Origin of the sequence: Lactiplantibacillus dongliensis (genome assembly GCF_005405105.1) — a bacterium.
Classification (GTDB): domain Bacteria; phylum Bacillota; class Bacilli; order Lactobacillales; family Lactobacillaceae; genus Lactiplantibacillus; species Lactiplantibacillus dongliensis.
Map to the genome: position 1 here is coordinate 57,672 of NZ_BJDK01000006.1, position 57,671 is coordinate 115,342.

Consider the following 57,671-nt stretch of genomic DNA (forward strand, 5'->3'; position numbering starts at 1 on the left):
GACGACAGCGCATCTGAAGAGAGCAGCGCCAGTGCCTTGAACTTGGTCAGTGCTTGGCCACCCTCATCCATGGTTTTTAACGGTTTCCCGATTAGCAACCGTTTTAAATAACGCCACATGCTAATAACTCCTTTATTCACAAAATAATTATTCCCAAGTAAGTGCTAAGTCAAAGTTGATTTTACTACTTTAAATTCGTAAATACTACACGTTTAACTGGAACTCACTAATTTTTTAAATCCTCATGTTGCTCTAACTTAACGATAGCACCAATACTTAGGCTTAATATTCCCATGCTTATCTCGGTATTCAGCCACCATCACTAATTTAAACGCTAAAAAAACACCCACTCAACTTGAGCAGGTGTTAATTAGCTTAATTCAAGCTTACATCATGCCGCCCATACCTGGGTTTGGTGCAGCCGGTGCAGCTGGCGCTTGTGGTTCTGGCTTTTCAGCTACGACCGCTTCAGTCGTTAACAACAAGGCTGAAACTGAAGCCGCGTTTTGTAAAGCTGAACGCGTAACCTTGGTAGGATCCACGATCCCGGCCTTAATCATGTCAACCCATTCATCGGTAGCCGCATTGAAACCAAAGCCTGGCTTTTGTTCCTTCATCTTTTCAACGATAACAGAGCCTTCCAAACCAGCATTTTCAGCGATTTGGCGAACTGGTTCTTCTAAGGCGCGCTTAACAATGTTAATCCCAGTTTGAACGTCGCCAGTTTCCTTTAAGGCCGCAACATCTTTGATCACGTTGATCAAAGCGGTCCCACCACCAGCAACGAAGCCTTCTTCAACGGCCGCACGGGTCGCATTCAAAGCATCTTCAATCCGGTATTTACGTTCCTTAAGTTCAGTTTCAGTAGCAGCACCGACCCGCACAACGGCGACCCCGCCAGCTAACTTAGCCAAACGTTCTTGTAACTTTTCTTTGTCGAAATCAGAACTGGTTTCACTGATTTGGTTACGGATAAATTCAACCCGTTCGTTGATTGCAGCCTTATCGCCGGCGCCTTCAACAATCGTGGTGTTGTCTTTAGTAACCGTAACTTTATTAGCTTGACCTAATTGATCAATCGTGGTGTCTTTTAATTCAAGACCCAAGTCATCAGTAATAACCGTCCCACCAGTTAAGATGGCAATATCTTGTAATTGTTCCTTACGCCGATCACCAAAACCGGGTGCCTTAACAGCGACGACGTTAAACGTGCCCCGCATCTTGTTTAAGACTAAGGTTGGTAAAGCTTCACCAGAAATGTCATCCGCGATGATCAATAATGGCTTGCCTTGTTCAACAATCGATTGCAACAATGGTAAGATATCTTGAATATTAGAAATCTTCTTATCAGTAATCAAGATGTATGGGTTATCAAGGTCGGCTTCCATCTTATCGTTATCAGTAACCATGTATTGTGATAAGTAGCCACGGTCAAACTGCATCCCTTCAACGACATCCAAACTCGTATCAACACCACGAGATTCTTCAATCGTGATAACGCCATCATGACCAACTTTTTCCATGGCTTCCGCAATCAACTTACCAGTTTCTTGGCTAGCTGATGAAACTGAAGCGATTTGGGCAATATCATCTTGCGTCTTAACTTCGTGAGCCATGGCGTGTAATGAATCAACCGCAGTCTTAGTGGCTTCTTCAATCCCGCGACGGATGCCAACTGGGTTAGCCCCGGCAGTCACGTTCTTCATCCCTTCGTTAACGATTGATTGGGTTAAGACCGTAGCAGTAGTTGTCCCATCACCAGCGATATCATTTGTTTTTGAAGCAACTTCAGAAACTAACTTCGCACCCATGTTTTCAAAGTGGTCGTCTAATTCAATCGCCTTGGCAATTGTGACCCCATCATTGGTGATGGTTGGCGAACCATATGATTGTTCCAAAACAACGTTACGCCCCTTAGGCCCTAACGTAGATTTAACAGTGTTAGCCAATTGGTCGACACCTTTAAGCATTGCTGAACGTGCTTCTTCAGAGAACTTTAATTCTTTAGCCATTATCTGTGTTCACCTCATAAATAGATTTTTTGTTTAGTTATAAATTTTTAAATGGAATTAGGCTTCGACAGCCACAATGTCTTTTTCATGTAAGACTAAATAAGTGGTGCCTTCGTACTTAACTTCAGTACCGGCGTACTTGTCGAACAATACTTGATCGCCGACTTTCACGCTTGGGGCAACCTTCGTCCCGTTATCTAAAATCCGGCCATCGGCTACAGCAACAACTTTGCCGCTTTGTGGCTTTTCCTTAGCGTTGTTGGCGATAACAATCCCGCCAACCGTTTGTTCTTCTTCTGCTTGTTGTTGCAAGATGACGCGATCTCCTAATGGTTTTAACACGTGAATCCCTCCATTTATTTCTTTTTTAGCACTCCTAAAGCTCAAGTGCTAATCACAAAATCAACTATAACATTTTAATTTTAGAATGCAAGTTATTTGTCAAAATTAGTCAAAGAAAGTCAAATCGATTATAATATAATTATTTGCTGCCTGTTGCTGGTCATTTTTATTGCTAAACATGCCCAGCTAAATCGGGACTTTTATCCGCACCGCAACTTACTTTTATCACTAACAAAGGATGTGAGTTCATGGCCAATCGCCGACAATCACTAACAATTTTAATCGTTTATTTTATCATCTATGCCCTACCGAGCCTGCTGATAGCGATCTTTAAGCACCTTGGCAGTCAGGTCTTTTTAATTCAAACGCTAGATTATCTCATTGGCGCCGTTCTGTTAGCCTGGTTAGCCACACGTCTGTCGACACCCAATCCAATTGAACGGCATCCGCGTCGTTGGCCAATCGCCCTATTATGGGGACTGATTGGGTTTGTACTGGTGGTCATCGTTCAATTTATCGTTCTACAGATCGATCAGTGGCTCGGCCATTCGGTTACTTCGACCAACACCTCCACATTGTTAACCGTTGGCCATCAATACCCCTTTTTCTTTCTAGCCATTTTCATTGGGGCACCAATTATGGAAGAAATCGTTTTTCGTAAAGTCATCTTTGGCAATCTCAGTTCATTAACTGGTCCGCTTGGTGCTGCCCTAATTTCTAGTGTATTTTTTAGTTTTGCGCATGCCGACGGTCACTTAGTGCTATATGCTCTGATTGGCTTGTGTTTCTGTTGGTTATATCACCGAACAGGGCGCATTCAAACGTCGATGCTGGCACATATTTTGATGAATGCGCTGGCCGTTATGAGTGCCATTTATCATTTTTAATAAACCAAAAGGCGTTCCCGCTGTGGGAGCGCCTTTTAAATCAACCTAATCCGTTGATGAATCAGTTTTTTTATCACCTAATTGTTCACCATAATGTTCAATGAAATAAATCAATGTTTGCAATTCGTTGGTTAAATCGACGTTTTGTACCCGGACTGTTTCTGGAACCGAAATGCGCAATGGCGTGAAGTTCATGATTCCCTTCACATTTGCGTCCACTAAGGCATCGGTAATATCTTGTACAACCGTAGTTGGTACCGTTAAAATGGCAATTTCGATTTGTTGCTCGATCAATTGCTTTTTCAACTCAGTCATGGGATAGACGGGGACTCCGCTTTGGACGGTGTTGGCGATTGCTTCGTTCACATCGAATGCAGCGGAAATACGAACATTACTATTCTTGTGAAAATTAAAATTAAGTAACGCATGTCCAAGGTTCCCGACCCCAATCAAAGCAACATTGGTCAAGGTATCCTGATTCAAAATCTTTTTGAAAAATGCCAAGAGCTTTTCAACATCATAGCCATACCCACGTTTACCTAAAGCCCCAAAATACGAGAAATCACGCCGAATCGTTGCGGAATCAACCTTAACCGCCTCTGAAAGTTCAGTCGAAGAAACTCGTTTTTTGTCGGCATCCAACAGAATGTTTAAGTACCGATAGTAGATTGGTAACCGTTTAGCTGTTGCCCGTGGAATTTTTGTCTCTGCCATTTGACGACCCTCCTTATTAAAAGTTTGTGAATTTGCTGACACTATTCTAGCATAACCCACCACTTTGTGAAATAATAATCCCTCATTATTCCATTTTGTTAGGGCAAAACGCGACAATATGCTACAATTATTTGACGAATCAAGTGTGAAAGGAGCTTAAAAAACGTGATTTTACTACAAGTACAGCAAGTCATGCGGCGTTTTGGCGCCGATGTCTTGTTCGATAACGTACAAATGGATATCCAAGATCATGCCCGTGTTGCACTAGTTGGCCGCAATGGTGCTGGCAAGTCGACGCTTTTAAAAATGATTGCCGGTGAAACGGTTCCTGATGAAGGTCAGATTTCAATGCGGAAAGGCTTAACGATCGGTTATTTGGCCCAAGATCAAGGATTGGACAGTCACAATACGATCTGGGAAGAAATGAGCAGCGTCTTTGCTGAGCTACATAAATTAGAGGCGCAAATGCATCAGCTCGAAGCTCGATTGAGTGATCCCGCCGTAATTGCCAATGAAGCGGACTACCAACAGACTTTAAAAACTTATGACCAGGTTCAGACTGACTTTCAACAACGGAATGGGTATGGCTACCAAGCGGAAATTCGGGGCGTCCTCCATGGGTTTCAGTTTGAAGCTGATGTCTATGACAAGTCCGTTACCGAATTATCCGGTGGTCAAAAGACCCAACTCGCTTTGGCTAAATTACTGTTAGAAAAACGCGATTTACTGATCTTAGATGAACCGACCAACCATTTGGACGTTGAAACCTTGACTTGGTTAGAGGGCTATTTACAGTCCTATACGGGTGCTTTATTAATTGTCAGTCATGACCGCTACTTCTTAGACCGCGTGGTTAGCGAAGTTTACGATCTATCGCATCATGATATGGTGCACTATACTGGCAACTACGACCAATTCGTTCAAAAAAAGGCCGCCCGAATTCAAGCTGAGTGGAAACACTATGAAAAGCAACAGGCCGAGATCAGTAAATTAGAAGATTTCGTTAATCGCAACATCGTTCGCGCCTCAACCACCAAGCGGGCACAATCTCGGCGCAAACAATTAGCTAAGATGGACCGGTTGGAACGACCAGATAGCGATGACAAGACCGCGCATTTCGGGTTCCACGCAGCTAAGCAAAGCGGCAATATTGTTTTGACCGTTAAGGATGCTGCGGTTGGTTACGCCGGCCAAATCTTATCTGAGCCTGATAATCTCAACGTCAAAAAACACGAAGCGGTTGCCATCGTTGGCCCGAATGGGATCGGCAAATCAACCCTCTTAAAGAGTATTCTTGGTCAGATTCCATTCATTAAAGGCCAAGCCACCTTTGGTACTAACGTTGTCACCGGTTACTACGATCAGGAACAAAAGAACTTACATGATAAAAAAACCGTTTTAAGCGAACTATGGGACGAACATCCCACGACACCCGAAAAAGATATTCGAACGATTTTGGGTAGTTTCCTCTTTACCGGTGAAGACGTTGATAAACCAATCAATGCCTTATCTGGCGGTGAGCGGGCTCGGTTATTATTAACGAAATTAGCAATGCAAAACGATAATTTCCTAATCTTAGACGAACCGACCAACCATTTGGATATTGATAGTCGTGAAGTTCTAGAAGTGGCTTTAAACGATTTCGATGGCACCTTACTATTCGTCTCACATGACCGTTATTTCATCAATCAAGTCGCCACTAGCGTTGTCGAAGTATCCCCCAGCGGTACCGAATTATTCTTAGGCGACTATGATTACTATTTAGATAAGAAACAAGAGCAAGCTGAGATGGCAGCGGCAGCTGAAAGTGTAGCGGCGGCTAGTGCCGCGGCCGCCAACCCGGTGACCAGTGAAGCTGCGGCCCCTGATAACCGCTCTAAAGGACAGCAAAGCTATCAAGCTAGTAAGCAACAACAACGCGATAAGCGGAAACTCGAACGATCCGTTGCCAATTTGGAAACTAAAATGACAGATTTAGAAACACAAGCGGCCGCCATTCAAGAACAAATGGCGCAACCGGAAATCTTTGCCGATTCCGCTAAGCTACAGGACTTACAGCAACAATTAGAAGCTGTTAACGCTGAACAAGCACAAGCTGAAAATGACTGGACTGAACAAGCCGAAGCCTTAGAAGCTTTTGATTAAAAAAATAACACCACTTTTTCGTCATTATACGAAAAAGTGGTGTTATTTTTTTAGTGAACCATATTAGGCATCCAATCAAATTCAAGACTTGGATCTGCATTCAAAGTAGCATCTCCAAATTTTTGCTGCTGATATTGGATATAGCCGGCAGCTCCGATCATCGCCCCATTATCACCACAAAGTTTTAGTGGTGCCAAAATTAATTCGGTATTCGGGAATTTCACTGGTAACTCAGCCTGCAACCGTTCCCGCAGGCCATGATTAGCCGCAACGCCACCTGCTAAGACCAATTGCTTCACCGGATATTGTTCCAAGACTCGCATCGTCTTAGCCGTTAGGACATCGACCACGCTAGCCTGAAAACTAGCTGCTAAATCATTTTTATCCAAAGTTTCGCCAATCTGATCCGCATGATGCACGGTATTGATGAACGCACTCTTCAACCCGCTAAAACTAAAATCAAAGTTAGCTTCATCGATCATGGCACGTGGAAACTTAAACGTGTCTTGGCCTTGGTGGGCCATTTCGTCAATGACTTTCCCAGCTGGATACGGCACTCCTAAGACCCGGCCAATTTTATCATAGGCTTCACCAGCCGCATCATCTCGGGTTTCACCGATGATTTCGAATTGACCATCGGCTTGCATATAGACCAATTCCGTATGACCACCCGAAACCAACAAGGCCATCAACGGAAATTCAAACGGCTTCACAAAGCGAGCCGCATAAATATGCCCAGCCATATGATTAACTGGAATCAATGGTAAGTGATGAGCATACGCCACCGTTTTAGCAGCACTAACCCCTACTAATAAGGCACCGACAAGTCCGGGACCGTACGTTACCGCTACCGCATCCAAATCATCATAGCCCACCTGTGCTTCTGCCAATGCATCGGCAATACAAATAGTAATTTGTTCAATATGATGCCGGCTGGCGACTTCAGGAACCACGCCGCCAAACCGCTTATGACTATTAATTTGCGTCGCAATGACATTGGATAGAATTTTGTGCCCATCTGCAACTACGGCCACACTAGTTTCGTCACAACTAGATTCAAACGCTAAAATTAAATTTTGCTTCTCCACGAGTTACCATCCTTCAATTCATAATCTTACGCATAATCAAGGCATCTTCAGTCGGATCATGATAATAAGCCCGACGCACGCTAATTGGTTCAAACCCGCACCGATCGTATAATCGTCGGGCGGCCTGATTACTTTGTCGTACCTCTAAAAAGACCTTACCCGGACGATCAAGTTGCGCCAAGACCGTGGTCAACAACCATTGGGCCTGGCCCTGATGCTGAAAAGCCGGCAAAATGGCAATATTAGTCACCTCAGTCTCATCTAAGACCGTGGTCAAACTTATAAAGCCAATTGGGTGTTGATCCACGATCAAGACGTTGTACACGGCTTGAGGTGTCGCAATATCAGCCGCAAAAGTCACTCGTCGCCACGGTGCGCCTTGCGGATAAGCCTGATCGGCCAACTGATAACAGAGTTTCGCCAAATCAACCGGCGAAATTGTCGCGCCTGCCACCAACTGCCGCTCAATCATCCGACGTCGCCACCGGTAAATGATACGTCATATCAATCGCATCTTCATGATCACCAAAGTAATACCGCTTTTTGATACCAGCTTTTTCAAAACCAATGTTTGTATACAACCGTTGGGCGGCAACGTTGCTGTAGCGCACCTCTAACGTGACCGTCCGATAAGCTAAGTAAGCTGCCCGCTTAATCATCGCTTGCATCATAAACCGACCCAACCCCTGATTTTGAAAATCAGGATGAACCGCGATATTGGTAATATGTGCATCTTGGCGACGATCATCAAAAGCACAGCCACAAAATGCACATAATCGGTCATTATGCCGCATCACAATGTAGAAACGCCCACTTTGACGCCGCAATTCCGTCTTAAATGCATTCTCATCCCAGGGGGTTTTGCCAGCATAAACGGCTTTTTCAATTGCCAACATTTCAGGCACATCGGTAATCAATGCGCGCGAGACATAATAATTAGTCGGCCCCACCGTCACAATGTGCTGGTCAATTGTCATGATTTTTTGTCGTCGCTGACTGTGAGCTTTAGTTATTTTTTGAAAGTATTGCTTAAATCTTCTCAACATATGGCGCATGGTCCTCTTTCGGATGCTTAGCGAGCCATTCACTTTCAGCTTGCGTCAATCGCAAATAGTGAGGCACAAAAGCATGTAATTGTTTAACTGGGGTCATGTTTCGGCCTAATAAGCCTAGCACGGCCGCTTGTGGCAAATCTTGTTGCGGCAACGCCCGCACAAAGTTCGCTTGCAAAGTTGCTTGTAACCCTGCTTGATATTGATCAACGGCCGTACCAACAAACACGATTGGCGCTTGATAAGCCTTTAACTGCTGAGCCCATTCGGCCGCACCAATATGCTGATCGGCAATGACTGGCACTGGCTGACCAGCATGCATACGATACAGTCCGGTAAATAAATTATCACGACGTGCATCAAATAATGGGGCGACTAATTGGTCTTCAATCGTCACATTAGCTGCTAACACGGCTAAGCTGGAAACACCAACTAGTTCCTTATTCAACGTATACGCAAAAGTTTTCGCAGTCGTCACGCCAATCCGTAACCCAGTGTATGACCCTGGACCATCGGCGACCACGACCCGATCAATGTCGTCCGCTGTTAACCCCGCTTGAGCAATCGCTTGTTCAATCAACGGCAGTAACGTCACACTAGAATTACGGCCGACCGTCGTTGTCGTCGTGGCGAGAATTTTTGTATCAGCTAGCACGGCAACACTGACTGGCCGATTAGATGTATCAATTGCCAACAACTTCATAATTTTAAAAAACTCCTCATTTTGAATTACTCAACATATCTTATCATAATTTAGCGGCTTTTAAAGCGATTGGTTCGTTTCCAATCGCTTTAATACCAAATCCTAACCGCTTTAAACAATTCTAAAAATCAGCCATCTGACAATCTACTTTTGAATAAATCTTTACACAGTCATCCCGTAAGTAAATTTTCTTTACACAACTTATACAAATTGTTTACGACTAATTTCACGCACATTTACATTCAACTGTTATGCTACGCTAGTAAATAAATTACTTGGAGGTAATTGGAAATTATGTCAAAAATCAGTAAGTCACTTGTAGGGATTTCATTAATCTCAGTTTTAGGTTTAGCAGGGTGTACAAGTCTGGGAACTAGCAGCAAGTCTGCTGGTAACAGTGCAGACAAGGGTAAGCCGATCACGGTCGTCTTCTACCCTAACGAATCCGCTAAAAGTTTCTCTGGCTCGCGGGATGCATTAAAGAAGTCAATCGAAAAGGTCACTGGTAAGACGGTTAAGCTTCAAACAACAACCGACTATAACGTGGCAATCCAAGCAATCGCTTCTGGTAAAGCCCAAGTTGCTTACATGGGGGCTAACGGTTATATCCAAGCTAACCATTTAAGTAAAGATGTTCAACCATTCGCAGCTCAATCAGATTCTGAAGGAACGTTGAAGAAAGCTTCATATAATTCATACTTCATGGTCCGCCAAAGCGATGCTAAGAAGTACGAATCAAATGGTAAGTACAGCATCAAGAACGTGAAGGGTAAGAAGATGTCTTACGTTTCTAACAGTTCAACTTCTGGTTTCTTAGTACCAACTGCTGAATTAACACGTGAATTCAACGTTAAAGATACGGATACGTTAACGCAAAACGGTAAGTTCTTTAGCAAAGTCCTCTATGGTGGTTCACATCAAGGTTCAGCTGTGAACTTATTAAAGGGTGACGTTGATGTTGCCGCCTTTGATGATACTGACTTAATGCCTTACTTGAAGGTAACTAGCGGTTCATGGAACAAGCTTGGCTCAACTTTCACGGTCAAGAATGACGCTGAAGCACCATTTGGTAGCTTAAAGGGTAAGAAAGTGGTCAACATTGCCATGATGCCAGTTCAACAAGGCCCATGGGTCTACAACACTAAGGCACTTAGCAAGTCTGATCAAACTAAGATTGCCAACGAATTTACTTCAAAATCATTCGCAAACAACAAAGAAATCTTCTCTGAACCAAATGCGAAGACACCAAAACTCTTCCCTAAGACTTCAGACAAGAGTCAATTAGTTAAAGTTAACGATAAATGGTATGCCCCAACTCACAAGTTAGTTGGGTACTAAACTGCTCTTTAACCCTGCTTTATGAAAGGAACTGCTATGCTCAAGGTAATCCAACTAGATAAGACTTACGGTCAAAATAAACATTCGCTTAAAGACGTTAACTTCACCGCTCAACCTGGCGAAGTTACTGCCATCATCGGGCCATCTGGTGCCGGTAAAACAACGATTTTACGCAGTGTCAACCAATTGATCCGCGATAACGGCGGCAAGATTTTACTTGACGATCAAGATATTCGCCAAGCGAACAAGTCCGAATTACGTAAAATTCGGCATCATATTGGGATGATTTTTCAAAATTACAATTTAATCAGTCCGTTAACGGCTCTCGAAAACGTACTTCATGGCCGTTTAGGCGCTAAATCAACTTTTGCCGGTATTTTCGGAATGTATAGTACTGATGAAAAACAAGAAGCCTTAGCGTTATTAAACGAAGTTGGTCTAGGCGAATACGCCTACCAACGTTGCGACCAGTTAAGTGGTGGGCAACAACAACGAGTTGGGATTGCCAGAGCTTTGATGCAGCATCCTAAAATGATCCTTTGTGATGAGCCAATCGCCTCACTAGATCCGAAGTCGACTAAAATCGTCATGGATATTTTGCGACAACTGGCAAAAGAAAAACAGTTAATTATTCTGATTAACTTGCACCAAATCGACATTGCCCTAGAATACGCTGACCATATTGTCGGAATTAATAGTGGTGAAATTGTCTTTGAAGGTCCTAGTCAGGCAGTAGATGATCAAGTCTTACAAAAAATCTATCGCCAAGCGGATCAACCTAAACAGGCGGTAACAGCCAATGAAAACTAACTTTCAATCGCCACAACAGTTTTTCCGGCAACGCCGTTTACGACTTGGTATCGTCTTAGCCATTTTACTGGTCATTTATGGGGTTTCCATGGTCTTGGTTAACTTCCAAACCTTGGCTTCACTGATGCAAGTTCCGGCCGGGTTGATTTGGTTATTTAAGAACTTCATCCCGACTGAACGTTCAATCTCGTATCTAGGACCGATTCTTTACCAACTCTGGCGGACATTAATTGTCGCAGTTTCGTCAACGATTTGTGCCAGTCTATTAGGTCTAATCCTTGCTATTCTAGGTGCAAAAACGACCAGCCCCCTACCTGGGCTTCGGTTAGTCATTCGTTTTGGGGCTTCCCTCTTACGAAATATTCCGGTCGTTGCTTGGGCCATGATCCTGTTATTCTCTTTTAAACAAAGTGATTTTACTGGATTCTTAGCCTTGTTCTTCATGACTTTAGGGTATCTGACCCGGGCCTTCACTGAGACCATCGAAGATTTAGATGGCGAGAAACTGCAAGCCTTACAAGCAGTTGGCGCTAACTACTTTCAATGCGTCTTCTGTGGCGTCTTACCAGAAGTGGCTAGTACCTTGACCAGCTGGGTGCTTTATATGATTGAAAATAACTTACGTGACGCCACCCTTGTCGGTATTTTGACCGGGACAGGTGTCGGGTTCTTATTCAACCATTATTTTAAGAGCTTCCGCTATGATGCCGCTGGTTTAATCGTCTTGCTAATCGCGGTACTTGTCATTTGCCTTGAACTAACGTCAACTCAGATTCGGAGGGCCATCGCATGATTGAAAATAGCCAATCAGATTCTAAAGTTGTTCAGCCAACGCCCAATTCGAAACGGATCACGTTGCTGACCAAGCCCCGTCTTATTCTTCGCGGTGTCTTAATTGCTTTAGCCTTAGTGACCGTTTATTCACTGGTGACTTTGGATGCGGGTAATTTAAAGTTTAGTGACGCCTTTCAAAGTCTGGGCGCTAACTTACAAGCGATGTTTCTCCATCCTGGCGTTGGTCAAGATACCTGGTCCTTATTACTAAGAGCCCTCACAACTAGTGTGGCCTTAGCGATGCTGACAACTTTATTAGGTGCTTTCTTTGCCTTTTTCATTGCCGTCTTTTCGGCCCGTAATCTGGTGCCGAGTTGGTTAGCGACTTCAATTAAAGCGGTTATGGCCTTCATTCGGTCAATTCCAACGATTTTATGGGTCCTAATCTACTCAGTCGTCATGGGATTAGGTGCCAATGCTGCCGTCGTCGGCTTAACGTTCCATAGTATCGCTTACCTGGTCAAAGCCTACTCTGAAAGCATTGAAGAAACCTCTGCTGATACGATTGAAGCATTAAAAGCTAGCGGCGTTGGTTTCTGGCCCATTATTTTCCAAGCAATCTTACCATCGATCATTCCAGCTCTACTAAGCTGGACGTTCATTCGCTTTGAAATTAACTTTGCCAATGCGGTCGCAGTTGGTGCCGCAGCCGGGGCTGACGATATTGGTTACTACTTGTTCATGGCCAGTGGCTTTTACTTCAACTTCCATGAAGTCGGTCTGATTGTTTATCTCTTATTAGGCGTCGCCATTGTCTTAGAAGTTGTTTCAATGAAGTTGCGCGGTCATTATTTGCAAAAGAACTAACATCACTTGATTTAAAGGAGTTTTCTAATGACGATTCAAGCCGTTATTTTTGATTGGGCTGGTACGACGATTGACTATGGTAGTCGGGCCCCCATTGTTGCTTTCCAAAAAGCCTTCGAGAATGTTGGCATCAAGATTTCAGAAGCCGAAATTCGCCAAGATATGGGCTTAGATAAATACACGCATATTCATAAGATTATCAATTTACCGGCAGTCCAAAATGACTGGCAAGCTCGCTTCCAAGTCTTACCCACTAGTGACGATTGTGATCGAATCTACCTAGACTTCAAAGATATCTTATTAGCTTCTTTGACAGACTTTGCTCAACTTAAGCCTGGGATGACTGCCACCATCGATTATATGAACGCTAATCAGATTGCTTATGGCACAACAACCGGTTATGATGCTGAAATGCTCGCGATTGTCTTACCAATTGCGGCTAACCAAGGCTACCGACCAACAGTCAACATTACTTCCGAACAAACTAATGGGATTGGTCGGCCAGCACCTGCCATGCTAGAACTGGCTTGTGACCAATTAGAGATCAAAGACTACACCACCGTCTTAAAAGTCGGCGATTCAATCAATGATATCTTAGAAGGTCAAAATGCCGATGCAATTACGGTTGGTCTGATTGATGGTAGCAATTTGATGGGCCTCTCTCAAACAGAATTTGAGGCCTTAACGACTGCTGAACAAACTGAATTGCGCATGAAGATTACCGCACAATACGAAGCGGTTGGCGCTGATCACATTTTACAATCAATGGCCGATTTACCAGCCTTGATTGACATGATTAATCAACCCGTGACTGATCGTCACTAAGCCGATCAAAGGAGTAACTTATAATATGAAACAACCTTATTTATTATTAACCCCTGGGCCTTTAAGCACGACTCCCACAGTTAAAGCTGCGATGCAGATTGATTACTGTACTTGGGACAGTGATTATCGGACGGTTACGGAAACCATTCGTCAACAGATTTTAGCAATGGCTGAAGCCAACCCTAACAACTACACAACGGTCTTATTACAAGGTAGTGGTAGTTACGGCGTTGAAGCTACCATTGGCGCAGCTGTTCCTCGTGAAGGTGCTGTTTTGATGGTTGCTATCAACGGTGCTTACGGCCGTCGGATTAGTGAAATTGCTGACTACTATGCGATTCCACACGTTGACGTTGAGTTTGCCGAAGACGAGGCAGTTGATCCACAACGGATTGAACAAGCATTAGCAGCACATCCAGAGGTCACCCACTTTGCGACCGTGCATAGTGAAACGACCACCGGGATTCTCAATCCGATTGAACGCTTGGTTCCCCTACTCAAAGCTCGTGGCATTGTCTCCATTATCGATGCCATGTCTAGTTTAGGTGGTGTCCCCTTAGTTATGGATCAACTAGACTGTGACTATTTGGTCAGCAGCGCCAACAAATGCGTTCAAGGGGTCCCAGGCTTCGCCTTCATCATTGCTAAGCAAAGTGAACTGGCTAAAACAGCTGGCAACGCGCGTTCATTGAGCTTAGATATCTATGCCCAATGGCAAGCAATGACGAAACAACCTGGTAAATGGCGGTTTACATCACCAACCCATGTGGTTCATGCCTTCGCTCAAGCTTTAAATGAGCTTGAAATCGAAGGTGGTGTGGTACAACGCTATCGTCGTTATGCGGCTAACCAACAAGCATTAAGCGATGGGATGCAAGCTTTAGGATTTGATTTAGTGATTGATCCGGCTGATCAAGGCCCGATTATCACATCCTTCAAATACCCAAGCACTGATTTCGACTTTGATGCTTTCTACCAATTCATCAAAGAACGAGGCTTTGTTATCTATCCTGGTAAAGTATCAACAATCCCAAGCTTCCGGATTGGAACCATTGGCGATGTTGATACAACTGATATTCAACGCTTATTAGCAATTATCAGTGATTATCAACGCTTAACCCATTAACAACATCGTTTTACAATAACGCAAAAGGCACTCAGAAATTTAAACATTTCTGGGTGCCTTTTTGGCGTTACTATTCGCATAAATCAATACAATTGACGACTGTTAGCTAATTACCTACTGGCGATCATCATAGCCATTAGGATGCTTCTGCGTCCAGGCCCACGCCGTCTTGATAATATCATTAACATCATCATACTTAGGTTGCCAGCCCAGCACTTGACGCGCTTTATCACTAGCCGCAACTAAGGAATCTGGATCGCCAGGCCGCCGTGGTGCAATTACCGCTGGAATGGGTTGACCAGTTACTTCTCGTGCAGCGGCTAACATCTGCCGGTTTGAGAAACCAGTTGATGAGCCGAGATTGAAGGCATTACTGTCATTACCGGCAGCCAAATACTTCAATGCTAAGATATGGGCGTCAGCTAAATCCAAGACGTGCACATAATCGCGCACATTCGTTCCATCTGGCGTTTGGTAATCATCACCAAAGAGCTTTAATTCATCCCGTTTACCTTGTGCCACTTGTAAAATAATCGGGACTAAATGCGTTTCAGGGCCATGGTCTTCACCAATACTGCCATCTGGCTTAGCCCCAGCCACATTGAAGTAACGTAAGGCCACAAATTTGATACCATAAGCCACATCTGCCCAATGCATAATATGTTCCATCATTAGCTTGCTGGCACCATAAGGGTTAATTGGTACTTGTGGATCGGTTTCCTTAATTGGAATCCGTTCTGGTGTCCCATAAGTTGCGGCTGTCGATGAGAACACAATCTGCTTAACATCATGTGCTTGCATCACTTCAAGTAAGGTGATCATTCCACCTGTATTATTATCAAAGTACTTTAGGGGTTTCGCCATTGACTCAGGAACAATCGAAAAGGCCGCAAAATGGACGACTGCACTGATTGTTTCCTGATCAAAAACTTTATTCAAAAAAGTTGCATTCCGAACGTCCCCCTGGTAAAACTTAGCCGCTGGATTGATTGCTGCGCGATGCCCAGTCACGAGATTATCCACGACGATTACTGAGGCGCCGTTTTCAACCAATCGATCGACCATATGTGAGCCGATATAACCGGCCCCACCTAAAACAAGAATTGACATAGTGTACCTCCTATAAAGATTAGTCTTATCATAGCATATTCCAACCTAAAGATTCATAAATAAAAAAGCTGAGAATTCATACTCTCAGCAATTCTAGTTTATTCAGCTGTATCAGCAATTACGTGCCATTTAATGGTCACTTCACAGCACTTTTCATCGCCTACGCGAATTCGATGGCTCGTCGTCACCGTGCCATCAGTGGCGGCTGGTAAAACATTCACTTCTGACGTCACAGTATGGCCATACTTTACTTCATTTTCGTAACGAACATCCACTTGCATCAGATTATGCTGTAACAAAAAATCTGCTGGTAATGTATCTAACAACCAATCAAAGTAATGTGCATTATTAACATGCCGATTAGGATCAATATCAAAGAACCGTACTTGGTAAGGCTTACTCAAAGTCGTCGCAGTCGGTTCAAAATGAAGCGGTCGTGGTAACCGCGGAATGCGCTTAACCGCTTCTGAATGGTACGGTGCCACTAATTCGGGGTCAATTTTGACAATACGGCGTGTCGTTTGACTCATTGTCACCCAGATACTGGTAATATAAGCCAGTTCCTGCCCAGCTGCATCGCGAATCCAAAATTCACGATAAGCAAAATACGGATTATAAGCTGAGCCCCGCACTGCTAACGTGACAGTCTCGTCAAGTCGCGGCATTCGCGTAATCGTCATCGCATATTGTGTCACGACCCAACCGACACCATGACTCTGCACGAATTCGGTCGTTAACCCCAGCGCATCACTTTGATCTTGCGAGGCTAGAATGGCAATATCAATCAGCGTGGCTAACGTCGCCCGACCAGTGCGATCACATTCATAATAAGTCAGCCGATGTTCTTCTGTGTAAATACTCGCTTGTTCCCCTAAAGTCATCTCATTCTCCTAAGCCTTACTTAATATCATGGAACGCATTATAAACCACTTGTCGCTGTATTTGCCGACGTTTGGCAATTGTCTTAATCGCAGTATTTGGCTTATCGCCGGCCGTAATTAAAGCTTCGACCTGCGCTTTTAATGGCAATTCAGCCAATTCATCCGTGGACGCTGTCGTTGGTTCATTGGGATTGCCACTAATCAGCAAGACAAACTCGCCTTTAAGTTGATGATCCTGAGACCAGGTCAGCATCTCGGCCAACGTTCCTCGAGCAAATTCTTCATAGCGCTTAGTTAACTCTCGACAAGCTACAATCTGACGCGTTGGTTCACAGACCGTCGCTAACGCGGTTAATGTTTTCGCAACCCGGAATGGCGATTCATATAAGATCACTGTTTCCTGGCGCTGAACCAACGCCGTTAAAGCTGCTTTTTGCTCTTGTTTTTTGCGCGGTAAAAAGCCATAAAAATAAAAAGGCTGCGGCACTAGCCCTGACGCAATCAAGGCCGTTAATCCAGCATTCGCACCTGGCAGTGGCACCACTGGAATATCTTGAGCCACGCAAGCAGCAACCAATTCCGTGCCCGGATCACTAATCGATGGCATCCCGGCATCACTTACTTGAGCCAGGGTGACCCCGGCCTGTAATTTTTCAATAAATTGTGGAATGCGTTCTTGCGTATTATGTTCATGAAAACTAATCTGTTTGGTCGTAATTTCAAAATGATTCAATAATTTTTGCGTATTACGCGTATCCTCAGCCGCAATCAAGTCGACCGTTTTTAAAGTCGCCACGGCCCGATACGTCATATCCTGCAAATTACCAATCGGGGTTGGGACTAGATAGAGCGTGCCAACGCCTGCATGATCGGCAAAACTTTGTTGCGTCTGCAAATCAGTACCTCCTTGTTATGCCCGTTCCCGTTCACCATAAATAAATTCCAAGCAAAAGACGCATGACTCATCATCATCACGACGTTTGCCATAGAATTGATTGCAAACGTGAAATCCCTCATCATATAATTTCTCTAAGTTCTGGCGTGATTTGGAAAGGGTGGTCGTGTTGCCTGACTTTTTAGGTGTCTCATTTTCGATTTCAACCATGTGCTCACGTAGCCGTTCATTTTCAATGACTAACTCGGCATTTTTTTCGAGTACCGTCGTCATATCAGCCCGTAGTTGCGCCATTTTATCAAGCATCTGTTGCATTTGCTGTTCCATATCGCCAAAACTATCGTATAAATCACGCTTATCCACACACTCACCCTCGTTTTCCTTTATTTAAGCGCTATGTCTAAAAATCGGCCATAACTTTAACGTTAGCCCTTCTAATACATTCTGAAAACTAATATTGCTAGCTAATTGACGCTTAGCCGTCAACGCTAATTCAGTGGCCGCCACTAATTGTTGATCATTCAAGGTCGTCGTCAATGCAGTTAATTCACTTTGATATTGCCCAAAACTTAACTCGGCCGCGGTATCAACTTGAAAATGTAATTGTAAAAGATCTTGAAATAAAGCCGCTACCAAATCCAGCATCACCAATTGTTGTGCATGCTCTTTGGCTAAGCCGACTAAAGTGGTCTGAACATCCACAAAGCTCCGCGGATCACCTTTAACCACTTGCTGGAACCATTGCCACAGCTTTTCACTCGCTTGGGGTAGCCAATCGTCGACTAACAGCGTTTGTGCTTGAGTCACACTATTAGTCAAATGTCGCAACGTTTGCGCTTGCTTGGCTGGAATTCCTGCCGCCTCAAAGGTTTGTTGCAACACTTTAGCTGGCAAAGGCGGAAACTCAATAACCTGAGTTCGTGAAATAATCGTCGGTAGTAATAATTGCTTGTTGGTCGTCAGCAGCAGCGCCGTCACGTTGCCGCTCGGTTCTTCAATAAACTTCAATAAACTATTAGCAGCACTAGCTGTCATTAGTTCCGCATCTTTAATAATAAAAAGTTTGCGGTTACCTTCAACAGCACTTTTCGAAAATTCAGCTTTTAAGTATCGAACTTGATCAACATGAATCCGCTGGCCAGTAGGCGCCACCATCACGATATCTGGATGTTGTCCAGTGGCAATTCGCGTACACTCCTCGCAAGTCCCATCTGGTTCACCATCCACCACGTGTCGACAAAATAGCCGCTGAGCAATCCAAGTTGCCAGTTCACTTTGACCGGCGCCTTCCATCCCAGCAAATAAGTAAGCGTGCGCCAAATGGTTCTGCGCAATAATATGTTTAAACGCCGCTAATAACCGCGGTTGTTTAGCTGCCAATGAACTGGCAATTGTCATTAACTCCACCTGACCCTTTAAAATTGATGAAACTGTTCAATCGGTAAGACGAAGACCGTGGCCCCGCCAACTTGAACTTCCACCGGATAAGCCGAAGCGCCATCCATCGTCACATCCAAGTTCACTGGTGGTGTCATAAATTGATCGCGTGCATGACTCGTTTCCTTAATCATGGCCAAGACAGTGTCCACCCGTTCGTCTTCAATCCCAATCATAAAGGTGGTGTTGCCGGATCGCAAGAAGCCGCCCGTAGTAGATAACTTGGTTGCCCGAACATTGGCTTCAATAAATTGATTACTTAATCGATTGCTATCTTTATCTTGGACAATCGCAATAATTAATTTCATAATTTCGACTTCCCTTCAGCTTTAAAGTAAGTTGGTAATTGGGTTGTTAAAATTGCAAGGCTTTGCGCCACCACAGCATCTAACGGTTGACTGGCATCGACCCGTTTAATCCGGGCTGGAAACTGTGCCAGTAGTTGCAAATAAGCCGCTTGAACCCGATGATGGAAGCTCAAAGCTTCAACATCCAACCGATTGATTTCGTCTTGCCGATGGGTCTGAATCCGTTTCAGACCTACTGCGGCATCAACATCAAAGTATAGCGTCAAGTCTGGCGTTAAGCCTTCCGTAGCAAATTGATTCATATCAGCCACCGCTTGTTCGCCAATCCCACGACCAGCTCCTTGATACGCAATTGAGCTATCAATAAAGCGATCACATAAGACTAACTGATCAGCTTGCAATGCTGGTAAAATCTTTTGGACAATGTGTTGCCGCCGTGCTGCTGCATATAATAAAGCTTCCGTCCGATCATCCATCGCCGTATTTTTTCGATCTAAAATTAGTTGCCGAATCGCTTCTGAGATGCGATTTCCCCCAGGTTCCCGTGTCACAACTAACCGGTCCCCTAGTTGCGGCTTGATTTTAGCCACAATCGCATTTAAGGCGGATGTTTTCCCGGCGCCATCGGGTCCTTCAAACGTAATTAATTTTCCTGTCACAATTCCCAATCCCATCTAAAAGTCGTAGTTGTCATAATTGTACTTGATTCTGACAGGCCTGTCTAATACTGAACCTACCAAGTCTAGGCTTATTTTACCGCAACCACCACTAGCAATTGTGTTTTTTATCGAATTGTAAAAAAAAACTGTGGTCAACTGACCAACAGTTTTAACGCTCACCTTAGTTGTCAATCACCGATTGTTGAATCCGATGACCATGAACCGCACGGCGGCGTGCTTCACGATATAAGTATAAATACTTAGCCCGGGCTAACGCCGTTTGTGTCACGAGTTCATTCGTATTGTTATCATAAATTGCCTGCTCATTTTGCTTGGCGCGATCCCAATCGACTTTAGCCGCATCTAGCAGCAAGAGTAATTGTTGATCATAGACCGCTTTTGCTTGTTTGATCTTTTTTCGTTGCTTAAAGATTAGTCTCGCCACCTAATTTACATTTCTTGTCGTCCTTCAACCGCCTTGAATAACGTCATCTCATCCGCATACTGAATATCACTCCCAACGGACAGACCATGGGCTAAGCGGGTCACTTTGATGCCAGCGGGTTTTACCAACCGTGAAATATACATCGCCGTAGCTTCTCCTTCTGGTGTCGCGTTAGTCGCAATAATCACTTCTTTGATCGCATCATTTTTTTGCAGTCGTTTGAGTAAACTGGCAATATTAATATCTTCAGGACCCTTGCCATCCACCGGTGATAACACCCCGTGTAAGACATGGTATAACCCTTGATATTCTTTAATTTTCTCCATCGCCATGACATCTTTAGCCTCTTCAACGACTAAAACCGTACTTTGATCACGCGATTTGTCTTTACAGATCACACACGGATCATCCTCGGTGATATTGCCACAAATACTGCAAAAATGCAGATCACGTTTCGCCGCAACTAGCGATTTAGCAAACTCAGTGACATCATCACCATCCATATCAATGGTATAAAATGCTAACCGGGTTGCTGTTTTACCACCAATTCCTGGTAACTTCATGTAACTGTCAATTAATTTCGCAATCGGTTCTGGATATTGCATTGCTGGACCTCACTATTCGTTACAGACTTACTGCAAGCCCTTAGTATACTTTCCCATCGTGCTTTGGGTCTTGGCATCAACTTGAGCTAACGCATCATTAACCGCAGCTAACACTAAGTCTTGCAGCATATCCACGTCGTCTGGATCAACGGCAGCAGGATTAATCGTAATATCTTGCACCTTCTTTTCACCAGAAACGGTGACTTTAACCATGTCATCAGGCGCCGTCCCCGTGAAAGTCGTTTCATTTAAAGCGGCTTGCTCCGCCGTCATTTGTGCCTGCATCTTTTTCATTTGTTTCATCATATTTTGCATATTACCCATACCACGCATCATCTTCATCAATTCCTTTCAACTTTCAATCTGTTTTAACTTCTACTAAATCACCGAACAACTGCTGGGCCTGATCGACTACCGCTGGCTTCGCGGGGGTCGCGGGTTGCGACGTCGCTTCTGGTTGGTGAGTCTCCAAATAATCATGCCGAATTTGCGGCCATTGTTCCTTAGGGACGCAAACGATTTTAGGCGCTGTGCCCATTAACCGATCGAGGCCATTCCCCAAAGCATCCATCAACTCTTGATTATCAATCGCCTTTTGATATAGAAAAGGATAGTCAAACGCCACCACGACGCCTTCATCACTCGCCGCTACTGGTTGGGAAACGTGCATCAAGGCCCGCTGAGTAATACTCAAGATGTTCATCAGATCGGACCATACTTCCCGGACCTTCATTAAGTCTGGCTTAGTGGCCGCCCCTAGAATTGGGTAAATCTGGCTAACATTAACCTTTTTAATGGCGGGACCGCCATTAGTCGTCGGTTTAACCCGTGCCGGCTTAGCCGAACCAGCTGCAACGCCTTGCGACTTCAAGTTTTGCAAGGCCGTTTGTAGCTGGTCGACCTTCGTCGCTAACTGTTGAACCGCCGCATCATCCGCTGCTTTAGCAGGTGCTGCAGTTGCTGACGCCGGGCCTTCTAATTGGGATAACTTAACCGTCATGACTTCTAAGTAGACGTCCGGGTGCGTGGTGAAACGCATCTGTTGTTGAATGTCATTTAAGGTCTTTATCATTTGATACAATACTTCTGCATCGATCGACTTAGCAAAGTCAGCGAAACGTTGATCGTTTTCACCCATGGCCACACTATCGACCATTTCTGGGGCTTGTTGATACAATAGCACATCCCGCGTATAACTAATCAAGTCTTCGATAAAGCGGTTCGCATCTTTACCTTCTTGTAAGATTTGTCGCATCGTTTCCAAAGCCGGTTTCGTCACATGATTGGTAACTTCTTCCATATAATCTGCAATCAGCTTTTTCGTCACACTACCCGTGACGGTTAAGGCATCATCCAAAGTAACCGTATTATCGCCAAAGGAAATTACTTGGTCCAAAATACTTAACGCATCGCGCATTCCGCCTTCTGCGGCCTGAGCGATGACCCGCAACGCCTTTTCATCATAATCGACCTTTTTTTGGTCCAGAATATAAACCATCCGTTCATAGCTATCCTTGGCCGTAATCCGCCGAAAATCGAAACGTTGGGTCCGCGAAATAATCGTTAACGGGATCTTATGCGGCTCAGTCGTCGCTAAAATAAAAATCACATTAGCCGGTGGTTCTTCCAACGTCTTCAATAAAGCATTGAAAGCGCCCGTCGATAACATATGAACTTCATCAATAATGTAGACTTTATAATCGGCTTCCGTGGGGGCATACTTTGCCTTGTCACGAATATCCCGAATTTCTTCAACCCCATTATTAGAAGCCGCATCAATTTCGATGACATCATTCAGTTGGCCCTTAGTAATGGCCGTACATGTGGCACATTCATTACACGGTTCGCCATCGACTAAATGATGACAGTTCAACGCCTTCGCAAAAATTTTAGCCGCCGACGTTTTCCCGGTTCCCCGCGGACCAGTGAATAAATACGCATGACTCGTCTGATGGGTCATAATGGCATTTTTTAGTGTCTGTGTAATCATTTGCTGCCCAACGATCTCATCAAACCGTTGCGGCCGCCATACCCGATATAATGCCCGATACACGCGAATCTTCCTTTCTTAACTAATGCTTTAACAAATTTGCCACTCTGGTTGGTCCAAAATCGGCCGGAACGTGATGGCCACTGTGCCAACTTTAGCCCGCCCGATGTTAAATAACCAGTTATTTTGAACACGTCTTGAGTGCTTATTTCTAAGATAATCTACCCAACTTAGGATGTTCAAAACTAATTCGGCAACAACAAACATTACCCCAATGAACACTACTTTTTAACAAATATTTCAATTTAAATAAAAAGCTCTCAACCAAAAGGCTAAGAGCTGTTACATTTCATAAAAACTTAAGGCACAAGATGAAGCAAACTTAGTGCTGCTTCCTTCCGGACCTGACACGATTCGTAAATCCACCCTTGCCTTAAGGCCTTGCGGCAAATACTATAATACATGATTTAGCCAAAGATTGCCAGCCATCCGCTTAATTTTTTTCGTTAGCCGCTCGCCGCGCTTTCTTGGCCGCCTTTTGTCGTTCGCGAATGTCGCGGAAGAACCGTTGCAGCATTTCACCCGCTGGCCGAGCTAAGATTCGTTCATGCACGTCCACTTGATGGTTCAAACGATCATCGCTCAACAACTGATACAAACTATGCACAGCGCCCGCTTTAGGATCACGAGCCCCGTAATAAACTTCGGGAATGCGAGCATTGATAATCGCACCGCTACACATAATGCACGGTTCCAACGTGACATAGAGTTGGCAATCTTCTAAACGCCAACTATGCAAATACTCACAAGCTTCTTGGATGGCTAACACTTCCGCATGTAAGGTCGCATCTTGCCCATGCTCACGCAGATTATGACCACGACCAATAATTTCATCATGGTACACGACAACGGCCCCAATCGGAACTTCCCCAATTAAGTAAGCCATCTTAGCTTCCTGTAATGCTTCACGCATCCACTTCTCTGGATCAGCTGCTGTCACGTTATCCCTCCTTTACACTCTGTAAAATATAGTAGCCTTTGTCTTTTTTGATGATCTGACAATTACCAAAAGTCGCCGTCATTAACTTTCTAGCGGACGGGGCACCTTGCTTTTTTTGTAAAACGACGGTTAACGTGCCATGAGCCACTAAATGTGTTAACGCACCGGTTAGCATCGCATCGACAACCGCCTTGCCGGCACGCACCGGCGGATTCGTTACGATCGCCGCATAGTCTTGGCGCGTGACTTGCTCATAAACATCGGAGGTGTAGATCGACACATTGGTCAACTGATTCAACGCTGCATTCTTACGTGCTAAACTCAAGGCCAACTCATTCACATCGACCATGTCCACCGTCCGTTCGGGAGATTGAAAGGCCAACGCCATGCCGATCGGACCATACCCCGTACCTAAGTCAAGCAACGGTCCCGCTGGTAAACCAGCCGGATCAAACGCTGCTAATAAGGTCCGTGAGCCGTAGTCAACGGTCCGCTTGGAGAAGACACCATTGTCCGTGGTGAACTTAAAGTCGTGATTAAAGATTTCAAAATTCCATTGCTTTTCGTCATGCACAACTTCTGGATTGTGTGTATAATAGTAATTAGTCATTATTGTTTCCTCTAATTTTTAGGTTAGTTCTATGATAACTGATTCTAGGAACAAACGACAAACTTTTTAAATAAAATTAATCTACGGCTAAACGCCGACCCTAACACAATATCTAGTAGCTAGTTATTTTTAAAGCTACCAGATATTGTGTTTTTTGATTGTAATTTCCATAGCATGTTGTATACTAAATTTATCGATTAAACGAATTAAAGGTGGAACAAATTATGAAAAAAATAACTGTATTTACAAAAAATAACTGTATGCAATGCAAGATGACCAAGAAGTTCTTAACGGCCCACCACATTGCCTTTGAAGAAAAAAACATCAATGTTAATCCTGAATACGTCGACTACTTAAAAGACCAAGGCTTCCAAGCCGTACCAGTAGTTGAAATCAATGGTGAAAGTAGTATCGCCGGCTTCCGCCCCGATGCATTGAAGCAACTTGCCGTTTAGTGGTCAACGCTTTTTTGTGTTGCTACATAACTTTTTGTTAATGAATAATGCCGACCCACAATCAATAGGTGTCTACTGATTGTGGGTCGTCCATTTTCCGTCAAAATCAGAGAGAAAGAGGAGTCCTCATGTCTTTAAAAAACTTGCCTGCGGATGTTACCTACTATGATCTAAACAACGAAATCAATATTCCAGTCGATAACCAGATTCCGTTAAATAAGGATCAAGAAGCGTTAGCCGCGTTTCTCGTTCAAAACGTCCAACCCAATACCAAAACTTTCGATAGCTTAAAAAACCGTTTCGACTATTTAGAAACGCATGACTATTTGGAAACTGGCTTTATCGCCAAATATGACTTTGCCTTTATTGAAAAACTATACGCTTACTTAAAGTCCCAAGATTTTCATTTTAAGACCTTCATGGCAGCGTACAAATTTTACGCGCAGTATGCCTTAAAGACTAACGATGGCGACTATTATTTGGAAAACTACATCGACCGTGTCGCCATGAACGCCCTCTACTTTGCTGACGGTGATCCTAAGCTAGCCATGGATCTCGCTGATGAGATTATCCATCAACGTTACCAACCAGCAACGCCGAGCTTCCTAAATGCTGGCCGGTCACGGCGTGGTGAATTAATCTCATGTTTCTTGATTCAATCCACCGATGACATGAATGCGATCGGCCGGACTATTAACTCCGCCTTACAACTTTCTCGAATCGGCGGTGGGGTCGGTATTAACCTCAGTAATTTACGCGGAGCCGGCGATCCAATCAAGCATATTGATGGTGCCGCTAGTGGCGTAGTCCCAGTCATGAAATTATTGGAAGACAGCTTCTCTTACTCCAACCAATTGGGTCAACGTCAAGGTGCGGGGGTCGTTTACTTAAGCGTCTTCCACCCAGATATCATGGCCTTTTTATCCGCTAAAAAAGAAAACGCCGACGAAAAGATTCGCCTAAAGACGTTATCCTTAGGGGTTACGGTACCTGATAAATATTACGAACTGATTCGCGCTGATGCCGATATGTATTTATTCAGTCCTTACGGGGTTGAACGTGAATATGGCGTCCCATTCTCTTACGTCGATCTGACTAAAGAATATGACAACATGGTCAAGAACCCGAACATCAAGAAGACCAAAGTCAAAGCCCGCGACTTAGAAAATGAAATCAGTAAATTACAACAAGAATCCGGCTATCCTTACGTGGTAAACATTGATACTGCTAACCGGGAAAACCCAATTGATGGTAAAATTGTCATGAGTAACTTATGTTCAGAGGTCATGCAAGTCCAAACACCATCACTAATTAACGATCAACAAGAATACGAAAAACTCGGGACCGATATTAGTTGTAACCTTGGTTCCACTAATATCGTCAATTTGATGCAATCCCCTGACTTTGGCCACTCGGTTGAAGCCATGGTCCGGGCCTTAACGTTTGTCACTGACAATTCTAACGTTGACGTGGTACCTTCGATTCAAAAGGGCAACCATCAGGCGCATACAATTGGCTTAGGGGCCATGGGCTTACACGCCTATTTTGCCAAGAACCATTTGGAATACGGCTGTAAAGAAGCGGTTGACTTTACGAATATCTACTTCTTACTCTTGAACTACTGGACATTAAAAGCTTCAAATGAAATTGCCCGCGAACGTCACGAAACCTTCGTTAACTTCGACAAATCTAAATATGCGGATGGCTCTTATTTCGACAAATATACAACACAAGCTTGGCAACCTAAATACGCCAAGACCGCTGAACTATTTGCTGGAATTAAGATTCCAACACAAGCGGATTGGGAAGCTTTAAAAGCAGCAGTCATGCGTGACGGACTTTACCATCAAAATCGGATGGCCGTCGCACCAAATGGGTCAATTTCCTATATCAACGACACGACCGCTAGCTTGCATCCAATCATTAATCGGGTCGAAGAACGACAAGAAAAGAAAATTGGTAAGATATATTATCCCGCTCCTTACCTTTCTAATGATACAATTAACTATTATAAGTCAGCTTATGATACTGATATGCGAAAAGTCATTGATGTCTATGCAGCGGCTCAACAACATGTGGACCAAGGCATGAGCTTAACACTCTTTATGCGCTCGACAATTCCAGCCGGCTTATATGAATGGAAAGACGGCCGCACTGACAAGATGACCACGCGTGACTTAAACATTTTGCGGAACTACGCTCACCGCAAGGGTATCAAGTCAATCTACTACATTCGGACCTTTACCGACGACGACAGTGAAGTCGGCGTCAATGAATGTGAAAGCTGCGTCATTTAAGACATTAGATTTTTAGGAGGACACTAGTTATGGCAACAGATTTGGCTTACTACCAAAAATTGCTCAGTAATGGCAACTATAAAGCGATTAACTGGGATCAGGTTTCAGATGCAATTGATAAAAGTACTTGGGAAAAATTAACGGAACAATTCTGGTTAGATACACGGATTCCAGTTTCTAACGATATGTCAGATTGGCGTAACTTGGATGATGATCATCGTTGGGTGGTTGGCCACGTCTTTGGTGGGTTGACGTTATTAGACACGTTACAATCACAAGATGGGTTACAATCTTTGCGTCGCCACGTTGTCACATCCCATGAAACAGCGGTTTTAAATAACATTCAATTTATGGAATCCGTTCATGCTAAGAGTTATTCAACCATCTTCGAAACTTTGAACACTCCCGATGAGATCAACGAAATCTTCGACTGGAGTGACAGTGAAGAATATCTACAAAACAAGGCTCAATGGATCTACAAACTCTATGATAATTTAGATGAAGATCCTTTGAAGCAAAAGGTTGCCAACGTCTTTCTAGAAACCTTCTTATTCTACTCAGGCTTCTATACCCCACTTTATTACTTGGGGCATAACCAATTGCCAAACGTCGCTGAAATCATCAAATTGATTTTACGGGACGAAAGTGTCCATGGAACCTATATTGGCTATAAATTCCAATTAGGCTTTAAGGAACGCTCTGAAAAAGAACAAGCCGCTTTCAAAGACTGGATGTTTGACTTCCTTTACAAACTCTACGAAAACGAAGAAAATTATGTGCATTTGGTTTATGACCAAGTCGGCTGGTCCGATGAAGTCTTAACCTTTAGTCGCTACAACGCTAACAAGGCCTTGATGAACTTAGGTCAAGATGCCCTCTTCCCAGACACTGCCGATGATGTTAATCCAGTTGTCATGAATGGGATCTCAACGGGGACTTCAAACCACGACTTCTTCTCACAAGTTGGGAATGGCTACCGGTTAGGTCAAGTTGAAGCCATGCAAGACACCGATTATGATATCGGTAACCCCGACGACTAACTGTCATTAGGGTTTAAAAAGGCGCGCGGCTCACCTGAGTCACGCGCCTTTTAGGTTAGTTGACAAACTTTAAATTGGAGGTTTTGCAATGGCAATTCATAATGTCTGTGTCTTTTGTGGCTCGAATTCGGGCCTTGATCCTAAATATGCGGCTAAAACCGTCGCTTTAGGCCAGTATTTAGCTGAAAATGACTATCAACTCGTCTACGGTGGCGGCGACCATGGCTTGATGGGTAAAGTCGCGACTGCAACGCTGGACGCCGGTGGCCGTGTCATCGGCATCATTCCTCGCTTTCTTGTTGAACGGGGCTTGGCTTTAAAGAACGTCACCACGTTTATCGAAACCAAGACAATGAACGAACGCAAAGAAAAAATGCTCCATTTAGCCGACGCCTTCATTGTCTTACCCGGTGGCTTTGGCACGTTTGAAGAGTTCTTACAAATGCTGTCCTGGAGTCAGATGGATATCCATCAAAAACCAATCGCCTTATATAACATCGATGGTTTTTACGATCCCATGGTCGACATGATGAAGATGAGCACTAAGATGGGCTTCGCCCCCACTGAAAATCTAGATCTCTTTATCGATGGTAAAACGTTGCCTGAAATCTTTGCTAAGTTTCAAACATTCAAACACGTCTTACCACCTAAATACACCAATTAAATGCTCGTTACACTAAAAAGGTCGCTAATGACTTGGAATTTTCCAAATCATTAGCGACCTTTTTGAACTTAGCGGACTAACGACGATGATTTAAATTTTGTAACCATTTCGGTACTAAAAATACATGATGACTGTGAGGCCCTTTAACCCGCGTATTCACAACTTGTAACAACTGTAAGACCGTAAAGATCAACGAGTTACGTTTGCGATAAGCAATGTATTTTGGCGCCCAATCTGTCACATACTTCTCTTTATAAGACCGTAACCCTTGAAAGCCGTACAGTTGATAGCCATACTCATAGATCAAATGTGCAATCTTTTCCTGAATAAAACTATACCGTGAGACCCCCACACCAGCTAACGGCGCCATCCCCATATTAAAGCTCGTATATCCTTGATCGCGCGCTTGTTCAAAGAGATGGACAAAAACCGTATCCATGATGCCCGATGGCGCCGCTTGACTCGACCGCATCAAGTCAATCGAGGCCACGTCTTGATTCCCTTGTGGCATGATATTCGCAAATGCCACGATTACTTGATCTGGATTGTAGACAACGGCAACGGGGGCTTGATTCAAATAAGTTTCATCGAAAAAGCCTAATGAGAAGCCCTTTTCCGATTCACCATGCAACCAGCTATCTGAAACCGCCCGTAAAGCCGTCATTGTGGCAGCATCAAACGGCGGTTGTAACACTTTAAACGTATACTGCTCACGAACAAACTTATTCATCAGGGCCCGCTCCCCCCGTAATCGCTTACCGGCCAAGCTAAAGTCGGCCAACTTAACGTGACCTTCTTCACCCGTCTTAATAAAGTCAAAGCCCATTTCATGTAACCGCATCGTCAAGGATTCACTAATCTCATAAAAGACTAACGAGTAGCCATCGCTGTCAGCGTCGTCCATGAGCTGTTCTAAGGCCGGCTGCAGATAGTCCTGGTTACCAAACGGCTCACCCATTAAAATCAGTTTATCGGCCTTCTGTTGGTATAAAAAGATAAGCTGGTCGACGTTATCCACTTGATAGTAGTAAACGAGCTTATCGTTCAAAAACGCCAGTTGCGAGATTTCATTGCCCCCATAGGTCGTTATCACTTGGCGTACCCGGGCAATATCCAACGTTTGACCCAAGCGCGGATTATGACCACTAGCAAAATAGCGATCCATCGCTACTAAAATTAACGCTGCTAAAACCAGCCCGATAATCCCAAAGACCCATAATTTCTGCGACGGGAAAAACAAGGCTGACGGGACCGCATGCCGATGATGAATTTGGGGCGCATTGTAAACGCCGACAATCGTATACAACACAAAGGTCACCACGTAGACGCAACTCACCCATAACGTTTGTCCCCATGAAAAGGCCAAGCGTTGCCGATAATATGCTTTTCGTGACAATGCCACCAGCGCTAAAATAATCACTAGGAAAATAATAAACTTCAGCGAAATCGCATCATAAACGACTAGCCAACGAATCGTATTTAAAATAGCAATCAATAAGACGATCACGGTTGGCCAGAAAGCCTTCTTAACCCGACCAGCCGTCCCTAGAGCGACCCCAATCAATAGAAAGGCCATAATGATGCTGCTGGCTTGGTTGATAAAGAAAAACGTAAACGGATAGACCCGTAAAAAAAGCTTATTATTATAGGCGAAATTCGGTACCGTCGACATGAGCAACATTAAGAAGCCCGATAGATACAGGAATAGCGTCAACGTCATTTGCGCCACCCGTTGAATCGCTACGCGCGGAATGCCTTCCAGCCGCGTGTTAATGCGATGCCCCATATCATGGATAAATAACCCTAAGCCGAATGCAAACGGAATAATATAGTAAAATAACCGATAAAAGAGCAACCAGGCTACCGCATCCGGCCGTGAAACGCCGACCGCCCCTAAGCCGAAAATCATGAAGACATCAAATGACCCGATTCCCCCAGGGACCATCGAAACTTCCCCAACCACGGAGGCAATCACAAATAATGGCACTACCGCTGCAAAGTCAATCGGCAGGTCCATAAAGTTCCCAATCAGTAAGAAGAACAGCACACATCCCGTCCACTCACCAAATGAACCACTTAATAAACGCACCACGTTCCCTAACGTTAACCCATCAAAAAATTCGGAATCATTCACGCGGGTAAAGATAAAAATGGCTGGAAAATAAATTGCGCCACCCACTAGCCAGATCCAGTAACTGTCATAGATCCGACCAATGCCAAAGCCGTACACCAGAACCAGCGAGATCATACAATACAGTGACAATCCCGAAACTAGAAATAGCGCAATCTTTGAAATAGCAAAAACAATTTGCTTTTTAGTTGCCCCTTTATTATAAAAATTAGCGCGTAATGAAGCCCCTAAGACGCCCCCAAAACCACCAATATTTGTAAACGTATTCGTGATCCATCCGGCCTTAGCAATATATGCTGGCGTATAATGGTCTGGTAAAAACTTAGTAATCATCACGTCATACGTCAACATTGGCGTCACCGCGATCATCCCGATAATCACCATACTTAATAGATGCCACCCGCTTTGCGAGGCCAGGGCAACGCCTAATTCAGCCCCAGAAACTTCCTTCGCAATCTTGCCGACTTCAGTAATCACAAACAGTAACACGGAGAAAATAAAAATGGCTTTAATAATCCCCATCCGCTTGTTGATCATGGCGCCTAGTTTTTGCAGCGTTGCTTTCAAAAATCATTCCCCCAATAATCTGATTGTTCCTATTATCGCAATCTTACTGGATTTACACAACCGACCGCTAATATTTCAACCTTAATCTTAACCAGTGACGACTTGGATCGTTGGTTAGTAAGTTCCCCGTTTTCTATAACTACGCAAATGAGTGGTCATTCTCACGGATATATTTAATTCAATATCAGTCAAAGGGACTGGCAATTCCGGCTAGACCAAGTCTAGTTTTGAAGATCACCGTTTGGCTTCAAAATGGCCCCTGGCGTTCCAGCGTTTTAGGAACCAACCGACAGGCGACAACTCTAACTAAAATCAACCGACTTAATCGAGACAACACTCTGTTACTCATTAGCATGCCCAGTATTCACTCATATCAGTTGAAAATTCGGGTACAAAAAATTCTGTACCCGAATTGTACCCGAATTCCAGCTGTGACCATCGACATCAATTAAAAAAATTTGGACAAAAAAAGACCAGACACCCCGTCATTACAACGGGGTGTCTGGTCTAACGTGGCTCTTTAAGTAAGTAAATTACTTAAGAGTTACCACGCCACCAACTTCTTCAAGTTTAGCCTTGATGTCGTTAGCTTCGTCTTCTGAAACGCCTTCCTTAACAACTGAAGGTACGTTGTCAACAAGACCCTTAGCGTCTTTCAAACCAAGACCGGTGATATCGCGAACGGCCTTAATAGCCTTAACCTTTTGGTCACCAGATTCAGTTAATTCAACATCGTATGAATCCTTAGCAGCGGCAGCGTCGCCACCAGCAGCGCCAGCAACAGCAACGGGTGCTGAAGCTGAGACATCGAATTCTTCTTCGATAGCCTTAACTAAGTCGTTTAAATCTGAAATTGATGCTTCTTTTAATGAAGCAATAATACTATCTTTATCAAAAGCCATTTTGTGTTCCTCCATTTTATATGAACTATTTTTTAGTTTACACCAACAGCATTAAGCTGCGTCTTCGTCGCCCTTTTCAGCAATCGCCTTAACAGCGTATGCCACGTTACGAACAGGTGCTTGTAACAAGTTAGCGATAGTAGCCAATAATTCTTCACGTGATGGCATCGTAGCGTATTCTTGAACTTCTTCAAGAGAAGCAACTTTACCTTCGATAACGCCACCCTTTAATTGAAGGGCATCGGCAGTTTTCGCGAAGTTAGCTAAAATCTTAGCTGGTGCAACTGGGTCTTCTTCAGAGAAGGCAACGGCAGTAGGACCAGAAAAGACATCGTTTAAGTCAGCATAACCAGCTTTTTCAGCTGCACGTACCATGATCTTGTTCTTGATAACGCGCATCTTAACACCAGCTTCACGTAATTGCTTACGTAAGTCAGTAACTTGTTCAACTGTCAAACCACGGTAATCTACAACGATAGCAGATACAGCGCTCTTCAATTGTTCTGTGACTTCTTCAACTTCTTTTGCTTTTACAGCAACAGTTTCTTTACTCAACAGATTCACCTCCCAGAATTTTGGTTCAGGGATTTAAAAAAAATCCCTATGTCCACCAAGACATAGAGAAAAAACAATGTCCTCGGCAGGTATCGAATTAAGGCCGTTAAGCCGCCTGAGTCTTAGGTAGAGATATAACTTAACCTCTAGTAATCTATCACAGATCACCCGCGGGGTCAATTGTTTTAATAATTTTTAATCCTTAAAATGTAGCTAAGTCAACACGTACCGCTGGGGTAAAGGTTGATGTCACTACTAAGTTTTGGATGAAAGTCCCACGTACTGAGGCTGGACGAGCTTTAACGATGACATCTTCAATGGTCTTGAAGTTACCAACAAGCTTGTCAGTATCAAATGATACCTTGCCAACAGGAACGTGCACATTACCATCACGGTCAGTCCGGTAAGTCACCTTACCAGCTTTTGAATCACTAACCGCTTTAGTAACATCCATCGTAACCGTCCCAGTCTTAGGGTTAGGCATTAACCCTTTAGGACCAAGAACCCGACCTAAACGACCAACTTGGGCCATCATGTCAGGGGTTGCGATTGCGACATCAAAGTCTAACCAACCGTCTTGGATACGGCTAACTAAGTCAGCTTCACCAACGACGTCAGCACCAGCTGCTTCAGCTTCTTTGGCCTTGTCGCCTTTAGCAAATACGATCACGGTTTGTTCTTTACCGGTACCGTTTGGTAAGACAACTGCACCACGAAGTTGTTGGTCAGCTTGCTTTGTGTCAACGTTTAATTTGAATGCAACTTCAACGGTTGCATCAAACTTTGCGAAATCCATTTTTTTAACCAAGTCTACCGCTTCAGTTACATCGTAAGCTTTGTCACGATCAACGAGCTTAGCGGCGTCTTGGTATTGTTTACTTTTCTTTGCCATCTAAGTGTTTTCCTCCTTGCAAATGTGGTTCAAACGGAGATTTCCTCCCACTTGACACATTCATTTTGATGAAGTGTCCGACATACTCTTCAGTATTGAATTAGCCTTCGACAGTGAATCCCATACTACGAGCAGTACCTTCGATCATGCGCATAGCTGCTTCAACATCAGCTGCGTTTAGATCTTGCATTTTAGTTTCAGCAATTTCCTTAACTTGAGCAGAAGTTACGGTTGCAACTTTGTTCGTGTTAGGTTCGCCAGAACCATGTTCAACACCGGCAGCTTTCTTTAAAAGAACGGCAGCAGGTGGGGTCTTAGTGATGAAGTCGAATGAACGATCTTCGTACACCGTAATCACTACAGGGATGATCATACCTGCTTGATCAGCAGTACGAGCATTGAAATCCTTAGTGAAACCCATGATATTGATACCTGCTTGACCTAATGCTGGGCCAACTGGCGGAGCAGGTGTTGCTTTGCCCGCAGGAATTTGTAATTTAACAACGTTAGCTACTTTTTTAGCCACGAGACATTCCTCCTTAGTCCGTGATGTGGTAAATGGAGCTGAGTTTTTGCTCCTCCCACGTAAACGTGCATACGTGACGCACAAACGATATTCTACCACATCTATTTTTCATCAGCAACTGTTTTCGTTTTATTCGGATATAAAAACTGAACGATTTGCCGATCAACTTCATAATTTTCATGTAACCGTGAATGTCGGGCATTTTTACCATGGACCACAAACTCTTGATATTGACTCACAACTGGTCGTAATAAGAACCGCAATGACAAGGCACTGTTTAACGCAACGGCCCCATCACTCTGCGCATCATCGCCGATATTGCCCGCAATATTCAGATACGAGATCGTATTTGGTAAGCGCTGCAACGTCCGCAAAAAATAATTATAAACCGGCGTCGTCTCTGTTGGGCCACTAGCAGTCAACGGGTGATTCTCAATTGGATACGTATTTTGACCCACTTCACGATCATTGAATGGGGCCCCGATCGTGACGACCTTACGCACTTCTGGCAGATTAACTAAGCGAGCGGCCGTCGTCAAATATTGAAACAGGACCACCCCACCCATCGAATGGGCTACCAAATTCATCGTTTGGACGTGCTCATGAGCTAACAAGTATTTAACCACCGCTAAAACGCCCTGGGCTTGTTGCCGGACACTCACCCGGGGCGTAGCAAAGATTAACTGAACCATCGGCCGATAAGGATCTAAATGACCAGTCACATGCGGCCGATTATGGCGATCAATCATCACCACTAACGACTTATTAGCAATTGAGCCCGTCACAAATCGCTGCAACATACCACCAAACGAAAAGCGATTACCCGCGTACCCTGGAATAAACAAGGTCACGGCGCTATCGTCAGCCGACTGTGGCTGTATCGCCGCCACCAAGTGCTGGGGGCGACCATACTGAACAAATTTAAAACTAATGCGTCCAAGGATGCCGATAATCATCATGCTAAGTACGATTAAAATCAGTTGTGCCACCTTGTCCACCAGCTTACTTTAAATTATTGGATTTGATCAACTTGGTCGAAATCAAGTTCTGTACTAGTTTCACGGCCGAACATGTTGATGTTAACTTTTAACTTCATCTTTTCATTATCAATTTCAGTAACTTCACCAGTCAACCCAGAGAAAGCACCGTCAATAATCGTCACTTGTTCGCCAACTTCGACATTTAATTCGGTATGACGTGCACTCATCCCTAATTGATGCAAGATGCTTTCGGCTTCTTCTGGTAAGAGTGGCGTTGGTTTACTCCCTTGGCCATGTGACCCTAAGAATCCAGTGACACCAGGGGTATTCCGAACAATATACCAAGCTTGGTCGGTCATAACCATTTCCACTAAGACATAACCAGGGAAGACCTTCTTCATTTCAACTTTGTCTTTCCCATTCTTAACTTCGTGGGCTTCTTCTTCGGGCACAACGACACGGAAAATGTTATCTTCCATGCCCATTGATTGGACCCGCGATTCCAAGTTAGAACTAACTTTGTTTTCATAACCAGCGTAAGTGTGCAACACGTACCACTTTTTTTCAACAGATTCGACCATGATTGAACTCCTTTAAAGTATGTTTTTAAGTAAAATAAAAAAACCTCGTCGCAACGAAGTTTTCTCTCAATAACCGTATTATAACAAATTTCTGGTTAAAAAACCATTAATGCCATGAGGTTAACATGGTCAATAACAATTGGATAATCCAGTCAAACAAAGCAAAGAAGGCGATAAAGAACAGTGAGACAGAGATAACTGTCCATGAATCCCGCCGATTTTCTGCCCAAGTTGGCCAGGTTACTTTTTTCATTTCAGTTCCTACAAGACCAAAAAACTTAAATAAGCGCATATAAAATCCCCCTACCGCGTTTCACGATGAAGTGTATGTTGTCCACAGAATTTACAAAACTTCTTAACTTCTAAGCGGTGAGTCCGATTTGGGTTGGCATCAATCGTGTAATTTCGAGAACCACAAACGGTACATGCCAGTGCAACTTTCTTTTGTGCCATCGATACTGACCTCCATAATTAATCAAGCTTAACAGTATCATGGAATTTTTCGAATGTCAATCGAAGGCCTAGCTTGCCAACTGTTGTCGCAACTTCCGCCGACACCGGTCGATGGCATTAATGACCCGCTCCAAATCAACTTGTAACTCAGCTGCAATCTTAACCGGTGCTTTGCCGAGTAACATCGCGGCAAAGACTTCCGCTTCAAACGGTGAACAATAATGCACAAAGTCAGCCAAAACTTGCCGCACATGCACAATATCAACCGCTGCCCCATTAGTAACCAACAAGGCTTCTGTAATTTCTTCTGTTTCTAACGCTAACGATAAAATATCTTGATTCGGTTGCCGCTTTGATGCACATGATCGCCGAATCAAATCCACAATCCGATGATTAAGCAATAGCCGGTAAAAAGCCCCAAAGCTGTGCGTCTGCGCATGATCATACGTCAGTGCTGCATGATACACCATCAAACGGGCCTCTTGCACCCAGTCATCGTGATCGTAATTCTTAATAAAGTAGTTTTGGCGTAGCTTCAGCATGACTGGCAGGTACTGTTCAGTCAAGACGCGAATACTTTGATTATCGCCTTGCGCCGCTAGCCCGATTAATTGCTGTTCCTCCATACCGTTTTCCTCATCTCTAGAATCTAGAAACGGCACCCCAACGTATCTGTAAATTCAATATACACGGGGGTTCACGGCCCGGCAAGCGAACAAACGTTTTAGTTCTCTCATCAAACTTTCGTTATTAATTTGCTAAAATAAAAAAGTTAGCCGGACTTGTAAAAATACAAGCTACCAGCTAACTAATGAATTAATTTTCTGAGTGATGATGCTTCGAATGACCACGTTCTAATTGCTGGCGTAATTGATCCAACGCCGATAATTGGGTGTCATTCCAAGGCGACTTGCGCACCGAACCGCGGTCTTGCGTTTTGATAGCGGTATGGCGTACTTCTTGCAACGCTTCACGCACCCGCTTCCGCAATTCCAAAGCTGGAATCCGTAAGGCCCCTTCGGAAAAGATTACCCACTGTTCCGCCTGGTCACTCGTGGCAACCGTGACTTGCAAAACCCGTGACTGCTTATCAGCTGCCAGCTTTTCAATATAGCTATCCGCCGTTTGATCTTTACTGGTCCAGACAATCTCTAAGTCAGCTTGCCGATAGCTTTTAGAATTTCCCGGCACATACATGGCATCAAAAATCACACTAATATTTAAGCCCGTAATTTTTTTATACTCACTCAATGCGGCTAACAGCTCATCACGCGCTTCTGGTAATCGATCCGTCTGTTTTAGCCGATTCAGTTCCGGCCAATTACCAATCATATTATACGCATCTACAATTAAAAGTTGTTGTTTCATAATTAATGGCCTAGGGGATGCCGTGATGTATAGCCCTGATAAATCAGTAGACTAGCTGCCACACTGGCATTCAAGCTCTGAACATGGCCAATCATTGGAATTGTCAACATTTCATCGACAGTCTTCTTCAATAATGGCGAAATACCTTTGCCTTCATTCCCAATAATCAGTCCAACGGCCCCGCTGGCATCCCATTGACGGTAATCGGTCCCGTTCATATCAGTCCCAAAAATCCAAAGACCTTGTTCCTGTAATTGTTTGACAGTTTGGACCAAGTTAGTAACGCGGGCCACTTTCACGTGTTCAATGGCACCCGTACTCGTCTTCGCCACCGTACTCGTCAATCCCACGGCACGCCGTTTTGGAATAATAATCCCATGGGCCCCGGCGGCGTCGGCGGTCCGCATAATGGATCCTAAATTATGCGGATCTTCAATATTATCCAAGATCAAGAAAAACGGTGCTTCACCCTTGGCCTTCGCAACGGCAAACAAATCATCGATCGTGGCATATTCAAAGGCTGCTACCCCGACTGCGACACCTTGATGATTCGCGTTATCCGTCAATCGATCTAACTTTTGCTTCGGAACATATTGCACAATCAAATGACGCTTCTTCGCAATTTTGGCAATATCATTTAAAACATCGGCTTGTAGACCGCTTTGGATAAACACCTTGTTAATCTGCTGGTCACTCTTAATCGCCGCCATCGCTGGATGACGACCAATCACGAAATCAGCGGGTTCTTTTTCCGGCGCCATTTGGTTCTGTTCATGATTATTTGACATTTGAAACCCTCCCTTCATCAACTTGTTCAATACACCAATGGGCTAACTCCGCAATCCGCGCTGATTGTTTGGTCAATTGTAAATAACCAAAAACCGCCTCAAAACCGGTTGAAATCCGATAAGTCAAGACATCCGTATGTTTAGCTGACGTATGACTTTTGGCATTACGCCCCCGCTTGAAGACGTCAATCTCCGTATCGGTTAACAGATCGGTTGCTTGCATCTGCGCAATCAAGGCTGCTTGGGCCTTAGCGGACACATAGTGAGTCGCATGGTGATGTAACTTGGTTGGCTTCGTATAGCCTAGTTCAATCATGTGTTGTCTAATAAATGGTTCATAAACGGCATCGCCCAAATAAGCTAAAGCAATTCCATTTAATTGTTGATAATCAACTGTCATCTTATTCCTTTCTAAAACGAACCCCTTGGGGCGTATCTTCTAAGATAATCCCTTGGGCCTTCAAATCATCGCGAATCTGATCAGCCTTGGCAAAGTCTTTGGCTTGGCGTGCCGCTTCACGATCATCAATCAAAGCCTGAATATCAGTATCTGCTAAGGTCGCTGGAGCCGTCTCAAAGACAACACCAAACACACCAGCTAATGCCGTCAAAGCCGTCATTAACGCTTGGACCGTCACTTTTTTAACTGTTGCCTGGGCCGCATAGACATTCGCTAGCTTAGCTAATTCATAAACCGCCGCAATCCCATTTTGAACGTTAAAATCGTCATCCATCGCCTGAACATAGGCTGACTTCAAGCTTAATAACTGTTCCGCAACAGCATTATCACTACCGTCAGTCGCATCCTTTAGCCGATACGTCAGATTCGTATACGCATTTTGTAACTTGCTCAGGTTATTAGCCGCGTCATCCAAGTTACCTTGTGTATATTGAATCGGTCGCCGATATTGCGTTGTGGCCATAAAGAAGCGTAACGTCTGTGGATCGATTTGCTTAATAATATCATGAACCGTGACAAAATTACCGAGCGACTTACTCATCTTTTCATTATCATCGCCAACCGTGACGAAGCCGTTGTGCAACCAATAATGAGCAAATGGCTTGCCGGTCTTGGCTTCACTTTGCGCAATTTCATTTTCATGATGCGGGAATTCCAAGTCTTGGCCGCCACCATGAATATCAAAGGTTGCCCCTAAATACTTAGTCGACATCACGGAACATTCGATATGCCACCCAGGGCGTCCGGCGCCCCATGGGGATGGCCAAGAAATTTCATCCGGTTTGGCCGCTTTCCAAAGGGCAAAATCAATCGGATCTTCTTTCCGATCAGTTTCTTCATCGGCGGTATGCTGGCTAGCCCCGACCTCTAAATCATCAATCCGTTGATCAGATAACTTGCCATAATCTTTAAACTTCCGGGTCCGGTAATAGACATCCCCCGCTGATTCATAGGCATAGCCCTTATCGATTAAAACCTTAATAAAATCGATGATTTCTGGAATGTTTTCGGAAGCTCGGGGATGCGCAGTAGCTGGTTCAATATTAACCGCGGCAGTATCTTCCAAGAACGCTTTAATAAACCGATCGGCAATCGCTGGTACCGTAGTATGGTCTTCTTTGGCCCGTTTAATCATCTTATCGTCCACATCGGTGAAGTTCGAGATGTATGTCACTTGGTAGCCCCGATATTCAAAATAACGACGAATCGTATCAAAGGCAATTGCTGAGCGTGCATTTCCAATATGAATATAGTTATAAACGGTTGGACCACAGACGTACATCTTGACGACTCCTGGGGTGATCGGTTTAAAGGGTTCTTTAGTGCGCGTTAGGGTATTAAAAACTGAAATCATACTGCCAACTCCTCTCAAAATTCTAATTTACTTAGTTTAACATGTTTGGCCGGACTTTGGCGCTAGTTGAGTGGGGCCGCTCACGACAGTCCATTTTAAAAATAAGCTGGACTGACTGCAATCATTGAGACTGCTAATTACCCCGCCTCGCCAATTAATTTTGCCACCGACACTAATCATCCCTAGCTATCGCTGCCAGCCTGACCACTTAAATTTTTATCATTAATTTTCCGGAATAAAAAACGTCTTTTGGCTTGCAGGACACTTTTCCTACACTCCAAAAGACGCTTCCGCGTGCTTCCACTCTGGTTCACCGAGTTAACCCGGCCTCATTACAGGGATAACGACCACCCGGCTGTTCTTCGTGATAATCGCACTTCAACTGACCCGACTGACGACATTTTCAGTAGCTGTCGCTTCCTGCACAGTCCTGTCAATTTACTCTTATTATCGAACAGTTATTTTGCGAGTTCAGCGATCATCGCATCTAAGTGCTTGATCGTGGTTTCGCGACCTAATAATTCAATCGTTTCTGGCAATTCAGGACCGTGCATTTCGTGAGAAACGGCAATCCGAATTGGCATGTATAATTGACGGCCTTTAATCTTAGTCGCTTTTTGAATTGACTTGATCGTCTTTTGAATTTCAGTGGCTTCAAAGACATCAATATCTTCAACCCGTTTCCGGAATTCTTTTAAGACGGTTGGTGCCGTTTCAACGGCCAATTCAGCTTTGGCTTCATCATTGATTTCAGCAGGACCATTGAAGAATAAGTCTGCTAAGTCAACGATTTGACCTGTATAGCTCATTTGGTTCTTGAATAATGACACTAATGTCCGCGTCCATTCAATCTGAGCTTGCGTTGGCCGTTTTGGTAACCGACCAGCTTTGATTAATTGTTGGATTGACATTGAGAAGACTTCATTTTCATCGGTCTTCTTAATGTATTGGTTATTAACCCATTCCAACTTTTTACCATCAAAGGAAGCCGGGGACTTGCTCAAACGCTTTTCATCATACATCTTGATGAATTCACGTTTCGTGAACAATTCACTTTCACCCACCGGCGACCAGCCCAATAAAATGATGAAGTTGAGCATGGCTTCTGGTAAGTACCCTAATTCACGATATTGTTCGATGAATTGTAAGACGGTTTCGTCACGTTTACTTAACTTTTTACCGGTTTCGGTATTAATAATTAAGCTCATATGACCAAACTTAGGTGGGTTCCACCCAAAGGCTTCATAAATCATCAATTGCTTAGGCGTGTTGGCCACATGGTCATCACCACGGAAAACGTGGCTGATTTGCATCAAATGATCATCGACAACGACGGCAAAGTTATAAGTTGGCATCCCGTCCCGCTTTTGAATGACGAAATCGCCACCCACAGTCTTGGATTCAAAGGAAACTTCCCCTTTAACCATGTCATCCCAAGCATAGGTCTTGCCTTCTGGGACGTGGAAACGAATCACCGGCGTAATGCCAGCCGCTTTAGCAGCGGCAATCTTAGCTTGCTTTTCGTCTTCCGTCATGCCAGCAAATTCATAGACGTAATGCGGCATTTCTTTGCGCGCTTTTTGAGCTTCGCGTTGCGCTTGCAATTCGTCTTCGGTCATGTAAGACTCGTAAGCCTTACCTTCATCAACTAATTGTTGAATCAACGGATCATAAATTGACTTCCGTTCTGATTGCCGATAAGGGCCAAAATCGCCGCCCTTATCTGGGCCTTCATCCCAGTCAATCCCTAACCAAGTCAAATTATCCATTTGACTCTTTTCACCGTCAGCGACGTTCCGCTTTAAATCGGTGTCTTCAATCCGTAAGATGAACTTTCCTTTATTATGCCGGGCAAATAAATAGTTAAATAACGCTGTCCGGGCATTACCAATGTGTAAATGGCCAGTTGGACTTGGTGCGTAACGCACACGAATCTTGCTCTTTGCCAATGTCATTAACGCCTCTTTCGTTTTTTTGTCAAAGTTAATACAAATTGGAGCTGACTAAACTCCCGGTTTTCGGTGGTTACCGAAACGTGCTCGGCAAGCCTAACAACTCCGCTTGCCTCACACTCTGCCTATTTAGTTTACAATTTTTACCACTAAAAATAAAGTTTCCCCTACGATTTCGTTGCCGCTGGGCGATTATTCTTGTGGTTGGCTTTGTGATTCGGTTGTTTCTTCGATTGTTCATGGGACTTAGTATGTTCCGTCTTGTCTGGAATCCCCCGATTAGCATGGGCTAACCGGGCAAAAATCATCCGACCAGCATCGGTCTGTAAGGCACTGGTGACGACCACGTCGACTTTTTCGTTGATGTAGAACTTCCCATCTTCAACCACGACCATCGTCCCGTCATCCAAATAACCGACCCCTTGTTGCCGTTCACTCCCGTTTTTCACGACCATGACGTTCATTTCTTCACCAGGAATGACGCGCGGCTTCAAGGACTTTGCTAGTTGATTAATATTCAAGACTTGCACATTTTGAAATTCGATCACTTTATTCAAGTTGTAATCATTAGTGACGATAACCCCGTTGACCTTTTTAGCTAATTGAATCAGCTTCGTATCAACTTCTGGGATATCTTCAAAATCGCCTTTATACATCTCAACCGGAATAATATTCTCACTTTGTAGCTTGTTTAAAATATCCAACCCTCGGCGCCCACGTACCCGTTTGATACTGTCCGCGGAATCGGCAATGTATTGTAATTCGTACAGGACAAAGTTAGGTACTAACAATGTTCCTTCTAGAAAACCCGTCTTGACCAAATCATAAATCCGCCCATCAATTAAGATATTAGTATCCAAAATCTTATAATGATGATAGTTTTGATCCGGTTGGGCATCCGTAATATCCGGCTGCGGCTCTTTTTCGCGTCGCCGGAAATTAAAGACCTTCCGCCATTCGTCGATTCGAGTGGTCCCAACGCGGGCGCCAATGTAACCGAAAAATAGCATTAAAATTATTGGGACGACCGTGTTCAGTAAGAATAGTGGACTGCGACTGAATAATTGCGATATCAGAACCGCGATCAGTAACCCAATAATGAACCCCACACTACCAAATAGTAATGTCATTGGATTTTGTTTCGACAAACTCTTTTCGACACGATCAACTAAATGCATCGCCGTGTTGGCTAAGAATAGGGATAAAATCCAGAGGAACAAAGCTCCGATTAGGAAGTTGGTAAAAATGTTGTTTAATAATGAATTTGGTTGCGACCACAGCGTTGTCCATAAATATGGCAAGTAGGTTAAGCCTAATGTCCCACCGACCACAATGAACACCAATCGCACCGTTAACTTTTTCATGGCGTCAGCCCCTTTTCAGTTTAATTTGGCTGTTGTAATGCTAATTGGAGTGCTTCTTTTAGTGTTGACACCCCAATAACTTCAATCCCTTTAGGAATATCCCAGCCTTGCAAATTATTCTTCGGGATAAAGATTCGTTTAAATCCTAACTTGGTGGCTTCACCGACCCGTTGTTCAATCCGATTAACCCGCCGAATTTCACCGGTTAACCCAACTTCACCAACGAAACAGTCACTCGGCCGCGTCTGTTGGTCACGATAACTGGAGGCGACACTCATGGCAATTGCCAAATCAATCGCCGGTTCATCAAGCTTGACACCCCCGGCTGCTTTCAAGTAAGCATCCTGATTCTGCAACATTAAGTTAGCCCGTTTTTCTAAAACGGCCATAATCAAGGAAACCCGATTATGATCTAAGCCGCTGGCCGTACGCTTCGCATTGCCGAATACCGTCGGCGTGACTAAGGCCTGAACTTCAACCAATATTGGCCGCGTCCCTTCCATTGAAACAACAATCGCCGAACCAGTCGCATCCTTCAATCGTTCTTCCAAGAAGATTTCCGATGGGTTGGCAACTTCAGCCAAGCCCGCAGTTCGCATCTCAAAAATACCGAGTTCATTCGTCGATCCGAACCGGTTTTTAACGGCCCGTAAGATCCGGTACGTATGATGCAAATCACCTTCAAAGTACAACACCGTATCCACCATATGTTCCAAAATCTTGGGACCAGCGATGGCGCCCCCCTTGGTTACATGACCCACGATAAAAATCGTGATGCCATTGGTCTTGGCAATCTGTAGCAATTCGGCCGTAATCTCACGAATCTGTGATACGGAGCCAATCGCCGAAGTGATATCTGGCTCCTGCATCGTTTGCACCGAATCAATGACTACATACTGGGGTTTGATGGATTCAATCGTTGCGCGAATATTACTCATATCCGTTTCGGGATACAAGTAAAAGTCTTCACTTTCAACTTTTAACCGATCCGCGCGCATCTTCACTTGTGACGCACTTTCTTCACCGGTGACATATAAGACTGAGCCACCAGTTTCAGCGAGTTGTCCCGACACTTGCAAGAGTAACGTGGATTTACCAATCCCAGGATCCCCACCAATTAAGACTAAGGAACCCGGCACCACGCCGCCACCCAAGACCCGATTAAATTCACGTAACTTGGTCTTCACCCGCGGCGTCTTCGACATGGTCACTTCTTTGAGCCGTTGCGGCTTGGCTGCTTTGCCAGCAAAGCTGACCCGGGATTTGCGATCGGGCTTGTTATCAAAATGTTCTTCTGCTAAAGTATTCCATTCACCACAGTTTGGACAGCGTCCCAAGTACCGGGGCGTTGAGTAACCGCAATTAGAACAAACAAATTGCGTTTTTGCTTTTGCCACTAACTCTTTTCCTCCAATCCAACCGCTCAACCAATGATTAAACACGTACAATTATATTTTACCATTAATAGCGGTGAAAGCCGTCAAAATCACCGGTTTTAACCTTTTTTTAGCTATTTACCACTAGAACCGAAACCGCCTGTGCGCGTTGCTTGCACTTCAGCTTCATCAGTTGCCGTTAAATAAGCGGTAAAGATGCCTTGACCAATCCGTTCGCCCTTCTTAATATGCACATCGCGAATGCCCAAATTGACCAATTGAATGAAGATTTCGCCTTCGTTCTTAGGATTATCATAATAATCCGCATCGATGATCCCAACCCCATTGGGTAAGATCAGCCCGCGTTTGAGCGGATTGCTTGACCGATTGGCAATCATTAAGTATTCACCATCATTCATATACGCTTTAATCCCGGTTGGCACTAAGTACGGCTTCAAGGTTTTAGCCGCCGCATCGAGATCAGCGGTTGAGCTGGTTTCGCCATGCCGTAATTGCCATAAGACTTTGATAAAGTTCAGCTTCCAGATTGATGGCAGTGTGAAATCCGTTGCCGCTTCAAAGTCGTAACCGGCCGCTTGCTTCGTTGTCCGATACGGAACATGCAAGTCGGCCTGCGCATACTTACTAACAATTTTAAATCCACGTGACATTGGTTGACCCCTACTTTCAATTTATAATCGTCATTTTCTTGATTAGCGATGCTGATTTCATTAATACCAGGCTTAGCCCCTGACACTAATAGTTACGTTTTATTCGTCTCAAGTCATTAATCTTTTTAGGCTAAATCTTAGTTATCGATAGTGTTCACATTCTACCATACTTTCAGGCGAAGTTTCGTTGACAAAACCGGCAATAACCCGTTTAATAAACTTGAGACTTAAAACCCTTTCAAGGTGGTGACGGTAATGGAATTTACACGCGAACCAAACCGGTTTTACTTTAATGATGATGAAGGCCGGTTAGCCGGTGAAATCACTTTTCCGGCAATTGATGATGGTCAAGTTTGGGTGATTGAGCATACGTTTGTCCGCGATGACTTCGGCCATCAAGGACTCGCCGCTAAATTGACTTTAGCAGTGATTGACGCCGCTAAAGCCGAACACAAACAAATTCAGCCACTCTGTACGTATGCCAAGGCGTTTTTTGACAAACACCCCGAGTACGCAGACTTAGTGGTCACTAAATAACTTTAAGGAGTTCACATCTTATGAATCAAGATCAATTAAAACAACTCGTCGGTCAAAAAGCCGTGGAATACATTAAAGACGGCATGCAAGTTGGCCTTGGGACCGGCTCCACCGTTAAATTCATGGTCGACGCGCTTGGTGAACGGGTCAAAAATGAACATTTGAACATTGTCGGCGTCTCCACTTCCGAACGGACCGCCGCTCAAGCTAAAAGTTTAGGCATTCCGATGAAGTCCGTTGACGATGTCGATCATTTGGACCTAACCATTGATGGTGCTGATGAAATTTCAGCCGACTATCAAGGGGTCAAAGGTGGCGGGGCGGCCCTCTTATTTGAAAAGATCGTGGCCATCAACTCTGATAAAGTCATGTGGATTGTCGATGAAAGTAAAATGGTTGACCAACTCGGCGCTTTCGGCTTACCCGTTGAAGTGATTCCTTACGGGAGTCAGCATGTCTTTGAAAAAATGGCGGCCAAAGGTTACCATCCTGAATTCCGGAAAGTTAATGGTGAGTTCGTCCGGACTGATTCTAATAATTACATCATTGACTTACATTTAAATCCAATTACCAAGCCTCATGACTTAGCTGAAGATTTAATCCATATGGTCGGCGTCGTTGAACACGGGCTCTTCTTAGACATGGTCAATACCATTATTGTCGGCCATGCCGACGGTCCGGAAGTCATCACGGCACGCCCATAATCGTTAGACTTGCCGGAAATTAATGAAACCGATACAATGAGAATAACATTAAAGGAGTGTGAAGATTTTTGAGTAAAGCAATTAGTATGGATCAAATCGCCAACTATCAAGCTGACCTTGATCAACATCCCGCTGCTAAAGTTATCGAACGCAGCGTCACCAAGAACGGAATCTTAGCCAGCAGCCAAGATATCCCAGCCATGAGTCAAACGACCCCCGTCTTCTCCATTGATTTGGATACTGGCGGCGTCGCTAACCAAAAGCAAAGTGGCCGTTGCTGGATGTTTGCCGCCTTAAACACGATGCGGCACGCCTTAGCTGACAAGTTCAAGTTAAAGAACTTCGAATTGTCACAAAACTACACGTTCTTCTGGGACAAATTCGAAAAGGCCAACTACTTCTATGAAAACGTCTTAGCCACCGCTGATCAACCAACCAGCAGTCGGAAAGTCGCTTGGTTAATGACCACCCCTCAACAAGATGGTGGTCAATGGGACATGTTAGTCGCGCTGATCCAAAAATACGGGATCGTGCCTAAGAGTGTCATGCCTGAAACTTACAACAGTTCCAAGTCTGCTGAAATCAATAGCACCTTGAACTTAAAGTTACGCAAAGATGCCGTTGAATTACGGGAATTAGTGGCCGCTAAAGCGTCCGCTGACGATATCCAAGCGCGCAAAGAAAAGATGCTTAACGAAGTTTATCGGATGTTGGCTTACGCTTTTGGCGAACCCGCAACCGAATTCGACTGGGAATACCGCGATGATGATAAGAACTATCACATCGACAAGGGCTTAACCCCACAAAGCTTCTTCAAGAAGTATATCGGCTGGAACTTAGATGACTACGTTTCAATCATCAACGCCCCTACCGACGACAAGCCATATAACCATACTTACACGATTGAAATGTTAGGTAACGTTTTAGGCGGTCGCGAAGTCAAGCATTTGAACGTCTCAATGGCAGACTTCAAACAACTTGCCATCAAGCAATTGCAAGCTGGCCAAAGTGTCTGGTTCGGTTGTGATGTTGGTCAATCTTCTGATCGTCAAAAAGGCGTGATGGCTACTGACGTTTACAGTAAAGACGAATTATTCGACGTTGATCTCTCAATGTCCAAAGCTGAACGTCTGGACTACGGTGAAAGCTTAATGACCCATGCCATGGTGATCACCGGGGTCGACTTGGTCGATGGTCAACCAACCAAATGGAAGGTTGAAAACAGCTGGGGTGATAAAGTCGGCGAAAAGGGCTTCTTCGTGATGAGCGATGCCTGGATGGACGAATATTGCTACCAAGTTGTTGTTAACAAGCAATTCTTATCTGACGACTTGAAGGCCGCCCAAGCCGAGGAACCAACAGTCTTGGCCCCTTGGGATCCAATGGGCGCATTAGCCTAACGTGAGTAGACCAACGGATTGGAGACAAGCATTGGTTTGATGTCACAAGTGAAATTTCCAATCGGTCCAAACACGTTTCAACAACTAAAAAAAAACGGTCAGTGTGGTAATCCCTATCGATTACCGCACTGGCCGTTTTCGTGTCCCGTTAACTCACCTTAATCTGCCCCATCATCCCTTGTTCCTCATGCTCCAAATTATGACAATGGTACATATAAATCCCGCGATCTTTGAACTTAAACGTGATCTTAACGACCCCACCTGGCGGCAACGCGACGGTATCTTTCCACCCGCGTTCATTAGCCGCTGGTCGCGCGCCGTTAACACTCAAGATTCGAAATTGCACGCCGTGTAAATGAAACGGATGACTCATCCCGCCCATCATGCCACTCGAATTTTTCAACGTCCAAACTTGTGGCTGGCCACGTTGCGCCGTCAGATCAATTCGGTCAGGGTCAAATTTTTGCCGATTTATCGTCACCATCCGACCCATGCCGCTAAACGTTAAGGTCCGTTTTTGGGCTTGCTTCGGCATGGTTGCAGCCGGCAACGTGACTAGTTTAGTTGGCAGGCGCCCCAGCTGACGTTTAGCCGTTGTTGGCCGCAATTGCAAGACTGCCTGTCGTCCATTCATCACCGTCACCGGTTGACTCAACTTAGCTGTATCAATGACCACTTCTGCCCGTTCACCGGGGGACAACTGCAAGCGTTGGACTGCGACTGGCCGTGACAGCAAGCCACCATCGTCAGCAATCTGCTGCATCGCTTGGTGATTGCTAAGCGTTAGCTGATAATTACGAGCATTCGATCCATTAACTAATCGGAGCCGAACTAACTTAGTCGTGACTTTTAAATAGGGATTCAACGTGCCGTTCACTAGTAAGGTCGACCCCCGCGTCCCATCAGCTTGATAGGCTTGTTCATAGTCCAATTGATGTTGCTTAGTAAATTGACGATCCTGAATGATGACTGGAAAATCATTAACACCATACGTTTGTGGTAAGTGCAGGCGTTGGCTAGCCCGATCACGCACGTAAATCAAGCCGGCTAAGCCTTGATAAACTTGCTTCGCCGTACTGCCCATTGCATGCGGATGAAACCATAACGTCGCGGCCGGTTGCTGAACTTTAAACGCCACCTTTTTAGTCGCTCCGGCCGCCACTGTCTCGTGGGGACCGCCGTCAGCGTTACCCGGTAAGATGGCGCCATGCCAATGAAAACTGGTTGCTTGCGTTAATGTATTTTTGGTCGTAATTGCCAGTGTCTGTCCCCGGTTTACTTGTAACACTGGGCCTAAGTAATTACCGTTATAGCCTAGCGTTTTGGTCGTTTGGCCGGCTCTAAATGCCATCGTCCCGGTTCGAGCAATCACCGTATAAGCCACCCGCCGTTGCGTTTGTTGCGTCGGCTTTAACAGCGGGGGCAACGCTAATGGCCGGGCCGGTGTTTTAATTGTTGGGGATGCCGCGGCAGGCTGCGACGTTGACTGCCGTCCCATCATTGCATGTCTTGGTATCGACCGCTGATTAAAACGGGTTCCCTGATAATAGCTAACACCCATACCGGTTAGGCCAATCCCCAAAACGCCCACTAATAGCCAGTTTTTTAATTGCATGTGTCCGCCCCCCTTATCCTCATCATGATTATGGCTACAATTGTAAACAATATCTGCTTAATTTACAAGTGTAAACAATCTGAATAAAAAAAGAACCGCGTCCAAATGCAACGGGTTCTCAACTTTAAATTTCAGTTTTACTTCTAATTCGTAACTGGTCATCTAAGTCGTAACAAATGGGCACCCCATTCGCCACTTCGACACCGTCAATCCCGGTATCACTAATGTGTTCCAAGTATTTAATCAGCGCGCGCAACGTACTGCCATGCGCCACGATCAGTTGATTCTCCCCGGCCAACAGTCGTGGGGCAATCACATCAATCCAATACGGCATGATCCGGTCATACGCCATCTTTAAGCTTTCACCCCGGGGTTCGACGTTCGGCCCATACTTCATGTAACGCCGATCATGACTTAAATCAGTTGGCGCCAATAACGGCGGGACCGTATAGAAGCTACGCCGCCACTGTTGAACTTGGGCTTTGCCATAAATCTGCCGGGTCTCATCTTTGTTTTGCCCGCGCAAAGCGCCATAATGCCGCTCATTTAGCCGCCAAGTCTTATATTCTGGTAACCACAATTGATCGATTTCATCCAAAATAATATTCGCCGTGACCACTGCTCGTTTTAAAACAGACGTATGGACCGCCCCAAACTGAATACCAGCTTCGCGCAATCGTTTGCCAGCATGATGGGCTTGCCCGACTCCAACATCAGTCAAAGGGACATCACTCCAGCCGGTATACGTATTATCACGGTTCGCTGTACTCTCACCATGTCGTACAATTACCAATTCTGTCATTATTTTCTCTCTCCACTTGTTGCCTTCAATAATCTCTATGATAAGCGATTTTTAGGGGTGAACGCAAGCACTCCGCCGAAAAAAAGGCCCCTAGCAATTTAGGCTACGGGTCTTTTGAAACGGTTTTATATTTAATGATGCGCTAGCTAACTAATCTTCTTGCTCCGAAATGGCATTAGAATGACTGGCCACGCGCTCATGCACGGCTTTAACTTCGGCTTGCTTGGTCGCTTGTCCCATCGTACTGGCACGTTCTCTGAAGCGATTGCCCACGAAAGTAACGACCGACCCAATTAAAATCACGATAATCCCAACGATCGTAGTTGGGACAATCTTTTCATGTAAAATAATAGCTGCTAAAATTGGGGCTAACCCTGGCTTGATAAAAAAGACTAACGACGCGGTTGACACGTCGGTCTTCTCCATTGCTAAGAAGTAAAAGGCAAACCCACCACCGGTAACACAGACCCCGATGAAGAATAATAACCAAAAATAAGTCATATTGACATTAACCAAGATTGGAATGGCGGCAAATTGCCGTAAGCCCATCGCCGTTAAACCACTGGCAACGGCGGGAATCTTAGTCAGCCAAGCTAAAATCAATAATTCAAAGGCTCCCGCAAAGAAGGTGAAACAAGTCATCGTCAACCCGTTTAGCCCACGTTTAACGGAACCGTAACGTGAAATAATACTGTATAAGCCAAAGGTAATGGCTGAACTAATCGCCAAAACTAGCCCTAAGCCATTCGTTAAATGGGCTGGATTAACAATGATCAATAACCCAATCACCGAAATCACAACCGAAATCAAGTTGGCTCGGCCCAAACGTTCATGGAGAATCAAATATGAAAAGAGCAACGCAAAGACGGGATTACAACTAAATAGCACCGCCACCGTTGACGCTTGATCGACTGTAATCGCCAGTTGGTACAACGACATGCTGACAATCACACAAACTAACCCGGTAATCGCAAATAACCGCCAATCAGCGGCCACTAACTTCCGGCCAGCTTGCTTTAACGCCATCACAGCAAATGGTAGTAAGACCACGGCTCCAATAAAGAACCGGATCAAGTTTAATTGAATCGGATTAAAGGCACTACCGGCCATCTTTAGCGCAATTTCCATTGAACTGAACATCAATGTTGAGATTGCGATATAAAGATATGCTTTCTTCACGAATCGTTCGCTTCCCTCTTAATAAAAATTTAAATAGTTAACGTTGGCTAGTATAGCACCATTTTCAAGTCGTTTTCAAATTAGTGAATTAAGTTCGACTGCACAATCATCATTAATATTGGAATCACAATCAAGCTTAATAACGTCGTTTCAGTCACCATAACCGCGGCATAGTCCGCATCGGCGCCATAGAGCTTCGACACCACCGGCGCATTCGTCATGACCGGCATGGCAGATTGTAAAATGAAAACTTGTTTCATTTCAACTGGCATGGACATGGGAATCAGCATTAAGGTCATTAGCACTGGCGCAAAAATAAAACGGCCGAGCAGAATCCCGATGCTATCCCGGTCAAACCGCATGCTCCGCAAGCCGGCATTGGCCATTGAAATCCCGATGAAGATCATCGATAATGGCACCGTCATCCCACCGATGTAGCTGAAATCTGCCATTAAGAAGTCAGGCAGTTGAATCTTCAGTAAGACGAGGACAACCCCGATCATGAACCCGAGTAATGGCGGTGAAAAGATTTTCGACAACGTTTGCTTCAGATTAAACTTAGCGGCACTAACGCCGTCGCGTTGAATCAGATAAACCCCTAACGTCCAAAAAATTGTCGTGTTCGCCATATAATAGACCAGCACATATGGCAACGCGCTATTCCCAAATAACGCTTCATTGACTGGTAAGCCAATAAAAACCGTGTTGGAATTCAAAAACATCGACGAAAACAACCCACGATGGGTCTTCTTGATGTTCAACGCGCGCATCACGCCAAACGACAAACCGAATAAGATCGCCATATTGAGAACCGGAAAACGCAGTCCCGGCAACGTCGCCAGTAATTTCTGCGCCGTAAAGTCTTTGGTGATCGTCGCAATCATATACGCTGGTAAGGCAATCTGTGTGACTAAGCGCGCCACTAATTTAGTGGAATCTTCACTAAACCAGCCCCACGATGCCAACAAATAGCCCAGCGCAATCATCACAATAATAATGACGACCCCTTGAATACTATGTAAAAAGATGGCCATACCCATTTCCTCCTAGCCGAAAATAATAATTCAATGAGAATTATTTAAGTATACCACTGTTTTTCAGGCGCTTGTAGCCGTTAAAAGTTTGTAAACGTTTGACTAGTGACCTAATTTTACTTATAGTGTTCTTTGATTATGTCAAAAAAAGCGGTTGACTGCCCACTAACCTCGCCAGAAGAGTTTAAAATCTTCTTAAATCAACCCTAAAAAACGATGCAACAGCTAGAAACGGCTTAGAATAGGTTAGTGGAAATATGAAATAACGAGGAACGGATATGTCAGAAAATAATCAAGAACCAATGGGCCCACGTGAGCGCCGTCGCCGGCAACAGAACCCACATTTGCGGCCAAAGCGGCATCGGCCGTGGGTTATTACCCTATTGATTTTATTAGCCTTCGTCGTTGCAGGTGCCTCAGCTTGGGGCTTCAAGACTTGGAACACAGCTAAAAATACCATGAACACGACTTTTCAAGCAACCGGTACGTCCAAAGAACGGAACGTTGATGCCGTGATCAAAAATAACAAACCATTTTCGATTCTATTATTAGGAACCGATACTGGGGCGCTAGGTCGAAGTGCCAAGACAAACTTTTCGGCACGGACGGATACGATGATTATCTGCACGATTAATCCGAAAAAGGAAACCATGTCACTGACAAGCATTCCCCGGGATACGTTAGTGACCATCGACGGGCAAGCGGAAAAGATTAACGCCGCTTATACGATTGGTGGGGCCAGTGGTGCCGTTAAATCAGCGGAAAAACTCTTAAATATTCCCATTGATTTCTACGTTTTAATCAATATGGGCGGCCTGAAACAAATCGTTAATGCCATGGGCGGCGTCACCGTCACACCAAAGTTAACCTTTAAGTACGGCCACGCAAACGTTAAGAAGGGTGTTAAGACCAAGCTAAACGGTGCGGCTGCGCTGGATTATTCACGCATGCGGTATGATGATCCTAAAGGTGATTATGGCCGGCAAAAACGTCAACGCCAAGTCATTATGTCAATGGTCAGTCAATCTAACTCATTAGGATCGATTGCCAACATTGAAAAAATCACGCAGCAATTGTCCAATAACATGCGGACTGATTTAACTTGGAATGACATGGTCGCCTTAGACACCAAGTACAAGAATGCGACCCATCACGCCAAATCCTATACCTTGCAAGGCGATGATGCCATGATCGATAACTTATCTTACCAAGTGGCCTCGGCCAAGGAACGTTTGAAGATTTCTAAGAGAATTCGGACGCAATTGCAGTTAACGACTGATGATTTAACAGTTAATGATTATTCTGAAACAGCCTCCGTTTCAACTGGTAGCAGTTCCGCATCGAGTTCTGATGCGTCAATGACCAACAGTACAACCACTGATACCACGCAAACTTCTGGGGCTGATGCCACGACAACGACTGGTAATGGCCAATAATAAGTGAACTTACAAACTGAAAATTAACCTTTAAAAAACGCGTTAGTCGATTTGGACTAACGCGTTTTTTTGATGGTTGTTGTCGCTCCCGGTTGATCTGGGTTTGCTCAGAATAATTTATGTGCTAATTAAAATAGCCGCCTGCCGGTTGGGTTCTAAAATGCTGGAACGCCATGGGTCATTTTGAAGCCAACCCCCCGTCTTCAAAACTGACCTTGGCCTAAGTCCGAGAGAACCACTCGCACTAAGGCCAACGACACGGCTGAGCATTTTAGAACCCAACCTCTCGGCTAAAGTTACGGCCTAAATTGCCCATCAAGCAATCAACGCCGGGCGGGTCAGCATCGGCTCAGTGGTGTCGTTTGACTTAGCCGGTGATTTTCCGGGTTAGTCAAAGCCCGGCTTATGAGACCGCTCTGTGGCTCATAAACGCGGCCACCACGTTCCAGCCAATGCTGACCCAATCAGAGTGGCACCCTAATCCAACTAGCACTAATCGTTTATTATTTAATAAAATAATGAATCAAATTCAACACCCGATTTAATTAATCGGCCACTGTGCCAAAAAGGCTTGAAATTTGGCTTCACGTTGGGCAATCAACTCAACTGGTGATAATGATTGAAGCTCATTAACCGCCGTCACGATCCGTTGCTTGATCACTGCCACTAAATCGGCCTGGCGATGGTCAATGACTGTATCTACTAAACCGCGCTGTTGTAAATCGGCCGCCGTCATCGGTAACAGATCAATCGCCTCGCTAACGGTCTGTTGCCCATGTAAAATAGCTGCAACTGCTTCTGGTGACGCAACATTGAACAAACTGTCATCTAACATAATTAGACGATTGGCATTAGCAAAGGCTAACGCTCCGCCACTGTGGCCTTCACCTAAGAAGACTGCCACGTTTGGCACCGTTAGTTGTCCCATTGCCGCAATCAAGTCAGCAATTGCCTGACTTTGATTAAAACGTTCCGAAATTGGGCTCGCATCGGCCCCCGGCATATTAATAAAGCTCACCACCGGTAACTGGAACTTCGCTGCATGTTGAACAACTCTTAACGCCGTGCGGTAGCCAGGCACGGTTACCGCCCCACCATTTTTTTGTCGCCGGCTCGCTACGTCAGTCCCGCGATCAATGCCTAACACCGCCAAGCCTAAGTTTTCAGCCGTACGACCAAAACCGGCCGTTAACGCAGCATCGTCACCTAATAAGCGATCACCATGCTGCGCGACAAACGTTGGTAATAAAGCCTCGATCACCTGTGGCGCCCGCAAGCGATCAGCCGCGCGTAGTCGTCTTAATCGATCATCCACGTGGTGTCACCCCCGAACATTGATACGCAGCCAAAATAGTCGTTAATTTATCCCGCAAGTCTGGTCGCACCACGACCGCATCGACTGCGCCCTGCTGATATAAACTCGCAGCAGTTTGAAAATCTGGTGGTAACGTGACCGGCATCGTCTGCTGAATCACACGTGGCCCGGCAAAGCCAATCTTGGCGCCGGCTTCAGCCAATACCAGGTCACCTTTAAAGGCAAAGCTAGCCGAGACACCGCCCATCGTGGGGTCAGTTAAGACCGTAATTAGCGGTAATTTGGCGGCCGCCAATCGTACGACAGCGGCCAGTACTAGATTCATACCGACTAACGCATACACGCCTTCTTGCATCCGGGCCCCGCCCGAAGCCGTGACCAGCACAACCGGTAACTGTTGTACTTGAGCCTGCTCTAACGCGGTGGTGATTCGCCGTGTCACGGCCGTGTTCAAGGTTCCCATCATAAAATGGCTATCCATTACAATCAGCATCACGGGCCAAGTTGCCATCGTCGCTGTCCCAGTCACCACCGCTTCCGTAAGACCACTAATGGTGGCGGCTTGTGCTAACTTCTTCGTATAGCCGGGAAAACCTAATTGATTTTTGGGCCGTTCAGGGGTCGCTAACGCTTGGAAGCTATCCGGATCAACCAATTGGTGAATCCGTTGTGCAGCAGTCAGCCGTTGCCAATGCTGGCAATACGGACACTGTTGCCACGGTCCCCACTGACCAGCATGCACATGCCGACCACAAGCTGGACAAGCTGTCCACAGCCCTTTTTTTGGATAATGACTCATGAATTAGACGCCTCCCAAGCCGCTAGACTATGAATGGTCACCTGATCAGCTACGTAAGCTGGTCGTGCCACGGTCTGCCGCAAAAAGTTCAGATTAGTCGCCGGTCCAACTAACTTAACCGCTGCTAACGCTGTTTGCAAGTGTGCCACAGCTTGTGCCCGAGTCGTACCGGTCACCATTAATTTGGCAATTAAGCCGTCATACATCGTCACAAAGCGGTCGCCGGCGCGATACCCGGTATCCACTCGGCTCGTAGCTGGCCAACTAAATTGTTTAATCAGGGTTTGTTCAACGGGTAAGACGGCTGTAATCCGGGCTTCAATGGCCGTCTTAGTTGGAATCAGGTCAACGGTTGCTGCCAAGTGTAACGGCACGCCGGCTGCTTGTTTAAGCTGTGCCACCACAATATCAATCCCCGTCGTTAATTCAGTCACCCCGTGTTCAACTTGTAGCCGCGTATTCATTTCCATAAAGTAAAACTGACCGTCAGCAAATAAATATTCAATCGTCCCTAAACTCTGGTAACCAGTCTCAGCTAACAATTGCTGCGATAATTGATACAAGTCACGCCGTTGCGCCGGCGTCAAAATGCTAGCGGGACTTTCTTCCAAAACCTTTTGTTTATGTAACTGTAAACTACAATCTCGATCGCCTAAGATATGCACGGTCGCCCCGGTGCCTAAGACTTGAACTTCAATATGCCGGGCACTGGGTAAATAATGTTCTAAATACATCGCGTCATTTAGAAAAGCAGCCGCTGCTTCGGCTCGCGCCACTCGCAATTGTTGATGTAGCGCATGCACATCGTCAATCACGCGAATCCCCTTGCCACCGCCACCATGACTGGCCTT

Annotated in this window: 62 protein-coding genes, 1 other RNA gene and 1 other annotated feature (2 of these 64 cut by a window edge); of the genes, 16 read left to right on the forward strand and 47 right to left on the reverse strand. The window is 44.8% G+C overall.

All coding sequences use genetic code 11. The annotated features are described in order from the left end of the window. The 3 genes from FFM80_RS03105 to groES all read right to left on the reverse strand — a co-directional run. On the reverse strand, positions 1–119 hold the start of the coding sequence (locus FFM80_RS03105; protein WP_137639469.1) for an APC family permease. 1,717 nt of this gene lie to the left of the window's left edge; 119 of the gene's 1,836 nt are visible here — the first part of the coding sequence; it begins with the start codon at positions 117–119; the stop codon falls past the left edge of the window. 267 nt (positions 120–386) lie between these two features. Next, the gene (gene groL, locus FFM80_RS03110) at positions 387–2,012 is read right to left on the reverse strand and encodes a chaperonin GroEL (RefSeq protein WP_137639470.1); all 1,626 of its coding nucleotides are present in this window, start codon (positions 2,010–2,012) and stop codon (positions 387–389) included. Positions 2,013–2,069: 57 nt separating this feature from the next. Then, positions 2,070–2,354, reverse strand: a complete 285-nt coding sequence (gene groES, locus FFM80_RS03115) for a co-chaperone GroES (RefSeq protein WP_137634756.1) — start codon at positions 2,352–2,354, stop codon at positions 2,070–2,072. 248 nt (positions 2,355–2,602) lie between these two features. Here groES and FFM80_RS03120 point away from each other — a divergent pair, with 248 nt between their 5' ends. Continuing rightward, the gene (locus FFM80_RS03120; RefSeq protein WP_137639471.1) at positions 2,603–3,241 is read left to right on the forward strand and encodes a CPBP family intramembrane glutamic endopeptidase; all 639 of its coding nucleotides are present in this window, start codon (positions 2,603–2,605) and stop codon (positions 3,239–3,241) included. 45 nt (positions 3,242–3,286) lie between these two features. Here the strand turns inward: FFM80_RS03120 and FFM80_RS03125 are convergent, their stop codons facing one another. Continuing rightward, positions 3,287–3,955, reverse strand: coding sequence for a redox-sensing transcriptional repressor Rex (locus tag FFM80_RS03125; RefSeq protein ID WP_137639472.1), 669 nt, complete (start codon positions 3,953–3,955; stop codon positions 3,287–3,289). Positions 3,956–4,120: 165 nt separating this feature from the next. Between FFM80_RS03125 and FFM80_RS03130 the strand changes: the two genes are divergently transcribed. Further along, positions 4,121–6,100 (forward strand): ABC-F family ATP-binding cassette domain-containing protein, encoded by a 1,980-nt coding sequence (locus FFM80_RS03130; protein WP_137639473.1) that lies wholly within the window; start codon positions 4,121–4,123, stop codon positions 6,098–6,100. A 50-nt stretch (positions 6,101–6,150) separates the two neighbouring features. Here the strand turns inward: FFM80_RS03130 and tsaD are convergent, their stop codons facing one another. From tsaD to tsaB, 4 genes are read right to left on the reverse strand one after another with little or no spacing between them, the layout of a single operon-like run. After that, positions 6,151–7,188 carry a tRNA (adenosine(37)-N6)-threonylcarbamoyltransferase complex transferase subunit TsaD gene (tsaD, locus tag FFM80_RS03135; RefSeq protein WP_137639474.1) on the reverse strand — a complete coding sequence of 346 codons (1,038 nt, stop codon included), beginning with the start codon at positions 7,186–7,188 and terminating at the stop codon, positions 6,151–6,153. A gap of 13 nt (positions 7,189–7,201) precedes the next feature. Next, positions 7,202–7,660: a ribosomal protein S18-alanine N-acetyltransferase gene (gene rimI, locus FFM80_RS03140; RefSeq protein ID WP_137639475.1), complete on the reverse strand. Its 459-nt coding sequence runs from the start codon at positions 7,658–7,660 to the stop codon at positions 7,202–7,204. Continuing rightward, complete coding sequence (gene rimI, locus FFM80_RS03145; protein ID WP_137639476.1) at positions 7,653–8,234, reverse strand: ribosomal protein S18-alanine N-acetyltransferase; 582 nt, start codon at positions 8,232–8,234, stop codon at positions 7,653–7,655. Before rimI (FFM80_RS03145) ends, rimI (FFM80_RS03140) begins: the two co-directional genes overlap by 8 nt. Then, positions 8,218–8,943 carry a tRNA (adenosine(37)-N6)-threonylcarbamoyltransferase complex dimerization subunit type 1 TsaB gene (gene tsaB / locus FFM80_RS03150; protein WP_137639477.1) on the reverse strand — a complete coding sequence of 242 codons (726 nt, stop codon included), beginning with the start codon at positions 8,941–8,943 and terminating at the stop codon, positions 8,218–8,220. The genes rimI (FFM80_RS03145) and tsaB overlap by 17 nt, the downstream gene beginning before the upstream one ends. A gap of 294 nt (positions 8,944–9,237) precedes the next feature. Between tsaB and FFM80_RS03155 the strand changes: the two genes are divergently transcribed. The 6 genes from FFM80_RS03155 to phnW are packed head-to-tail and all read left to right on the forward strand — an operon-like array spanning position 9,238 to position 14,683. After that, positions 9,238–10,281: a phosphate/phosphite/phosphonate ABC transporter substrate-binding protein gene (locus FFM80_RS03155; RefSeq protein ID WP_137634764.1), complete on the forward strand. Its 1,044-nt coding sequence runs from the start codon at positions 9,238–9,240 to the stop codon at positions 10,279–10,281. 36 nt (positions 10,282–10,317) lie between these two features. Further along, positions 10,318–11,091, forward strand: a complete 774-nt coding sequence (gene phnC / locus FFM80_RS03160; RefSeq protein ID WP_137634765.1) for a phosphonate ABC transporter ATP-binding protein — start codon at positions 10,318–10,320, stop codon at positions 11,089–11,091. Beyond that, a complete protein-coding gene (phnE, locus tag FFM80_RS03165; protein ID WP_137639478.1) occupies positions 11,081–11,884 on the forward strand; it encodes a phosphonate ABC transporter, permease protein PhnE in 804 nt (267 codons plus the stop codon). Before phnC ends, phnE begins: the two co-directional genes overlap by 11 nt. Beyond that, positions 11,881–12,732 (forward strand): PhnE/PtxC family ABC transporter permease, encoded by an 852-nt coding sequence (locus tag FFM80_RS03170; RefSeq protein ID WP_137639479.1) that lies wholly within the window; start codon positions 11,881–11,883, stop codon positions 12,730–12,732. The genes phnE and FFM80_RS03170 overlap by 4 nt, the downstream gene beginning before the upstream one ends. Before the next feature lie 27 nt (positions 12,733–12,759). Continuing rightward, positions 12,760–13,557: a phosphonoacetaldehyde hydrolase gene (phnX, locus tag FFM80_RS03175; protein ID WP_137639480.1), complete on the forward strand. Its 798-nt coding sequence runs from the start codon at positions 12,760–12,762 to the stop codon at positions 13,555–13,557. Positions 13,558–13,582: 25 nt separating this feature from the next. Further along, complete coding sequence (phnW, locus tag FFM80_RS03180; protein ID WP_137639481.1) at positions 13,583–14,683, forward strand: 2-aminoethylphosphonate--pyruvate transaminase; 1,101 nt, start codon at positions 13,583–13,585, stop codon at positions 14,681–14,683. Between the two features lie 114 nt (positions 14,684–14,797). On the opposite strand, the gene galE is transcribed toward phnW, so the two are convergent. The 14 genes from galE to FFM80_RS03250 all read right to left on the reverse strand — a co-directional run bounded on the left by galE (position 14,798) and on the right by FFM80_RS03250 (position 24,623). Beyond that, the gene (gene galE / locus FFM80_RS03185) at positions 14,798–15,793 is read right to left on the reverse strand and encodes a UDP-glucose 4-epimerase GalE (protein WP_137639482.1); all 996 of its coding nucleotides are present in this window, start codon (positions 15,791–15,793) and stop codon (positions 14,798–14,800) included. A gap of 98 nt (positions 15,794–15,891) precedes the next feature. Next, complete coding sequence (locus FFM80_RS03190) at positions 15,892–16,674, reverse strand: acyl-[acyl-carrier-protein] thioesterase (protein ID WP_137639483.1); 783 nt, start codon at positions 16,672–16,674, stop codon at positions 15,892–15,894. Between the two features lie 16 nt (positions 16,675–16,690). Continuing rightward, positions 16,691–17,569, reverse strand: coding sequence for a 16S rRNA (cytidine(1402)-2'-O)-methyltransferase (gene rsmI, locus FFM80_RS03195; RefSeq protein ID WP_137639484.1), 879 nt, complete (start codon positions 17,567–17,569; stop codon positions 16,691–16,693). 15 nt (positions 17,570–17,584) lie between these two features. Further along, positions 17,585–17,932 carry a DNA replication initiation control protein YabA gene (locus FFM80_RS03200; RefSeq protein ID WP_137636257.1) on the reverse strand — a complete coding sequence of 116 codons (348 nt, stop codon included), beginning with the start codon at positions 17,930–17,932 and terminating at the stop codon, positions 17,585–17,587. Positions 17,933–17,956: 24 nt separating this feature from the next. Then, positions 17,957–18,967 (reverse strand): DNA polymerase III subunit delta', encoded by a 1,011-nt coding sequence (holB, locus tag FFM80_RS03205; protein WP_137639485.1) that lies wholly within the window; start codon positions 18,965–18,967, stop codon positions 17,957–17,959. Positions 18,968–18,984: 17 nt separating this feature from the next. Continuing rightward, the gene (locus FFM80_RS03210) at positions 18,985–19,314 is read right to left on the reverse strand and encodes a cyclic-di-AMP receptor (protein ID WP_137636259.1); all 330 of its coding nucleotides are present in this window, start codon (positions 19,312–19,314) and stop codon (positions 18,985–18,987) included. Further along, positions 19,311–19,976, reverse strand: a complete 666-nt coding sequence (gene tmk / locus FFM80_RS03215) for a dTMP kinase (protein WP_137639519.1) — start codon at positions 19,974–19,976, stop codon at positions 19,311–19,313. The genes FFM80_RS03210 and tmk overlap by 4 nt, the downstream gene beginning before the upstream one ends. Positions 19,977–20,154: 178 nt before the next feature. Continuing rightward, complete coding sequence (locus tag FFM80_RS03220; RefSeq protein ID WP_137636270.1) at positions 20,155–20,406, reverse strand: YaaL family protein; 252 nt, start codon at positions 20,404–20,406, stop codon at positions 20,155–20,157. Between the two features lie 17 nt (positions 20,407–20,423). Continuing rightward, positions 20,424–21,023 carry a recombination mediator RecR gene (recR, locus tag FFM80_RS03225; RefSeq protein WP_137636260.1) on the reverse strand — a complete coding sequence of 200 codons (600 nt, stop codon included), beginning with the start codon at positions 21,021–21,023 and terminating at the stop codon, positions 20,424–20,426. A gap of 27 nt (positions 21,024–21,050) precedes the next feature. Next, entirely contained in the window at positions 21,051–21,359 is a 309-nt protein-coding gene (locus tag FFM80_RS03230; RefSeq protein ID WP_137636261.1) for a YbaB/EbfC family nucleoid-associated protein, read from the reverse strand. 22 nt (positions 21,360–21,381) lie between these two features. Beyond that, positions 21,382–23,076, reverse strand: a complete 1,695-nt coding sequence (gene dnaX, locus FFM80_RS03235; RefSeq protein WP_137639486.1) for a DNA polymerase III subunit gamma/tau — start codon at positions 23,074–23,076, stop codon at positions 21,382–21,384. Positions 23,077–23,366: 290 nt separating this feature from the next. After that, positions 23,367–23,453, reverse strand: an RNA gene (gene ffs, locus FFM80_RS03240) — signal recognition particle sRNA small type. Positions 23,454–23,506: 53 nt separating this feature from the next. Next, positions 23,507–24,013 (reverse strand): tRNA adenosine(34) deaminase TadA, encoded by a 507-nt coding sequence (gene tadA, locus FFM80_RS03245; RefSeq protein ID WP_223877286.1) that lies wholly within the window; start codon positions 24,011–24,013, stop codon positions 23,507–23,509. Between the two features lies 1 nt (position 24,014). Next, positions 24,015–24,623 carry a class I SAM-dependent methyltransferase gene (locus FFM80_RS03250; RefSeq protein ID WP_137639487.1) on the reverse strand — a complete coding sequence of 203 codons (609 nt, stop codon included), beginning with the start codon at positions 24,621–24,623 and terminating at the stop codon, positions 24,015–24,017. Positions 24,624–24,847: 224 nt separating this feature from the next. Between FFM80_RS03250 and FFM80_RS03255 the strand changes: the two genes are divergently transcribed. The 4 genes from FFM80_RS03255 (at position 24,848) to FFM80_RS03270 (ending at position 29,079) form a co-directional block, all read left to right on the forward strand. Continuing rightward, positions 24,848–25,078 (forward strand): redoxin NrdH, encoded by a 231-nt coding sequence (locus FFM80_RS03255; protein ID WP_137636264.1) that lies wholly within the window; start codon positions 24,848–24,850, stop codon positions 25,076–25,078. Positions 25,079–25,206: 128 nt separating this feature from the next. Further along, positions 25,207–27,375 carry a class 1b ribonucleoside-diphosphate reductase subunit alpha gene (gene nrdE / locus FFM80_RS03260; RefSeq protein ID WP_137639488.1) on the forward strand — a complete coding sequence of 723 codons (2,169 nt, stop codon included), beginning with the start codon at positions 25,207–25,209 and terminating at the stop codon, positions 27,373–27,375. 29 nt (positions 27,376–27,404) lie between these two features. After that, the gene (gene nrdF, locus FFM80_RS03265; RefSeq protein WP_137639489.1) at positions 27,405–28,415 is read left to right on the forward strand and encodes a class 1b ribonucleoside-diphosphate reductase subunit beta; all 1,011 of its coding nucleotides are present in this window, start codon (positions 27,405–27,407) and stop codon (positions 28,413–28,415) included. Positions 28,416–28,503: 88 nt separating this feature from the next. Then, positions 28,504–29,079 carry an LOG family protein gene (locus FFM80_RS03270; protein WP_137639490.1) on the forward strand — a complete coding sequence of 192 codons (576 nt, stop codon included), beginning with the start codon at positions 28,504–28,506 and terminating at the stop codon, positions 29,077–29,079. Between the two features lie 76 nt (positions 29,080–29,155). Here FFM80_RS03270 and mprF read toward each other — a convergent pair whose 3' ends face one another. The 18 genes from mprF to FFM80_RS03360 form a co-directional block, all read right to left on the reverse strand. Then, a complete protein-coding gene (gene mprF / locus FFM80_RS03275) occupies positions 29,156–31,777 on the reverse strand; it encodes a bifunctional lysylphosphatidylglycerol flippase/synthetase MprF (RefSeq protein WP_137639491.1) in 2,622 nt (873 codons plus the stop codon). 533 nt (positions 31,778–32,310) lie between these two features. Continuing rightward, the gene (gene rplL / locus FFM80_RS03280; protein WP_057706897.1) at positions 32,311–32,679 is read right to left on the reverse strand and encodes a 50S ribosomal protein L7/L12; all 369 of its coding nucleotides are present in this window, start codon (positions 32,677–32,679) and stop codon (positions 32,311–32,313) included. 51 nt (positions 32,680–32,730) lie between these two features. After that, entirely contained in the window at positions 32,731–33,234 is a 504-nt protein-coding gene (gene rplJ / locus FFM80_RS03285; RefSeq protein ID WP_137639492.1) for a 50S ribosomal protein L10, read from the reverse strand. Positions 33,235–33,262: 28 nt separating this feature from the next. Beyond that, positions 33,263–33,379, reverse strand: a sequence feature (ribosomal protein L10 leader region). Positions 33,380–33,436: 57 nt separating this feature from the next. Further along, on the reverse strand, positions 33,437–34,126 hold the full coding sequence (rplA, locus tag FFM80_RS03290; protein WP_137635901.1) for a 50S ribosomal protein L1: 690 nt from the start codon (positions 34,124–34,126) through the stop codon (positions 33,437–33,439). 100 nt (positions 34,127–34,226) lie between these two features. Continuing rightward, a complete protein-coding gene (rplK, locus tag FFM80_RS03295) occupies positions 34,227–34,652 on the reverse strand; it encodes a 50S ribosomal protein L11 (RefSeq protein ID WP_137606316.1) in 426 nt (141 codons plus the stop codon). A gap of 101 nt (positions 34,653–34,753) precedes the next feature. Further along, entirely contained in the window at positions 34,754–35,611 is an 858-nt protein-coding gene (locus FFM80_RS03300; RefSeq protein ID WP_379852959.1) for an alpha/beta hydrolase, read from the reverse strand. A gap of 53 nt (positions 35,612–35,664) precedes the next feature. Continuing rightward, positions 35,665–36,213: a transcription termination/antitermination protein NusG gene (gene nusG / locus FFM80_RS03305; RefSeq protein WP_137639494.1), complete on the reverse strand. Its 549-nt coding sequence runs from the start codon at positions 36,211–36,213 to the stop codon at positions 35,665–35,667. 106 nt (positions 36,214–36,319) lie between these two features. Beyond that, positions 36,320–36,505: a preprotein translocase subunit SecE gene (gene secE, locus FFM80_RS03310; RefSeq protein ID WP_137635898.1), complete on the reverse strand. Its 186-nt coding sequence runs from the start codon at positions 36,503–36,505 to the stop codon at positions 36,320–36,322. An 11-nt stretch (positions 36,506–36,516) separates the two neighbouring features. Then, positions 36,517–36,666: a 50S ribosomal protein L33 gene (rpmG, locus tag FFM80_RS03315; protein WP_137635897.1), complete on the reverse strand. Its 150-nt coding sequence runs from the start codon at positions 36,664–36,666 to the stop codon at positions 36,517–36,519. Positions 36,667–36,734: 68 nt separating this feature from the next. Further along, complete coding sequence (locus FFM80_RS03320) at positions 36,735–37,292, reverse strand: sigma factor (RefSeq protein ID WP_137639495.1); 558 nt, start codon at positions 37,290–37,292, stop codon at positions 36,735–36,737. A 190-nt stretch (positions 37,293–37,482) separates the two neighbouring features. After that, positions 37,483–38,034 (reverse strand): YacP-like NYN domain-containing protein, encoded by a 552-nt coding sequence (locus FFM80_RS03325; protein ID WP_137639496.1) that lies wholly within the window; start codon positions 38,032–38,034, stop codon positions 37,483–37,485. Between the two features lie 2 nt (positions 38,035–38,036). Continuing rightward, on the reverse strand, positions 38,037–38,822 hold the full coding sequence (gene rlmB / locus FFM80_RS03330) for a 23S rRNA (guanosine(2251)-2'-O)-methyltransferase RlmB (protein WP_137639497.1): 786 nt from the start codon (positions 38,820–38,822) through the stop codon (positions 38,037–38,039). Next, positions 38,812–39,222 (reverse strand): Mini-ribonuclease 3, encoded by a 411-nt coding sequence (locus FFM80_RS03335; RefSeq protein WP_137639498.1) that lies wholly within the window; start codon positions 39,220–39,222, stop codon positions 38,812–38,814. The genes rlmB and FFM80_RS03335 overlap by 11 nt, the downstream gene beginning before the upstream one ends. Position 39,223: 1 nt before the next feature. After that, on the reverse strand, positions 39,224–40,636 hold the full coding sequence (gene cysS / locus FFM80_RS03340) for a cysteine--tRNA ligase (protein ID WP_137639499.1): 1,413 nt from the start codon (positions 40,634–40,636) through the stop codon (positions 39,224–39,226). Between the two features lie 458 nt (positions 40,637–41,094). Beyond that, positions 41,095–42,585, reverse strand: a complete 1,491-nt coding sequence (gltX, locus tag FFM80_RS03345) for a glutamate--tRNA ligase (protein ID WP_137639521.1) — start codon at positions 42,583–42,585, stop codon at positions 41,095–41,097. A gap of 170 nt (positions 42,586–42,755) precedes the next feature. Continuing rightward, positions 42,756–43,952, reverse strand: a complete 1,197-nt coding sequence (locus FFM80_RS03350; protein ID WP_137639500.1) for a PIN/TRAM domain-containing protein — start codon at positions 43,950–43,952, stop codon at positions 42,756–42,758. Between the two features lie 20 nt (positions 43,953–43,972). Beyond that, positions 43,973–45,349: a DNA repair protein RadA gene (gene radA / locus FFM80_RS03355; protein WP_137635890.1), complete on the reverse strand. Its 1,377-nt coding sequence runs from the start codon at positions 45,347–45,349 to the stop codon at positions 43,973–43,975. A gap of 113 nt (positions 45,350–45,462) precedes the next feature. Next, positions 45,463–45,999, reverse strand: a complete 537-nt coding sequence (locus FFM80_RS03360) for a dCTP deaminase/dUTPase family protein (RefSeq protein WP_137639501.1) — start codon at positions 45,997–45,999, stop codon at positions 45,463–45,465. Between the two features lie 255 nt (positions 46,000–46,254). Here FFM80_RS03360 and FFM80_RS03365 point away from each other — a divergent pair, with 255 nt between their 5' ends. The 3 genes from FFM80_RS03365 to FFM80_RS03375 all read left to right on the forward strand — a co-directional run bounded on the left by FFM80_RS03365 (position 46,255) and on the right by FFM80_RS03375 (position 48,640). Further along, positions 46,255–46,536 (forward strand): GNAT family N-acetyltransferase, encoded by a 282-nt coding sequence (locus tag FFM80_RS03365; RefSeq protein ID WP_137635888.1) that lies wholly within the window; start codon positions 46,255–46,257, stop codon positions 46,534–46,536. Positions 46,537–46,556: 20 nt separating this feature from the next. Beyond that, complete coding sequence (gene rpiA, locus FFM80_RS03370; RefSeq protein ID WP_137639502.1) at positions 46,557–47,240, forward strand: ribose-5-phosphate isomerase RpiA; 684 nt, start codon at positions 46,557–46,559, stop codon at positions 47,238–47,240. A gap of 68 nt (positions 47,241–47,308) precedes the next feature. Beyond that, positions 47,309–48,640: a C1 family peptidase gene (locus FFM80_RS03375; RefSeq protein WP_137639503.1), complete on the forward strand. Its 1,332-nt coding sequence runs from the start codon at positions 47,309–47,311 to the stop codon at positions 48,638–48,640. Between the two features lie 148 nt (positions 48,641–48,788). Here FFM80_RS03375 and FFM80_RS03380 read toward each other — a convergent pair whose 3' ends face one another. The 4 genes from FFM80_RS03380 to FFM80_RS03395 form a co-directional block, all read right to left on the reverse strand. Then, on the reverse strand, positions 48,789–50,255 hold the full coding sequence (locus FFM80_RS03380; protein WP_137639504.1) for a multicopper oxidase family protein: 1,467 nt from the start codon (positions 50,253–50,255) through the stop codon (positions 48,789–48,791). Positions 50,256–50,379: 124 nt separating this feature from the next. Beyond that, complete coding sequence (locus FFM80_RS03385; RefSeq protein ID WP_137639505.1) at positions 50,380–51,057, reverse strand: 2,3-bisphosphoglycerate-dependent phosphoglycerate mutase; 678 nt, start codon at positions 51,055–51,057, stop codon at positions 50,380–50,382. A gap of 150 nt (positions 51,058–51,207) precedes the next feature. Then, the gene (locus FFM80_RS03390) at positions 51,208–52,236 is read right to left on the reverse strand and encodes a DMT family transporter (protein ID WP_137639506.1); all 1,029 of its coding nucleotides are present in this window, start codon (positions 52,234–52,236) and stop codon (positions 51,208–51,210) included. Positions 52,237–52,316: 80 nt separating this feature from the next. Next, the gene (locus tag FFM80_RS03395; RefSeq protein ID WP_171001022.1) at positions 52,317–53,270 is read right to left on the reverse strand and encodes an AEC family transporter; all 954 of its coding nucleotides are present in this window, start codon (positions 53,268–53,270) and stop codon (positions 52,317–52,319) included. A gap of 278 nt (positions 53,271–53,548) precedes the next feature. Here FFM80_RS03395 and FFM80_RS03400 point away from each other — a divergent pair, with 278 nt between their 5' ends. After that, on the forward strand, positions 53,549–54,706 hold the full coding sequence (locus FFM80_RS03400; RefSeq protein ID WP_137639508.1) for an LCP family protein: 1,158 nt from the start codon (positions 53,549–53,551) through the stop codon (positions 54,704–54,706). A gap of 541 nt (positions 54,707–55,247) precedes the next feature. Here the strand turns inward: FFM80_RS03400 and accA are convergent. The 3 genes in view from accA to FFM80_RS03415 are tightly spaced (each overlapping or abutting the next) and all read right to left on the reverse strand, a layout consistent with a single transcriptional unit that may run on beyond the window. Continuing rightward, a complete protein-coding gene (gene accA, locus FFM80_RS03405) occupies positions 55,248–56,021 on the reverse strand; it encodes a carboxyltransferase subunit alpha (RefSeq protein ID WP_137639509.1) in 774 nt (257 codons plus the stop codon). After that, positions 56,014–56,820 (reverse strand): acetyl-CoA carboxylase carboxyltransferase subunit beta, encoded by an 807-nt coding sequence (locus FFM80_RS03410; RefSeq protein WP_137639510.1) that lies wholly within the window; start codon positions 56,818–56,820, stop codon positions 56,014–56,016. Before FFM80_RS03410 ends, accA begins: the two co-directional genes overlap by 8 nt. Beyond that, positions 56,817–57,671, reverse strand: the 3' portion of a protein-coding gene (locus FFM80_RS03415) for an acetyl-CoA carboxylase biotin carboxylase subunit (RefSeq protein WP_137639511.1). Its footprint extends 471 nt past the window's final position; the window shows 855 of its 1,326 coding nt (coding positions 472–1,326); its start codon lies off the right edge, out of view; the stop codon is at positions 56,817–56,819. The genes FFM80_RS03410 and FFM80_RS03415 overlap by 4 nt, the downstream gene beginning before the upstream one ends.

What these genes read in the sequence shown, in the direction of transcription:
- groL (WP_137639470.1), bottom strand. Translation starts at nt 2,012, where the DNA reads ATGGCTAAAGAATTAAAGTTCTCTGAAGAAGCACGTTCAGCAATGCTT.
- FFM80_RS03120 (WP_137639471.1), top strand. Translation starts at nt 2,603, where the DNA reads ATGGCCAATCGCCGACAATCACTAACAATTTTAATCGTTTATTTTATC.
- FFM80_RS03125 (WP_137639472.1), bottom strand. Translation starts at nt 3,955, where the DNA reads ATGGCAGAGACAAAAATTCCACGGGCAACAGCTAAACGGTTACCAATC.
- rimI (WP_137639475.1), bottom strand. Translation starts at nt 7,660, where the DNA reads ATGATTGAGCGGCAGTTGGTGGCAGGCGCGACAATTTCGCCGGTTGAT.
- rimI (WP_137639476.1), bottom strand. Translation starts at nt 8,234, where the DNA reads ATGTTGAGAAGATTTAAGCAATACTTTCAAAAAATAACTAAAGCTCAC.
- tsaB (WP_137639477.1), bottom strand. Translation starts at nt 8,943, where the DNA reads ATGAAGTTGTTGGCAATTGATACATCTAATCGGCCAGTCAGTGTTGCC.
- FFM80_RS03155 (WP_137634764.1), top strand. Translation starts at nt 9,238, where the DNA reads ATGTCAAAAATCAGTAAGTCACTTGTAGGGATTTCATTAATCTCAGTT.
- phnC (WP_137634765.1), top strand. Translation starts at nt 10,318, where the DNA reads ATGCTCAAGGTAATCCAACTAGATAAGACTTACGGTCAAAATAAACAT.
- phnE (WP_137639478.1), top strand. Translation starts at nt 11,081, where the DNA reads ATGAAAACTAACTTTCAATCGCCACAACAGTTTTTCCGGCAACGCCGT.
- FFM80_RS03170 (WP_137639479.1), top strand. Translation starts at nt 11,881, where the DNA reads ATGATTGAAAATAGCCAATCAGATTCTAAAGTTGTTCAGCCAACGCCC.
- phnX (WP_137639480.1), top strand. Translation starts at nt 12,760, where the DNA reads ATGACGATTCAAGCCGTTATTTTTGATTGGGCTGGTACGACGATTGAC.
- phnW (WP_137639481.1), top strand. Translation starts at nt 13,583, where the DNA reads ATGAAACAACCTTATTTATTATTAACCCCTGGGCCTTTAAGCACGACT.
- galE (WP_137639482.1), bottom strand. Translation starts at nt 15,793, where the DNA reads ATGTCAATTCTTGTTTTAGGTGGGGCCGGTTATATCGGCTCACATATG.
- FFM80_RS03190 (WP_137639483.1), bottom strand. Translation starts at nt 16,674, where the DNA reads ATGACTTTAGGGGAACAAGCGAGTATTTACACAGAAGAACATCGGCTG.
- holB (WP_137639485.1), bottom strand. Translation starts at nt 18,967, where the DNA reads ATGACAATTGCCAGTTCATTGGCAGCTAAACAACCGCGGTTATTAGCG.
- FFM80_RS03210 (WP_137636259.1), bottom strand. Translation starts at nt 19,314, where the DNA reads ATGAAATTAATTATTGCGATTGTCCAAGATAAAGATAGCAATCGATTA.
- recR (WP_137636260.1), bottom strand. Translation starts at nt 21,023, where the DNA reads ATGCAATATCCAGAACCGATTGCGAAATTAATTGACAGTTACATGAAG.
- FFM80_RS03230 (WP_137636261.1), bottom strand. Translation starts at nt 21,359, where the DNA reads ATGATGCGTGGTATGGGTAATATGCAAAATATGATGAAACAAATGAAA.
- FFM80_RS03250 (WP_137639487.1), bottom strand. Translation starts at nt 24,623, where the DNA reads ATGACTAATTACTATTATACACACAATCCAGAAGTTGTGCATGACGAA.
- FFM80_RS03255 (WP_137636264.1), top strand. Translation starts at nt 24,848, where the DNA reads ATGAAAAAAATAACTGTATTTACAAAAAATAACTGTATGCAATGCAAG.
- nrdE (WP_137639488.1), top strand. Translation starts at nt 25,207, where the DNA reads ATGTCTTTAAAAAACTTGCCTGCGGATGTTACCTACTATGATCTAAAC.
- nrdF (WP_137639489.1), top strand. Translation starts at nt 27,405, where the DNA reads ATGGCAACAGATTTGGCTTACTACCAAAAATTGCTCAGTAATGGCAAC.
- FFM80_RS03270 (WP_137639490.1), top strand. Translation starts at nt 28,504, where the DNA reads ATGGCAATTCATAATGTCTGTGTCTTTTGTGGCTCGAATTCGGGCCTT.
- rplL (WP_057706897.1), bottom strand. Translation starts at nt 32,679, where the DNA reads ATGGCTTTTGATAAAGATAGTATTATTGCTTCATTAAAAGAAGCATCA.
- rplA (WP_137635901.1), bottom strand. Translation starts at nt 34,126, where the DNA reads ATGGCAAAGAAAAGTAAACAATACCAAGACGCCGCTAAGCTCGTTGAT.
- FFM80_RS03300 (WP_379852959.1), bottom strand. Translation starts at nt 35,611, where the DNA reads ATGATGATTATCGGCATCCTTGGACGCATTAGTTTTAAATTTGTTCAG.
- nusG (WP_137639494.1), bottom strand. Translation starts at nt 36,213, where the DNA reads ATGGTCGAATCTGTTGAAAAAAAGTGGTACGTGTTGCACACTTACGCT.
- secE (WP_137635898.1), bottom strand. Translation starts at nt 36,505, where the DNA reads ATGCGCTTATTTAAGTTTTTTGGTCTTGTAGGAACTGAAATGAAAAAA.
- rpmG (WP_137635897.1), bottom strand. Translation starts at nt 36,666, where the DNA reads ATGGCACAAAAGAAAGTTGCACTGGCATGTACCGTTTGTGGTTCTCGA.
- FFM80_RS03320 (WP_137639495.1), bottom strand. Translation starts at nt 37,292, where the DNA reads ATGGAGGAACAGCAATTAATCGGGCTAGCGGCGCAAGGCGATAATCAA.
- FFM80_RS03325 (WP_137639496.1), bottom strand. Translation starts at nt 38,034, where the DNA reads ATGAAACAACAACTTTTAATTGTAGATGCGTATAATATGATTGGTAAT.
- rlmB (WP_137639497.1), bottom strand. Translation starts at nt 38,822, where the DNA reads ATGTCAAATAATCATGAACAGAACCAAATGGCGCCGGAAAAAGAACCC.
- FFM80_RS03335 (WP_137639498.1), bottom strand. Translation starts at nt 39,222, where the DNA reads ATGACAGTTGATTATCAACAATTAAATGGAATTGCTTTAGCTTATTTG.
- cysS (WP_137639499.1), bottom strand. Translation starts at nt 40,636, where the DNA reads ATGATTTCAGTTTTTAATACCCTAACGCGCACTAAAGAACCCTTTAAA.
- FFM80_RS03350 (WP_137639500.1), bottom strand. Translation starts at nt 43,952, where the DNA reads ATGAAAAAGTTAACGGTGCGATTGGTGTTCATTGTGGTCGGTGGGACA.
- FFM80_RS03360 (WP_137639501.1), bottom strand. Translation starts at nt 45,999, where the DNA reads ATGTCACGTGGATTTAAAATTGTTAGTAAGTATGCGCAGGCCGACTTG.
- FFM80_RS03365 (WP_137635888.1), top strand. Translation starts at nt 46,255, where the DNA reads ATGGAATTTACACGCGAACCAAACCGGTTTTACTTTAATGATGATGAA.
- rpiA (WP_137639502.1), top strand. Translation starts at nt 46,557, where the DNA reads ATGAATCAAGATCAATTAAAACAACTCGTCGGTCAAAAAGCCGTGGAA.
- FFM80_RS03380 (WP_137639504.1), bottom strand. Translation starts at nt 50,255, where the DNA reads ATGCAATTAAAAAACTGGCTATTAGTGGGCGTTTTGGGGATTGGCCTA.
- FFM80_RS03385 (WP_137639505.1), bottom strand. Translation starts at nt 51,057, where the DNA reads ATGACAGAATTGGTAATTGTACGACATGGTGAGAGTACAGCGAACCGT.
- FFM80_RS03395 (WP_171001022.1), bottom strand. Translation starts at nt 53,270, where the DNA reads ATGGCCATCTTTTTACATAGTATTCAAGGGGTCGTCATTATTATTGTG.
- FFM80_RS03400 (WP_137639508.1), top strand. Translation starts at nt 53,549, where the DNA reads ATGTCAGAAAATAATCAAGAACCAATGGGCCCACGTGAGCGCCGTCGC.
- FFM80_RS03410 (WP_137639510.1), bottom strand. Translation starts at nt 56,820, where the DNA reads ATGAGTCATTATCCAAAAAAAGGGCTGTGGACAGCTTGTCCAGCTTGT.